General features: G+C 62.9%; 57 protein-coding genes and 2 tRNA genes (2 of these 59 cut by a window edge). 26 read left to right on the top strand and 33 right to left on the bottom strand.

All coding sequences use genetic code 11. From position 1 onward, the window contains the following. The 4 genes from ACTJKM_RS14865 to ACTJKM_RS14850 all read left to right on the top strand — a co-directional run. Positions 1-153, top strand: the 3' portion of a protein-coding gene (locus ACTJKM_RS14865) for a carboxymuconolactone decarboxylase family protein (protein ID WP_440637174.1). The gene continues 279 nt to the left of window position 1, outside the view; 153 of the gene's 432 nt are visible here — the last part of the coding sequence; its start codon lies off the left edge, out of view; it ends in the stop codon at positions 151-153. Position 154: 1 nt separating this feature from the next. Further along, the gene (sigJ, locus tag ACTJKM_RS14860; RefSeq protein ID WP_058326211.1) at positions 155-1048 is read left to right on the top strand and encodes an RNA polymerase sigma factor SigJ; all 894 of its coding nucleotides are present in this window, start codon (positions 155-157) and stop codon (positions 1046-1048) included. Positions 1049-1137: 89 nt separating this feature from the next. Beyond that, positions 1138-2565, top strand: a complete 1428-nt coding sequence (locus ACTJKM_RS14855; protein ID WP_113512231.1) for an MFS transporter — start codon at positions 1138-1140, stop codon at positions 2563-2565. A gap of 99 nt (positions 2566-2664) precedes the next feature. Beyond that, a complete protein-coding gene (locus tag ACTJKM_RS14850) occupies positions 2665-3489 on the top strand; it encodes a class I SAM-dependent methyltransferase (protein ID WP_058326209.1) in 825 nt (274 codons plus the stop codon). 57 nt (positions 3490-3546) lie between these two features. Here ACTJKM_RS14850 and ACTJKM_RS14845 read toward each other — a convergent pair whose 3' ends face one another. Next, positions 3547-4209 carry an OmpA family protein gene (locus tag ACTJKM_RS14845; RefSeq protein ID WP_057247858.1) on the bottom strand — a complete coding sequence of 221 codons (663 nt, stop codon included), beginning with the start codon at positions 4207-4209 and terminating at the stop codon, positions 3547-3549. Between the two features lie 246 nt (positions 4210-4455). Between ACTJKM_RS14845 and ACTJKM_RS14840 the strand changes: the two genes are divergently transcribed. Then, positions 4456-5094, top strand: a complete 639-nt coding sequence (locus tag ACTJKM_RS14840) for an exopolysaccharide biosynthesis protein (protein ID WP_057247857.1) — start codon at positions 4456-4458, stop codon at positions 5092-5094. 56 nt (positions 5095-5150) lie between these two features. Here the strand turns inward: ACTJKM_RS14840 and ACTJKM_RS14835 are convergent, their stop codons facing one another. The 4 genes from ACTJKM_RS14835 to ACTJKM_RS14820 form a co-directional block, all read right to left on the bottom strand. After that, entirely contained in the window at positions 5151-5504 is a 354-nt protein-coding gene (locus tag ACTJKM_RS14835) for a hypothetical protein (protein ID WP_057247856.1), read from the bottom strand. A 99-nt stretch (positions 5505-5603) separates the two neighbouring features. After that, on the bottom strand, positions 5604-6629 hold the full coding sequence (locus tag ACTJKM_RS14830) for a histone deacetylase family protein (protein ID WP_058326208.1): 1026 nt from the start codon (positions 6627-6629) through the stop codon (positions 5604-5606). 239 nt (positions 6630-6868) lie between these two features. After that, a complete protein-coding gene (locus tag ACTJKM_RS14825) occupies positions 6869-7396 on the bottom strand; it encodes a GNAT family N-acetyltransferase (protein WP_058326207.1) in 528 nt (175 codons plus the stop codon). A gap of 2 nt (positions 7397-7398) precedes the next feature. Continuing rightward, the gene (locus ACTJKM_RS14820) at positions 7399-7977 is read right to left on the bottom strand and encodes a helix-turn-helix domain-containing protein (RefSeq protein WP_082663433.1); all 579 of its coding nucleotides are present in this window, start codon (positions 7975-7977) and stop codon (positions 7399-7401) included. 220 nt (positions 7978-8197) lie between these two features. Between ACTJKM_RS14820 and ACTJKM_RS14815 the strand changes: the two genes are divergently transcribed. Then, complete coding sequence (locus tag ACTJKM_RS14815; protein ID WP_058326205.1) at positions 8198-9439, top strand: MFS transporter; 1242 nt, start codon at positions 8198-8200, stop codon at positions 9437-9439. 70 nt (positions 9440-9509) lie between these two features. Then, positions 9510-11336, top strand: a complete 1827-nt coding sequence (gene lepA / locus ACTJKM_RS14810; protein ID WP_425985965.1) for a translation elongation factor 4 — start codon at positions 9510-9512, stop codon at positions 11334-11336. 77 nt (positions 11337-11413) lie between these two features. Here the strand turns inward: lepA and ACTJKM_RS14805 are convergent, their stop codons facing one another. From ACTJKM_RS14805 to ACTJKM_RS14790, 4 genes are read right to left on the bottom strand one after another with little or no spacing between them, the layout of a single operon-like run. Further along, entirely contained in the window at positions 11414-11926 is a 513-nt protein-coding gene (locus ACTJKM_RS14805; protein WP_058326204.1) for a GNAT family N-acetyltransferase, read from the bottom strand. Between the two features lie 33 nt (positions 11927-11959). Next, positions 11960-12523 (bottom strand): sugar O-acetyltransferase, encoded by a 564-nt coding sequence (locus tag ACTJKM_RS14800; protein ID WP_058326203.1) that lies wholly within the window; start codon positions 12521-12523, stop codon positions 11960-11962. Then, on the bottom strand, positions 12520-12999 hold the full coding sequence (locus ACTJKM_RS14795) for a GFA family protein (RefSeq protein WP_057247848.1): 480 nt from the start codon (positions 12997-12999) through the stop codon (positions 12520-12522). Before ACTJKM_RS14795 ends, ACTJKM_RS14800 begins: the two co-directional genes overlap by 4 nt. Further along, positions 12996-13751 (bottom strand): type 1 glutamine amidotransferase, encoded by a 756-nt coding sequence (locus ACTJKM_RS14790; protein ID WP_058326202.1) that lies wholly within the window; start codon positions 13749-13751, stop codon positions 12996-12998. Before ACTJKM_RS14790 ends, ACTJKM_RS14795 begins: the two co-directional genes overlap by 4 nt. Here ACTJKM_RS14790 and ACTJKM_RS14785 point away from each other — a divergent pair. Next, positions 13726-13953 (top strand): hypothetical protein, encoded by a 228-nt coding sequence (locus ACTJKM_RS14785; protein WP_162764648.1) that lies wholly within the window; start codon positions 13726-13728, stop codon positions 13951-13953. The two genes, ACTJKM_RS14790 and ACTJKM_RS14785, sit on opposite strands and share 26 nt — an antisense overlap. Before the next feature lie 151 nt (positions 13954-14104). Next, positions 14105-14518, top strand: a complete 414-nt coding sequence (gene rnk, locus ACTJKM_RS14780) for a nucleoside diphosphate kinase regulator (protein WP_058326201.1) — start codon at positions 14105-14107, stop codon at positions 14516-14518. 129 nt (positions 14519-14647) lie between these two features. Here rnk and ACTJKM_RS14775 read toward each other — a convergent pair whose 3' ends face one another. Further along, positions 14648-15103, bottom strand: a complete 456-nt coding sequence (locus ACTJKM_RS14775) for a DoxX family protein (protein WP_058326200.1) — start codon at positions 15101-15103, stop codon at positions 14648-14650. Positions 15104-15324: 221 nt separating this feature from the next. On the opposite strand from ACTJKM_RS14775, the gene ACTJKM_RS14770 reads away from it, so the two are divergent. Beyond that, a complete protein-coding gene (locus ACTJKM_RS14770; RefSeq protein WP_058324536.1) occupies positions 15325-15606 on the top strand; it encodes a SelT/SelW/SelH family protein in 282 nt (93 codons plus the stop codon). A gap of 68 nt (positions 15607-15674) precedes the next feature. After that, a complete protein-coding gene (locus ACTJKM_RS14765) occupies positions 15675-16034 on the top strand; it encodes a YqaA family protein (protein ID WP_082615689.1) in 360 nt (119 codons plus the stop codon). A 35-nt stretch (positions 16035-16069) separates the two neighbouring features. Here ACTJKM_RS14765 and ACTJKM_RS14760 read toward each other — a convergent pair whose 3' ends face one another. Beyond that, positions 16070-16696, bottom strand: coding sequence for a ribonuclease D (locus ACTJKM_RS14760; RefSeq protein WP_057248232.1), 627 nt, complete (start codon positions 16694-16696; stop codon positions 16070-16072). A 108-nt stretch (positions 16697-16804) separates the two neighbouring features. On the opposite strand from ACTJKM_RS14760, the gene ACTJKM_RS14755 reads away from it, so the two are divergent. The 3 genes from ACTJKM_RS14755 to ACTJKM_RS14745 all read left to right on the top strand — a co-directional run bounded on the left by ACTJKM_RS14755 (position 16805) and on the right by ACTJKM_RS14745 (position 20477). Then, a complete protein-coding gene (locus tag ACTJKM_RS14755; RefSeq protein WP_057247842.1) occupies positions 16805-17116 on the top strand; it encodes a hypothetical protein in 312 nt (103 codons plus the stop codon). 197 nt (positions 17117-17313) lie between these two features. Beyond that, on the top strand, positions 17314-18342 hold the full coding sequence (locus ACTJKM_RS14750) for a hydroxyacid dehydrogenase (protein ID WP_058326199.1): 1029 nt from the start codon (positions 17314-17316) through the stop codon (positions 18340-18342). A 152-nt stretch (positions 18343-18494) separates the two neighbouring features. Next, complete coding sequence (locus ACTJKM_RS14745; RefSeq protein WP_058326198.1) at positions 18495-20477, top strand: adenylate/guanylate cyclase domain-containing protein; 1983 nt, start codon at positions 18495-18497, stop codon at positions 20475-20477. Here ACTJKM_RS14745 and ACTJKM_RS14740 read toward each other — a convergent pair. The 3 genes from ACTJKM_RS14740 to ACTJKM_RS14730 form a co-directional block, all read right to left on the bottom strand. After that, a complete protein-coding gene (locus ACTJKM_RS14740; protein WP_057248231.1) occupies positions 20471-21427 on the bottom strand; it encodes an adenylate/guanylate cyclase domain-containing protein in 957 nt (318 codons plus the stop codon). The genes ACTJKM_RS14745 and ACTJKM_RS14740 overlap by 7 nt on opposite strands. Before the next feature lie 278 nt (positions 21428-21705). Further along, a tRNA-Leu gene (locus tag ACTJKM_RS14735) sits at positions 21706-21792 on the bottom strand. A 77-nt stretch (positions 21793-21869) separates the two neighbouring features. Then, positions 21870-23303 (bottom strand): phosphomannomutase, encoded by a 1434-nt coding sequence (locus ACTJKM_RS14730; protein ID WP_057247839.1) that lies wholly within the window; start codon positions 23301-23303, stop codon positions 21870-21872. A gap of 214 nt (positions 23304-23517) precedes the next feature. On the opposite strand from ACTJKM_RS14730, the gene ACTJKM_RS14725 reads away from it, so the two are divergent. Further along, complete coding sequence (locus ACTJKM_RS14725; RefSeq protein WP_058326197.1) at positions 23518-24072, top strand: BA14K family protein; 555 nt, start codon at positions 23518-23520, stop codon at positions 24070-24072. Positions 24073-24256: 184 nt separating this feature from the next. Next, a complete protein-coding gene (locus ACTJKM_RS14720; RefSeq protein ID WP_058326196.1) occupies positions 24257-25015 on the top strand; it encodes a hypothetical protein in 759 nt (252 codons plus the stop codon). On the opposite strand, the gene ACTJKM_RS14715 is transcribed toward ACTJKM_RS14720, so the two are convergent. Then, a complete protein-coding gene (locus ACTJKM_RS14715) occupies positions 25016-25345 on the bottom strand; it encodes a DUF6665 family protein (protein WP_058324533.1) in 330 nt (109 codons plus the stop codon). Positions 25346-25747: 402 nt separating this feature from the next. On the opposite strand from ACTJKM_RS14715, the gene ACTJKM_RS14710 reads away from it, so the two are divergent. Beyond that, positions 25748-27343 carry a hypothetical protein gene (locus ACTJKM_RS14710; RefSeq protein ID WP_058326195.1) on the top strand — a complete coding sequence of 532 codons (1596 nt, stop codon included), beginning with the start codon at positions 25748-25750 and terminating at the stop codon, positions 27341-27343. An 89-nt stretch (positions 27344-27432) separates the two neighbouring features. Here the strand turns inward: ACTJKM_RS14710 and rpsA are convergent, their stop codons facing one another. From rpsA to aroA, 4 genes are all read right to left on the bottom strand, one after another. Further along, a complete protein-coding gene (gene rpsA / locus ACTJKM_RS14705; RefSeq protein ID WP_082615707.1) occupies positions 27433-29157 on the bottom strand; it encodes a 30S ribosomal protein S1 in 1725 nt (574 codons plus the stop codon). A gap of 147 nt (positions 29158-29304) precedes the next feature. After that, positions 29305-29943, bottom strand: a complete 639-nt coding sequence (cmk, locus tag ACTJKM_RS14700) for a (d)CMP kinase (RefSeq protein ID WP_058326194.1) — start codon at positions 29941-29943, stop codon at positions 29305-29307. Beyond that, positions 29940-30704: a hypothetical protein gene (locus tag ACTJKM_RS14695; protein WP_440637162.1), complete on the bottom strand. Its 765-nt coding sequence runs from the start codon at positions 30702-30704 to the stop codon at positions 29940-29942. Before ACTJKM_RS14695 ends, cmk begins: the two co-directional genes overlap by 4 nt. A gap of 68 nt (positions 30705-30772) precedes the next feature. Further along, on the bottom strand, positions 30773-32119 hold the full coding sequence (aroA, locus tag ACTJKM_RS14690) for a 3-phosphoshikimate 1-carboxyvinyltransferase (protein ID WP_058326193.1): 1347 nt from the start codon (positions 32117-32119) through the stop codon (positions 30773-30775). 384 nt (positions 32120-32503) lie between these two features. Here aroA and ACTJKM_RS14685 point away from each other — a divergent pair, with 384 nt between their 5' ends. Continuing rightward, complete coding sequence (locus tag ACTJKM_RS14685) at positions 32504-32893, top strand: TIGR02300 family protein (protein ID WP_057247831.1); 390 nt, start codon at positions 32504-32506, stop codon at positions 32891-32893. Between the two features lie 200 nt (positions 32894-33093). Further along, a tRNA-Ala gene (locus tag ACTJKM_RS14680) sits at positions 33094-33169 on the top strand. Between the two features lie 32 nt (positions 33170-33201). Here the strand turns inward: ACTJKM_RS14680 and ACTJKM_RS14675 are convergent. Continuing rightward, on the bottom strand, positions 33202-33516 hold the full coding sequence (locus ACTJKM_RS14675) for a hypothetical protein (protein ID WP_058326192.1): 315 nt from the start codon (positions 33514-33516) through the stop codon (positions 33202-33204). 201 nt (positions 33517-33717) lie between these two features. Here ACTJKM_RS14675 and ACTJKM_RS14670 point away from each other — a divergent pair, with 201 nt between their 5' ends. Both ACTJKM_RS14670 and ACTJKM_RS14665 read left to right on the top strand, forming a co-directional pair. Further along, positions 33718-34509, top strand: a complete 792-nt coding sequence (locus ACTJKM_RS14670) for a YdcF family protein (protein WP_058326191.1) — start codon at positions 33718-33720, stop codon at positions 34507-34509. Positions 34510-34576: 67 nt separating this feature from the next. Further along, the gene (locus ACTJKM_RS14665) at positions 34577-35212 is read left to right on the top strand and encodes a trimeric intracellular cation channel family protein (RefSeq protein WP_058326190.1); all 636 of its coding nucleotides are present in this window, start codon (positions 34577-34579) and stop codon (positions 35210-35212) included. Between the two features lie 133 nt (positions 35213-35345). Here ACTJKM_RS14665 and irrA read toward each other — a convergent pair whose 3' ends face one another. Beyond that, on the bottom strand, positions 35346-35768 hold the full coding sequence (gene irrA, locus ACTJKM_RS14660) for an iron response transcriptional regulator IrrA (RefSeq protein ID WP_058324525.1): 423 nt from the start codon (positions 35766-35768) through the stop codon (positions 35346-35348). 322 nt (positions 35769-36090) lie between these two features. Between irrA and fabA the strand changes: the two genes are divergently transcribed. Genes fabA through fabI form a run of 3 tightly spaced genes read left to right on the top strand, consistent with a single transcriptional unit; the run spans position 36091 to position 38687 of the window. Then, positions 36091-36606, top strand: a complete 516-nt coding sequence (gene fabA, locus ACTJKM_RS14655; RefSeq protein WP_029742379.1) for a 3-hydroxyacyl-[acyl-carrier-protein] dehydratase FabA — start codon at positions 36091-36093, stop codon at positions 36604-36606. A 46-nt stretch (positions 36607-36652) separates the two neighbouring features. After that, on the top strand, positions 36653-37876 hold the full coding sequence (gene fabB, locus ACTJKM_RS14650) for a beta-ketoacyl-ACP synthase I (RefSeq protein ID WP_057247826.1): 1224 nt from the start codon (positions 36653-36655) through the stop codon (positions 37874-37876). A 4-nt stretch (positions 37877-37880) separates the two neighbouring features. Then, a complete protein-coding gene (gene fabI / locus ACTJKM_RS14645) occupies positions 37881-38687 on the top strand; it encodes an enoyl-ACP reductase FabI (protein ID WP_058326189.1) in 807 nt (268 codons plus the stop codon). A 78-nt stretch (positions 38688-38765) separates the two neighbouring features. On the opposite strand, the gene ACTJKM_RS14640 is transcribed toward fabI, so the two are convergent. From ACTJKM_RS14640 to pnp, 3 genes are all read right to left on the bottom strand, one after another. Beyond that, the gene (locus ACTJKM_RS14640) at positions 38766-38987 is read right to left on the bottom strand and encodes a hypothetical protein (RefSeq protein ID WP_058324522.1); all 222 of its coding nucleotides are present in this window, start codon (positions 38985-38987) and stop codon (positions 38766-38768) included. Between the two features lie 263 nt (positions 38988-39250). After that, positions 39251-40267: a class I SAM-dependent methyltransferase gene (locus tag ACTJKM_RS14635; RefSeq protein WP_058324521.1), complete on the bottom strand. Its 1017-nt coding sequence runs from the start codon at positions 40265-40267 to the stop codon at positions 39251-39253. A gap of 81 nt (positions 40268-40348) precedes the next feature. Continuing rightward, entirely contained in the window at positions 40349-42499 is a 2151-nt protein-coding gene (pnp, locus tag ACTJKM_RS14630; protein ID WP_113512234.1) for a polyribonucleotide nucleotidyltransferase, read from the bottom strand. Positions 42500-42564: 65 nt separating this feature from the next. On the opposite strand from pnp, the gene ACTJKM_RS14625 reads away from it, so the two are divergent. Next, a complete protein-coding gene (locus tag ACTJKM_RS14625) occupies positions 42565-42801 on the top strand; it encodes a hypothetical protein (protein ID WP_058326187.1) in 237 nt (78 codons plus the stop codon). Between the two features lie 49 nt (positions 42802-42850). On the opposite strand, the gene rpsO is transcribed toward ACTJKM_RS14625, so the two are convergent. The 8 genes from rpsO to rimP all read right to left on the bottom strand — a co-directional run bounded on the left by rpsO (position 42851) and on the right by rimP (position 52501). Then, positions 42851-43120, bottom strand: coding sequence for a 30S ribosomal protein S15 (gene rpsO / locus ACTJKM_RS14620; RefSeq protein WP_029742369.1), 270 nt, complete (start codon positions 43118-43120; stop codon positions 42851-42853). Between the two features lie 260 nt (positions 43121-43380). Continuing rightward, positions 43381-45090, bottom strand: coding sequence for a sensor histidine kinase (locus ACTJKM_RS14615; protein ID WP_113512235.1), 1710 nt, complete (start codon positions 45088-45090; stop codon positions 43381-43383). A gap of 183 nt (positions 45091-45273) precedes the next feature. Further along, a complete protein-coding gene (gene truB, locus ACTJKM_RS14610; RefSeq protein WP_057247820.1) occupies positions 45274-46209 on the bottom strand; it encodes a tRNA pseudouridine(55) synthase TruB in 936 nt (311 codons plus the stop codon). An 8-nt stretch (positions 46210-46217) separates the two neighbouring features. Beyond that, positions 46218-46625 (bottom strand): 30S ribosome-binding factor RbfA, encoded by a 408-nt coding sequence (gene rbfA / locus ACTJKM_RS14605; RefSeq protein WP_063893313.1) that lies wholly within the window; start codon positions 46623-46625, stop codon positions 46218-46220. Positions 46626-46697: 72 nt separating this feature from the next. Then, on the bottom strand, positions 46698-49397 hold the full coding sequence (infB, locus tag ACTJKM_RS14600) for a translation initiation factor IF-2 (protein ID WP_058326186.1): 2700 nt from the start codon (positions 49395-49397) through the stop codon (positions 46698-46700). Positions 49398-49502: 105 nt separating this feature from the next. Continuing rightward, on the bottom strand, positions 49503-50210 hold the full coding sequence (locus ACTJKM_RS14595; protein ID WP_057247817.1) for an RNA-binding protein: 708 nt from the start codon (positions 50208-50210) through the stop codon (positions 49503-49505). 5 nt (positions 50211-50215) lie between these two features. Continuing rightward, entirely contained in the window at positions 50216-51835 is a 1620-nt protein-coding gene (nusA, locus tag ACTJKM_RS14590; protein ID WP_057247816.1) for a transcription termination factor NusA, read from the bottom strand. Positions 51836-51880: 45 nt separating this feature from the next. After that, positions 51881-52501: a ribosome maturation factor RimP gene (gene rimP / locus ACTJKM_RS14585; RefSeq protein ID WP_057247815.1), complete on the bottom strand. Its 621-nt coding sequence runs from the start codon at positions 52499-52501 to the stop codon at positions 51881-51883. Positions 52502-52773: 272 nt separating this feature from the next. Here rimP and ACTJKM_RS14580 point away from each other — a divergent pair, with 272 nt between their 5' ends. Beyond that, positions 52774-54408: an MFS transporter gene (locus ACTJKM_RS14580; RefSeq protein ID WP_058326185.1), complete on the top strand. Its 1635-nt coding sequence runs from the start codon at positions 52774-52776 to the stop codon at positions 54406-54408. Positions 54409-54632: 224 nt separating this feature from the next. Here ACTJKM_RS14580 and ACTJKM_RS14575 read toward each other — a convergent pair whose 3' ends face one another. After that, a protein-coding gene (locus tag ACTJKM_RS14575) for a lytic murein transglycosylase (protein WP_058326184.1) crosses the window boundary here: on the bottom strand, positions 54633-55248 show its 3' portion. The gene runs 623 nt beyond the window's last position; 616 of the gene's 1239 nt are visible here — the last part of the coding sequence; the start codon falls outside the window, past its right edge; its stop codon occupies positions 54633-54635.

Raw genomic sequence — 55248 nt, 5'->3', positions numbered from 1 at the left:
ACCGAAGCGCTGACCGAACTCGAACCGCGCACCGATTTCGCGCCGCTCCGCGCCGAGCTGCGCCAGCACTTCAGCGAGAAGGAGATCAGCGTCATCACCTCGACGGTGGCGATGATCAACCTTTGGAACCGCATCCAGATTTCGAGGCACTGATATGAACGACCGGCAGCATATGCAGATCTTCGAGGAGGCGCGCCCGCGCCTTCTCGGCCTGGCCTACCGCATCCTCGGCTCGCGCGCCGATGCGGAAGACGCGGTGCAGGACACGTTCCTGAAATGGCAGGAGGTCGACCGCGCATCGATCGAAACGCCGGCGGCTTGGCTGACGACTGCCTGCACGCGCCGCTGCCTGGATCTGCTCAAGGCCGCGCACCGCAAACGCGTCGACTATGTTGGCGCGTGGCTGCCCGAGCCGATCCACACGACAAGCGACGACAATGCGGAGGAAAAGCTGGCGCTGACCTCTTCGTTGACGACGGCGTTTCTGCTGATGCTCGAACGGCTGACGCCGAAGGAGCGCGCCGCCTATCTGCTGCATGAGATTTTCGGTCAGCCCTATGACGAGGTGGCGGAAACCCTGGACATGCAGGAGACGGCCGCCCGCAAGCTGGTATCGCGCGCCAAGACGAATATCGGCCTGGAGAAAGCCCGGCACCAGACCCCGCGCGAGCGCCAGGATGAACTGCTATCCGCTTTCCACCAGGCAATCCACGGCGGCAACGTCGCCGGACTTACGACGCTTCTTTCGGCCGACGTGAAGCTGACGGCCGACGGCGGCGGCAAGGTGGCGACCGTGCTTGGCGTGCTCTCCGGCAAGGAGACCGTGCTCGCCTTCATCATCGACCGGCTTACCGAATACTGGGCGCATTACGTCTGGGAAATCGGCGACATCAATGGCGGCCGCGGCATCGTGCTTCGCGACGAGGCGAAAAACGAGATCGCCGCGACAGTCGCCTTCGGCTATGACCGTGACGGAAACGTCAACGACATCTTCATCATGCGCAACCCGGACAAGCTCACGCATTTTGGCGAGGCTGCGCTCCACTGACATAGCGGCACCACTGACGCGAACGCGATCTTCCGATACCGGATGAGCCGGTACGCGTTCGCTTGCGATGCCCCGCGTGAGGTACTGACATGCTTGAAAAAACACCCGCTCCCCGAGAGGAAACCGGCTGGCGCGCCCTGCTATCCGGCGAAAATGCGGTGCATTCGCTGGTGCTCAGCGGCGGCGTCGCGCTGCATGCGCTCAACATCTACGTGGTGACGACGATCATGCCATCGATCGTGCGCGAGATCGGCGGGCTTGAATATTACGCCTGGAGCACGACGGTCTTTGTCGCGGCCTCGATCCTCGGCGCCGCACTATCGGCGCGGCTGCTCGGTGCCGTCGGCGCCGGTGGCGCCTATGCGATCGGCGCGCTCGTCTTCGGCCTGGGGACGCTCTTCTGTGCCACGGCCCCTTCGATGGCGATGCTGCTTGCCGGCCGGGCGATCCAGGGTTTTGGTGGCGGCCTGCTCTATGCGCTCGCCTATGGCGTAATCCGGCAGGTCTTCCGGCCCGAACTCTGGACCCGCGCCATCGGCCTGATTTCGGCGACCTGGGGAACGGCGACCTTGATCGGACCCGCGATCGGCGGCATGTTTGCCGAGTTCTCCACCTGGCGCGTTGCCTTCTGGTCTCTCCTGCCGATGACGGCGCTGCTTGCCGCGCTCGCCTTCTCGACGCTGCCGCGCAAGGCCACCGGCGAAGAGGAGCGCACGCCGCTCCCGCTGCTGCAACTCCTGCTCCTCGTCGGCATCGTGCTTGCGCTTTCGGTCGCGAGCACGCGCACAATGGCCTTGGAGCAGATCGGCTGCGTCGGCGTTGCGATCCTCCTGTTCCTGAGCCTTCTGTTCGTCGAGCGTCGGGTGACGGGAAAGCTTCTGCCCTCCGGCAGCTTCACGCTGACCTCCCCGCTGGCCGCCCTTTATGCTACGATCACCCTGCTTATGGTCGGCCTGCAGCCGGAGATCTATGTGCCGTACCTGCTGCAGGAATTGCATGAGCTATCGCCGCTGGCGGCCGGCTATATCGCCGCGCTAATGTCGATCGGCTGGACGGCGGGATCGATGACAAGTGCCCATTGGCATGGAGAACGGGCGAAACAGACAATCTTTGCCGGTCCGGCCTTCGGTTTTATCGGCCTTGCCCTGATCGCCCTGTTCATGCCGATGGCAGGCGCAGAGTTCCTGGTTATCGCCGCGCCGCTCTGCGTCGGCATCATCGCGGTCGGCTTCGGCATGGGCTTTGCCTGGCCGCATATCGTTACCGCCGTCTATGAATTCGCGCCGGAGGGCGAAGCGGAGAAGGCATCGAGCTCGATTACCACTGTCCAGCTCTTTGCCGCTGCACTCGGCGCAGCGCTTGCCGGACTGACTGCCAACCTCGCCGGGATCGAAGCGTCGTCGGAGGGGGGTGTGGCGCTGGCAACGACCTGGCTCTTCGGTCTGTTCGCGCTGCTGCCCGCACTGGCAGTGCTGACGGCCAGGCGTGTACGGCGCGCGAGACGCACGGTGGCGTGAGCCCTATCGGACAATGCGGCCCGCCGAAACGACAGCGGGCCGCGACGCAAAGACTGCGGCGCCCCAACTCATTCGACGGAGCGCGGTCAGGAGGAAACGATGGAAGCCGAGAGCGTCGGCCTTCATGGCGTGCGCGAAACGCTGCTGATCACGCTCCGGGCGAAGGCTGCGGAGAGCGCACTACCCGATTCCCTTCTGCACGATCGCTTTGCCGTCGAGCTGTTGCGGCGCCTCGACGGCAAAGCGAAAGCGCCTGATGTCGGTCACGACATGACGATCGGCATCGCGATGCGCGCTTATCTGCTCGACCGATGGACTCGAGCTTTCATCGCGAGCCATCCGGATGCGATCGTGCTCAACCTCGGCTGCGGCCTCGACACGCGGATCCTGCGGCTCGATCCGCCTTCCTCGGTCGCCTGGTTCGACGTCGACTTTCCGGACGTCATCGCCTTGCGACAGCGCCTCTTCCCCGATCGCAGCGGCTACACCGCGATCGCCTCCTCCATTACCGAGCGGGACTGGATCGACCGCATCCCCGATGACCGGCCGGCGATCGTCGTCGCCGAAGGGGTGCTGCCCTATCTTCGCGATCAGGAAGTACGTGACCTCCTGCGGCGCCTTGTAACCTGCCTTGCCGGCGGCGAAATCGTTTTCGACGCCTACAGCCATCTCGGCATCGAACTGCTGCGCTTCAACCCGTCCTTGCGCGCAACAGGCGCTGAGCTTCGTTGGGGGATCGAGGACGCACGGTCGCTGGAACGGAGCGTGCCCGGGCTGACACTACTCGAGGACATTTACAACTACGATGCCGCACAGATCGCGCGCATGTCACCGATGGCGCGGATCGCGATCCAGTTCTTCAGCGCGGTCCCCATGCTGCGCCGTATGGGGCGCCTGTTGCGCTACCGGTTCAAGCAGACATGAAAAAGGGCCGCGCCTCGCGGCGCAGCCCCTTGATAGCAAGCAGTCGATGTCTGCCGATCAGGCCTTGATCGGCGCGATCGAGATTTCGACGCGGCGGTTCTGCGCGCGGCCGGATTCCGTCGCGTTGGAAGCGATCGGACGCTCCTTGCCGTAGCCCATGGCCGACATGCGGCGCTGGTCGACGCCCTGGCCTGCCAGGTAGTTGGCGACGGAGGCGGCACGGCGCTCGGAGAGACCCTGGTTGTAGGAGGCGCTGCCGGTCGCATCGGTGTGGCCGTCGACGTCGATCATCGTCTTGTTGAACTTGCGCAGCACGATCGCCACCGAGTTCAGCGTGTCGTAGAAGGCCGGGATCACCTGGTCGCGGTCAGTCGCAAAAGTGATGTTCGACGGCATGTTGAGGATGATGCGGTCGCCGGCGCGGGTGACCGAAACGCCGGTGCCCTGAAGCTGGGCGCGCAGTTCCGCTTCCTGGCTGTCCATGTAGTTGCCGATCAGGCCGCCGCCGAGACCGCCGATCGCGGCACCGACGAGCGCCGAGTCGCGCCGTCCCGCAGCACTGCCGCCAACGAGCAGACCGGTCGCCGCACCGAGGCCCGCGCCGATCAGCGCGCCGCCGGCGGTGTTCGACATCTTCTGTTCACCCGTATAGGGATCGGTGGTCGTGCATCCCGAAAGATAGATGGCCGCAACAGCCAGAATGGCGCATTTCTTGATCATGGAATCAGTTGTCCCCATTGGTGCTCAAAGGTGCTTCATACTAGCGATTGCGGCAGGAAGATGAAGAGGCGTCCCAATCACGCCATGGTTTACCGGCAAATGCCGGTTTGCTCGGACCGGGTGTGCCGGTCGGGCCACACTATAACCGATCCTTCACATGCCCTTGATAGGACGGACATCTAGCGACCAGGATAAATGTGTGCGGCTTTCCGCCGCCGCTCATTGATAAAGACGAGGCAAGATTTGATGGCAATCGAGTTCGGCGACACGCAACGCAGTCTCAGCGACACGCTCAACGGCATGATTGCCTCGATCCGCGGCGAGACGATTACCCTGCGCGAACTGATGACCGAGATCGGCGAACAGGGATTTCTGCTACTTTGCGCGCTTCTGACGCTGCCGTTTCTGCTGCCGGTGTCGATACCGGGCGTCAGCACGGTTTTCGGCGCCGCAATCATCCTGATCTCCGTATCGATCACGCTCAACCGCCTGCCCTGGGTGCCGCAGCGCATTCTCGACCGCAAGATCGAGACCGAAAAGCTGGTGCCGACCTTGCAAAAGGGGGCGAGCATCGTCTCCAAGCTCGATCGCTACGTCCGCCCGCGCCTGGGTTTCCTGACGCAGGGCGCGGTGATGAACCGCTTCAACGGGCTGATGATCATGGCCGGCGGCGTGCTGTTGATGTTCCCGCTCGGGCTCATCCCTCTGTCGAACACACTGCCGGGAATCGCGATCCTCTTGCTCTCGCTCGGCATCATCCAGCGCGACGGGCTGATGGTCGCCGGCGGCTACCTCTTCCTGATCGCAACGACTGTCTATTTCACCGTACTTGCCTACATGGCCTTTGCCGCCGGCCAGGGACTGTCGTCGTTCTTCGTCTCCTGACGAAACTCGTTCCGTGACATTGGGTGAGCCCGGCTGACTGCCGGGCCATTCGTTTTTCAAGCAGCCAGACCGCCGAAGGCCCGGTAGCTGGCGAAGTCGGTGCGGATGCCGAGCGTCTTCATCATTGCCTCGCGATCGAGGCCGAGCTGGCGGTCGAACTCGCCGAGTGCAGCGGCGACCTTGGGCGCGACGTCGGCATTGGCGAACTCGATCATGGTGATGAAATCGAATTGGCCCGGGCCGGCATGCTGTTCCAGGAACAGGTCCTTCACATAGCCATCCTGCTTGCGGATGACGGCCAGCGTCTTGTCCACCAGTTCGACGAACTGCTGCCGCGCCTCGACCGGCACGGTGTACTTGTTGATGCGGTAAAGCGGCGCGACAACGGACGTATTCGATAGGCTGCTCATTGCTCTTTTCCTCTGATCTCTTTTGAACAGGAGCAGTCGTACGACCTCAAGTAAAGTTGAGGTCAATAGAGGGCACTGCTGTTTTTCAACAACGAGTGCTCAGCCGGAGAGGCCCGTCAGCACATTGGCAACGTTGAGCCCTATTTCCGGCACGCCGTAGCCGCCCTCCATGCAGACGACGACCGGCAAGCCTGAGCGTTTCAGGGCCTCGCCCATGCGGATGTAGTCTTCAGACGTCAGCCGGAAGAACGAGATCGGGTCGCGCTCGAAGGTGTCGACGCCGAGCGAAACGACCAGCGCCTCGGCACCGAAGGCGGCGATGCGTGACAGCGCGTCGGCCATGGCATCCGACCAGACGTCGAAGCCGGTACGACGCGGCAAGGGATAGTTCTTCGTCGTGCCAAGCCCCTCGCCGGCACCCTCCTCATCGGCAAAGCCGAGAAAATAGGGGAAGGCATCGACGGGATCGCCGTGGAGCGAGGCGAAATAGACGTCGCCACGCTCGTAGAAGATATCCTGGGTGCCATTGCCGTGGTGGAAATCGACGTCGAGCACGGCAACCTTGCGAGCGCCGCGATCCCTTAGGCGCTGGGCGGCACAGGCGGCATTGTTGATGAAGGAATAGCCGCCATAGAGATCGATCGCCGCATGGTGACCGGGCGGACGGCAGAGCGCGAAGGCGGCGCGGTTGCCCGCATGGATGTGGTCGGCCGCCGAGAGGGCGCAGTCCATCGCGGCACGCGCGGCGGCATAGGTGCCCTCGGTGATCGCCGTTTCCGCCGCAAAGGAGTAAAAGCCGAGCGCGCCATCGATATCCTTCGGCGGATGCTGGCGCATGCGCCGGGCCGGGAAGCAGGTCGCGATAGCCTCGCCGCGATAGCCGTCAGCGACCCAGCGCGACCAGGCGGTCTCAAGGAACTCGAGATAATCGGGCGCGTGCAGCTTGAGGGCGACCTCGAGATCATGGCGCTCAGGGGCTGCGACATCGTCAAAGCCCGCCTCCTTCACCGCCGCGAGAATCCATTCGGCACGGAACGGCGCCTCGAAGGGCGGCACGAGTTCGCCGCCGAAGAGTTCGGTTCTGGCGTCGCGGAGCTTGTGGTCTTCGGTGTAGAAGATGCGCATGAAGAGGGTCCTGATCGGGTGCAACGGGCGGGGCGCGGGCAACCTAACCCAAGATTCAGGCTGTTGGCTATCTCAGTGCGCGCCCCTCATCCGGCCTGCCGGCCACCTTCTCCCCGCAAGCGGGGCGAAGGACACGTGCCGCAAGCTCGCATTCCCCCTCTCCCCGCTTGCAGCGAGAGGGGCGGGGTGAGGGGCAATCACGCCGGTCGGAGATATCGAACCAAAAGACAGTCCATCATCTACGCCGCGATCCGCTTGTAGAAGAACGTGGTGGCGCAGAGCCCGCCTTCCGGCCACATCGCATAATCGGGAATGACGCCAACGCGCTCCCAGCCCAGGCGCGGATAGATCGCCTCCGCCTCGCTGCCGGTCGCGGTGTCGAGCACCAGCAGCGTCTTGCCGCGCGCCGCCGCTTCGCGTTCGACAGCCTCCATCAACCGCCGCGCCAGGCCCTTGCCTCGGGCCGCGCGATGGACGAGCAACTTCTTGAGATCGCCGCGGTGCGGCTGGTTCGGCATCTGTGCAACGCCGACCTGCACGGTGCCGAGGATGCGGCCCGCTTCCTCCGCCACCATCAGCAGCGTGTCGCCGCCGGCAACCGCTTCGGCGACGCCCTGCCAATAGGCAACCGCGCATTCCGGCGGATAGGGCTGCATGAAACCGACCGAGGCGCCACCCTCGACGCAATCGGACAGTACCTCGGCAAGCGCCGGCATGGCGGCGCGGGCCTGGGTTTCATCGAGCAGACGGATCTGGATATCGGACATGATCAAACCTTGGTGCGGCAGAGGACGACGGCATAGTGAGCCGGCTCATCGTGGGGATTGTGAAAGATGTGGCCAGCCCCCAGCCCCATGAACAGGCAGTCGCCTGCTTCCAGCAAATGGGAGCCGGATTCGGTGGTGAGTTCGAGCCGGCCGGAGAACAGCCAAAGATGCTGGGTGATGCCGCGATCGGACGGCTGCCGCTCGAAGACGACGCGCGCACCCGGCGGAAACTCGACCTCGACGATATCGACCGGCGAACCGAGGCCATCCGGCGAGACGGAGCGGCGCAGATAGCCGGATTCCGGATCGCGCCAGAGGCGCTGGTCTGCACGCTTTGCAAGCGGAGATGCCTCCTTGGCCTCGAAGGCGAAGAGCGCAGACAGCGTGGTGCTGAGCGCGCTGCAAAGCTTGGCGAGAAGCTGGGCCGTCGGGCTCGCCTCACCACGCTCGATGCGCGAGATCATCGCCCGGCTGACGCCGGAGCTGGTGGCGAGTTCGTCGAGCGTCAGATTCTGCTCAGTACGCAGGGTGCGAATGCGCTCGCCGATGGCATGTTCGAGGGGGTCGGCGATGTTTTCCATTATTTGAGATTGCATTTCTCATATAGTGGAGTCAAGACTGGGAAAGACTGAAAATACGGGCATGCGATGCCGCTTTGGCGACAGCGCATCGACGGCCTTTCGGCTATCATGGCAGCTTCGTGAGCAGAAACGAGAAAAGCTTACACTTCAATACTTTAGTTAGTCCTCATCCATCACGCCAGCGCGCCCGAAGGCGCGGCCTTCCATCGACAGGTTGGACATGACAACGCAGCCCTCTTCGCTGACCTCGATCGCCAGTATCGTTGCCTCGATGACTTCGGTCGCGATCGGCAACGGCATGATGCTCGCCTATGTGCCGTTTGCGTTGACGCGCTCGGACGCACCGGACTGGGTGCCGGGTGCTGCCGTGACGATGATTGCCTTTGGCGGGCTCATCGGCTGCGTCATCGCGGGGCCGATGATCCGCCGCGTCGGCCATGCGCGCGCCTTCTCCTGCTCGATGGCGCTTGTCATCCTCTCGGCACTGACGATCGCGCTCGGCATGCACCCGCTTCTCTGGGTACTCGCCCGCGGCCTTTATGGCGCATCCGGCAACACCAACTTCATTATCGCCCAGAGCTGGCTCAACCATGCGAGCGAGAACCACTGGCGCGGCAAGGCGATGGCGCTGTTCTACATGGCCTATGTCATCGGGCTCGGCACCGGCGCCTGGCTGTTCGGGCAGATCCCGGCCGATGGCAACCTGCCGCCACTCGTGACCATCTTTTTCACCGCGCTTGCGCTCTTGCCGATCGGGCTCACACGGCTGCCGACGCCGCCGGCTCCGGCCAAGGTCAGCATCGATATCCCGATGGTCTGGCGCAATTCCCCCGTCGCCTTCATCGGCGTGCTCGCCGCCGGCGGCCTCTCCATGGTGGTGCAGGGCTTCACGCCGATCTATGCGGCCGCCAACAATGTCAGCCAGGGCGACGTCGCCAACCTGATGTTCGTGATGCAGTTTGGGCTCATCGCCATCCAGTATCCGATGGGCACGCTGTCTGACCGGATCGACCGGCGCCTGGTGCTGATCGGCACCTGCCTCTTGATCCTCGCCGCCGGTTTCTTCGCGCTCTCGGCCTCCTTCAGCAATCTGATCCTCTTGATGCTGGTCTTCGCGCTTTTTGCCGGCGCGGTCGAGACCGTCTATTCGATCGCCAATGCGCACGCCAACGACCGCACGGACCCCGCCGATTTTGTGCCGCTCGCCAGTACGATGCTGGTCGCCTGGTCGATCGCCGCGACCGTCGTGCCGATGCTGGTGACACTGCTGACACCGGTGTTCGGGCAGCGCACTTTCATCTATGCGGCGATGGCGGTCGCAGCACTTTATGCGCTCTTCGTGCTCATGCGGCTGAGGAAACGCGACGAGGTGCCAGCAGCCGAGCGCGAAAGCTTCGAGATCAGGAGCGCACAGGTGCCGAATGCCGGCGCGCTCGTCGATGCGGAAGCGAGCGCCGAATAGCCGGATTTATAGTGAACGAAGCCTTCATTTCCCGCTTTGCGGCGGTTGAAGGCACTGCTATATGCGGCCCATGAGCACAACATCTTCGAAGACGCCCCTTTCGCATATCCGCAACTTCTCGATCGTGGCCCACATCGACCACGGCAAGTCGACGCTTGCCGACCGGCTGATCCAGTCCACCGGCGGTCTCGCCGAGCGGGAAATGTCCGAGCAGGTGCTCGACAGCATGGATATCGAGCGCGAGCGCGGCATCACCATCAAGGCCCAGACGGTGCGTCTGCACTACAAGGCCAATGATGGCGAAACCTATGTGCTCAACCTCATCGACACGCCCGGCCACGTCGACTTCGCCTATGAAGTCTCGCGCTCGCTGTCTGCCTGCGAAGGCTCGCTGCTCGTCGTTGACGCTTCGCAGGGCGTCGAAGCCCAGACGCTCGCCAACGTCTACCAGGCGATCGACAACAACCACGAGCTCGTCACCGTGCTCAACAAAATCGACCTGCCGGCGGCCGAACCGGACCGCATCAAGGAACAGATCGAGGAAGTGATCGGCATCGACGCTTCCGACGCGGTTCTGATCTCGGCGAAGACCGGCCTCGGCATTCCCGACGTGCTCGAAGCGATCGTCACCAAGCTGCCGGCGCCGAAGAGCGACGGCGGCGATGCGGCCCCCTTGAAGGCGCTGCTCGTCGACAGCTGGTACGACACCTATCTCGGCGTCATGGTTCTCGTGCGCATCATCGACGGCACGCTCAAGAAGGGCATGACCATCCGCATGATGGGCACCGACGCCAAGTACACGATCGAACGCGTCGGCGTGCTGACGCCGAAGATGGTCGCGATGGATGCGCTTGGCCCGGGCGAGATCGGCTTCATCACCGCTTCGATCAAGGAAGTAGCCGACACCCGCGTCGGCGACACCATCACCGAGGACAAGCGCCCGACCGCCAAGGCGCTGCCGGGCTTCAAGCCGGCGCAGCCGGTGGTGTTCTGCGGCCTCTTCCCCGTCGATGCCGCCGACTTCGAAGACCTGCGCTCGGCGATGGGCAAGCTGCGCCTCAACGACGCGTCGTTCTCGTTCGAAATGGAATCCTCAGCAGCGCTCGGCTTCGGCTTCCGCTGCGGCTTCCTCGGCCTCTTGCACCTGGAAATCATCCAGGAGCGTCTGGAGCGCGAGTTCGACCTCGACCTGATCGCCACAGCCCCCTCGGTCGTCTACAAGCTGTTCATGACCGACGGCTCGGAGCGCGAACTGCACAACCCTGCCGACATGCCCGATGTTGTCAAGATCGCCGAAATCCACGAGCCGTGGATCCGCGCGACGATCCTGACGCCCGACGACTATCTCGGCGGCATCCTCAAGCTCTGCCAGGACCGGCGCGGCATCCAGATCGAGCTGACCTATGTCGGCACCCGTGCGATGTTGACCTACGACCTACCGCTCAACGAAGTCGTGTTCGACTTCTACGACCGCCTGAAGTCGATCTCCAAGGGTTATGCCTCGTTCGACTACCAGATCACCGATCACAAGGAAGGCAACCTTGTGAAGATGTCGATCCTCGTCAACGGCGAGCCGGTCGACGCGCTGTCGATGATGGTGCACCGGATGGCAGCGGAAAAGCGCGGTCGCGAAATGTGCGAGAAGCTCAAGGAGCTGATCCCGAAGCACATGTTCAAGATCCCGATCCAGGCGGCAATCGGCGGCAACGTCATCGCTCGCGAAACCATCTCGGCGCTGCGCAAGGACGTGACGGCCAAGTGCTACGGCGGCGACGCCACCCGCAAGCGCAAGCTGCTGGAAAAGCAGAAGGCCGGCAAGAAGCGCATGCGCCAGTTCGGCAAGGTGGAGATCCCGCAGGAAGCGTTCATCGCCGCACTCAAGATGGGCGACGAGTAAGCGGCAGAACCGCATGCTTCTACGTTTGAAAAGGGCGGCCTCGGGTCGCCCTTTTTGGTTTGCCACTAAGACGCGCGTCAGTCCGCGTCGAGCAAATACCGCTTCGAAATCCGATCCACCAGCCGCCCGTCACTCAGCGGCACCGCCTTATCAATCTTGTAGTCTGTGAAGCCCATCCTGCCGTAATAGGTGAGGCCGCCCACGTTGTCGGCGCGGATGGTGGCGTTGAGCGCCTTGAAGCCGATGGAACGGGCGTGGTCGCGGGTGGCCTCGAAAAGCGCCGTGCCGGCGCCTTTGACCTTGTTGCCGGGGCGGGAGAAGGTGCCGATATCGGCCCAATCCTTGGGTATTCCGTCCGAGCGCTCCAGCCCCTGGAAAGCGCAAGGCTCGCCATTCTCATCCTCCGCAACGAAGCAACTGACGAAGCCAGGACCGGCGAGATAGTGTTCTGCAAAGCTTTCGGGCGTGAACGGCGTCTGATGGGCCGTAGTGCCGCCGATCCGGATGATCTCGTTGAGGAAGGCGCAGAGTGCTGGTGCATCGTCGGGCCGCGCCGGGCGCACGTGGATCGTTTTCGTCGCATCGACCATAAGAAAAACACTCCTTGAAAAGGTCTAAAGAATTCAGTTCGCTGCACGCGGCAGCAGGCGTGCCGGGTTTCCGGCGACCACGGCGCCGGCGGGCACATCCTTCGTCACCACCGCGCCGGCGCCGACAATCGCACCATCGCCGATGGTCACACCGCCCAGGATGATGGCGCCGCCGCCGATCCAGACATCCGCGCCGATCGTCACCGGGCGGGCGACTTCGAGGCCCTGGCCACGCAGATCCGCGTCCTTGTGGTGCTCGGCACAATAGATCTGCACGCTCGGTCCCAGCATCGTGCCCTCGCCGATCTTCACCCGACCGCTGTCGAGGATCGTGCAGCCGGCGTTGAGATAGACGCGGGCGCCGAGACTTGTGTTGATGCCGTAGGAGCAATGGAACGGTGCTTCGATGAAGACGTCATCGGCAACCGCACCGAACAGTGCACGCAAAGCCGGCGCCATGCTTCCGCGCGCGGCCGGTGACATGGTGTTGTGCTGGTGGACCGCTTCGCGTGCCGTCAGCCGAAGCGCATCGAGCTCGGCATCGAGGCACGAGTACCATTCACCTGCGGCCATCTTGTCGCGTTCGCTGGCGGTCATGCTCTTGCCTTTGCTTCCGCCGCTTCGCGCCGGGCCAGGCTTTCGGCCGGCCACATCGTCTTCATGTCGTAATAGATCTCGAAGGCTGGAGCGCCGCCTTCGAGCGACAGCCACTCCACCTTGGAGCGAGTGAAAATGTGCGCATCCGGCGGGAAGTCCGAGGGACGGTCGAGGCTCGCAATGCGGAGGAAGGAGAGCCAGCTGCGCCGGCCATAGTCGCTCCAGAGCGCCGTCTGGCATTCGGCGCAGCGATAGACGTCGTGCGGGCGGCCGCTGTCGGTGGGGAGCGTGACGACGATGGGCTCGCCCTCGGTGAGCTCGATGTTTTCGCGCTCGATGACACCGTTGACGACGAAAGCGCTGCCGACCTGGCGCTGGCAATCGCTGCAATGGCAGCAATTGACGAACATCGGCGCGGCCTTCAGCCGGTATCGGATCCTGCCGCAGAAGCAACCGCCGTTTAGTGTCTCGCTCATCTGTCCATCTCCTCCAATACCGGATCCGCGATCGCGGCGGCGCCCACACGCCGACCGATCGTCGCCACCCAGGCGCGCGCCAGCGTCAGGCCGGCAGCATCGGCTTCCCGGCCATGGCGGGCGGCGTGCTCACGATAGCGGGCAAGCCAGGTGGGATCGAGCCGGTTGATCGTATCCGGGAACGCACGGTTCCAGTCCTCGACGAGATGGGTGTCCGCCTCGAAATGAAATTGGGTGCCATAGGCGGCGCGGCCGATGCGGAAGGCCTGATGGGTGGTGACGGCGTTTTCGGCGAGATGCACGGCGCCCTCGGGCAGGGTGAAGGTATCGCCGTGCCATTGGAAGATCGGGAAGCTCTCACCGACGCTGGACAGCACCGGGTCCTCAGCGCCTTCGCCGCGCACCTGGATCTGGCACCAGCCGAACTCTTTGGCGGCGCCCAGCAGATTTTCCCCGCCATAGGCGCGCGCAAGAAGCTGGCTTCCGAGGCAGATGCCAAGCACGGAGCGTCCGCTGTCCCCGAAGGCGCGCATCAGTGCGGCGAGTTCAGGCAAATAGGGATAGGTGGCATCGTCAAGCGCGCTCTGCTCGCCGCCAAGCACGACGAGCGCATCATAACCTTCGGGCGTTGCAGGAACGGTTTCGCCCAGATAGGCGCGGTGGATCTCGGTCTGCGCCTTGACCTCGCGAAGCGCCGTGCCCACCTGGCCGAGCTCGGTCTTCGCCATGTTTTCAACCACCAATACCCGCATCGTCACCTTCCCTTCGCCGTCGCGAACCGAGATTGAACACGAGCGTGGCCGCTGTTCAAGAGGCGCGATGATCCGCCCTGCGCTTTGCGCTTCCGCCACGGGTCTTGACTTCCCGGTCAAACTTTCCGACCTTCGGGGCATCATGATGTCGACGATTTCTTCCTATCACTGCTTCCGGGTGTGCCCGATCGCAGGAACCTGACCCCAGCCCGGATGCTTGCGCTCTCCGGGTAAGGGGAGCCTTTCGCGTCGGCAGAAGAAATTTTAGACGCGGCTGAACGAGCGCCGAATTCCCAGAAAATTGATTCCGAGTGCGCCCGTGGGCGCCACGGCCGAACACGGCAGGTCACATCATGGCGGCATCCCGCAAGAAACTTCCCCCCATCATCATCAATGCCGACGATCACAAGCGGCTGACGGCGCTGGCGTCCTCCGCGCTCGACCGCGTGCCCGACGTGGCCGAAGCGCTGCTCTGCGAGCTCGACCGCGCCCGCATCGGCGCACCGGAGGCGCTGCCTGCCGACAGCGTGCAGATGGGCTCCAGCGTTGCCTTCGAGGCGGATAACGGCTTTGCCAAGCGGGTGACGCTCGTCTATCCCGGCGAGGCCGACATCGAGGCCGGACGCATCTCGGTGCTGACACCTGTTGGAGCGGCCTTGATCGGCCTTTCCGTCGGTCAGTCGATCGACTGGCAGGATCGGTCGGGCAAGGTCCACCGCATGACCATTCGCAGCGTGACGCCCCAAGCAATTCCAGGAAAAGTGTGAAACGGTTTCCATCCGGAATTGCGTATTCCCTGAAGGCAGACCGGCGGCATGGGCACTACGTGTCGCCAAACGAAAACGGGGAGGCCGGTCTTCACCGCCTCCCCGTTTCCCTGGTCATCGTTCGATCAATCAGAACTGCTTGCCGAGCTTTGCGTCGACCGACTGGCTGTTGGCGCCACGGATGGCGAAGAAGAACAGGATCGCCGCCCAGAGGATGGATTTCTCCGCGCCGAAGAGACCCTCGCCCTGCACGATGCCGTGGAAGTAGACGGTGACGAGCAGAACGATCATGCCGGCGAAAGCAGCCGGGCGCGTCAGCAGGCCGATCGCGATCAGGATGCCGCCGAAGAATTCGGTGGCGGAAAGAAGCGGCGACCAGAAGACACCCGGATAGAAGCCGAGGCCTTCAACCATGCCGATCGCGCCGAAGGGATCGGTGATCTTGCCGAAGCCGTGGACCGCGAGCAGGGCACCCGCCAGAACACGCAGCAGCGTCTCGGCTGATGTATCCAGCGGCAGATAAATTCTTTCCAGAGCCGGCAGGATGGTACGCGGGCGGGAAGTGGAAGCGGTAACGTCGGTCATCAGTGGCTTCTCCGGCGGTTGGGGGTGCGACAATTTGTGCAGTGCCGCATTGTCTCGCCGCGACGGCAGCGCAAAGCAAGCTATCCCCCGATAAAAACATGACTAGATTTGTTGACAATTATGTGAGCAGGACGTGAGCATCTGAGGCGGAGCGACGCAGTTGTTTCCACCTGGCGCCGCCGGTATGGTCGCCGCCCCGACACACGTCCGAGACCAGGCCGATGGATCCGAAACCGCGTATCACCATCCTCTATTGCACCCAATGCAACTGGCTGCTGCGCGCCGGCTGGATGGCACAGGAACTGCTGCAGACCTTCGGGCAATCGCTCGGCGAAGTGGCGCTCATTCCCGGCACCGGCGGCAATTTCGAGATCCGCGTCGATGACGCGCTCGTCTGGGAACGCAAGCGCGACGGCGGCTTCCCCGGTCCCAAGGAACTGAAACAGCGCATCCGCGACATCATCGAGCCGGAGCGCGATCTCGGCCATACGGACAGGAGCTGATCCTGGATTTCGGAATTCTTGCCGGCGTCTTTTCCGCTGCGTTCCTGTCGGCGACGCTGCTCTTTGGCATGTCGGAGGCTGCAGTCGTTGCTGCCGCCTTGCATGGAGAAACAAGCCGCCCTGCCCTGTTCGTTGCGGCAACGCTCGGCAACGTGCTCGGCGCCGTCGTCAACTTCGCGCTGGGGCGCTTCCTGATCCGCTTCGAAGGTCGACGCTGGTTTCCGGTTTCTCCGGCAAGCCGACAGAAGGCGGAGGCGCTCTTTGCCCGCTACGGCCAGCCGGTGCTGCTGCTTTCCTGGCTGCCCGTCATCGGCGACCCGCTGACGCTGGTCGCCGGCCTGTTGCGCATGAAGCTGCCGCTATTCCTGCTGTTCGTCGCCATCGGCAAGGCGGCACGTTATGCCGTCGTCCTGTACCTGACGCCCTGACGCCAAGCAAAGCGATCAGACGTTGCGATCACGGCTCAGCTGTGAGCGAAGATATCCGTCTCGTCCCAGCCCAGCAGATCAAGCTTGGAGCGCGTAGGCAGGAAGGCAAAGCAGGCGTCGGCATGCTCCATGCGGCCGTCGCGAAGCAGGCGGGCCGTCAGCTTGTCGCGCAGCGCATGCAGGTGCAGTACATCGGAAGCCGCATATTCGAGCTGCGCCGGCGAGAGGATGTCCGCCGCCCAATCGGACGACTGCTGCTGCTTGGAAATGTCGACGTCGAGCATTTCCTTGAGATTGTCCTTGAGGCCGTGGCGGTCGGTATAGGTCCGGGTCAGCCGCGAGGCGATCTTGGTGCAGAAAACCGGCGTCGTCGTCACTCCGAACGTGTGGAAGAGCACGGCAATATCGAAGCGGCCGAAGTGGAAAATCTTCTGGCGGGCCGGATCGGCGAGCATGGCGACGAGGTTCGGCGCTTGCCTCTGGCCGGCGGCGATGCGGATGACGTCGGCGGTGCCGTCGCCCGGCGAAAGCTGTACGACACAGAGACGGTCACGGCGGGGGATGAGACCAAGCGTTTCAGTGTCGATGGCGATCGCACCGGTATAGCGCGCAGCATCGGCTGCGGAAATGTCGCCTTCATGGACCCGTATTGCATTCGCCATCGAAAATCCCCAGATCAAACGAAGTGGTGTGGCCTATAGCGCAAGTTTGGCGCCGGCGATACCGTTACCGTATCCCGCCAGACGGTCGCCCGTTCGAAAGTCCTGACAATGACGTCTTTTCGCTCCGCTCTCGCCCTTTCGGCCCTCGCGCTGACTTTGGGGCTCTCCATCGTCCCGGCAACGGCACAGACCTACCGGGACCTGCCCGGCGTGCGCCAGATGGATCCGCTGAATGGCGGCGGAGACCATACCGTCTGCGAACAGACCTTCGTCGACCGCAACTATCCGTTCGAATCGACGGCCCGCGGCGGCCCCGTCTACGACACGATCTACAATTGCCGCCGCGGTGATGGACCGGTCTTCCAGGGCAGCGACCTGCCGCCGTCGCTCTATCGCCAGAAACGCGGCCTCGGCTATTGAAGCAGGCGTGCCTCGGCGCCCGTCGCGTTGCTCGCAAGCTTGCCTCCTCGACGACTACGCCGCTTGGCAAGGCGGGGATTTCTTCCTAGCCTGACGGTACGGAAGCGGGACTGCCTCCGCCTACAGCACTTTGAATTGCTACATGTTTTCATCCTTGAATCGGTTACGATCAGAGGAAACATGCAGTGGGAGGAACCATGTCCGATACGAAACCGCTTGCCATCAGCGCGCCCGCTCCACGCACGCTCGACCTGATCTTCACGCCGCAGGCGCTGAAGGACCTGCACCAGCGTTACCGAATCGTCGAAGCCGACCCGGACGATATCGCCGGGCTCGACGACGATATCCTGTCCGAAGCGCGCTACATCATCGGCCAGCCGCCGCTCGTTCACGCAACGCTCCGGCGCATGGGCCAGCTCCGGGCGATCCTCAACGTCGAGAGCAACCTGATCAACAACATGCCCTACGAGGTGCTGTTTGCGCGCGGCATCCATGTGGTGACCACGGGGCAAGTCTTTGCCGAACCGGTCGCCGAACTCGGCCTTGCCATGGCGCTTAACATCGCCCGCGGCATCGTCGACGCCGACCTTGCCTTCCGCGAAGGCCGCGAGCTTTGGGGCGGCGACGGCAACCGCTCGGCGCGGCTTCTCTCCGGCGCCGACATCGGCATCATCGGCTTCGGCGATCTCGGCAAGGCGCTGAACCGCGTGCTCTCCGGTTTCCGCGCCAGGATCCGCGTCTTCGACCCCTGGATGCCAGCCTCGATCCTGAGAGACAACGGCGTCGAGCCGGCATCGCTCGATACGGTCCTCGGCGACAGCGACTTCGTCTTCGTCGTCGCGTCGGTCACCAGCGAGAACGAAGGCTTCCTCGGCGAAAGGGCCTTTGCCCGCATGCGCCCTGGCGCTGCCTTCATCCTCTTGAGCCGCGCCGGCGTCGTTGATTTCGATGCGCTGATGGCAGCGGTCGCACGCGGCCATATCGTGGCGGCCAGCGACGTCTTTCCGGAAGAGCCGCTACCGCTCGATCATCCGGTTCGCCGCCTGCCGGGTTTCCTGCGCTCCGCCCACCGCGCCGGCGCGCTCGACAGCGCCTTCAAGAAGATGGGCGACATGGTGCTCGAGGACATGGACCTGATGGACCGCAACCTGCCGCCGATGCGCTGCAAGCGGGCCGAGCGGGAAACCGTCGCGCGCATGCGCTCGAAACCGGTGACGGTGAACTGACCCAGCGATTTTTTGAGGCGGGTGTCGGCGGGGCGTGCATCCCGCCGGTTAACGTGTTTTATGGGAATCGCATTTAACTTTCCTTGCACATGCGACCATCCTTGCACGCTAAGGTCGTCGCCAGTTGATCGGTACGGAAGCAGAGAACCGCAATGGCAGACACGGCGTCCGGTGCTCGACAAGGCAGAACACGCGATGGCTGGAACAGCTCGCTGCGGTCGCTGTTCAGCCTGGTCATCGTCACCATGCTGATTGTCGTCTCGGCCACACTCGTCGGGCTCGATTATCATCGCTCGCGCAACGCCGCGATCGCCGACGCCGAGGCCAATATGCGCGGCTTCATGAACCGCCTCGTGGATCGACTGGGCGTGCTCTCGGGCGATACCTCGGCCCTCGTCAACCTCGTTTCCTCGGTCGCCAACTCCTTCCTCGTGCCGCCGCCGGAGCGCATGAACGACAAGGTGGCGGTGCTGCGCGAGGGCATCACCCGCTCGCCGCATATTGACGGGGTCTATGTCGGCTATCCCAACGGTGCTTTCTTTCAGGTGGTCGATCTCAAGCAGGTCGCCTGGCGCATGGCGCTGGACGCGCCACGTGGTGCTGCCATTGCCGTGCGCTCGATGGAAAAGGATGCCAGCGGCAAGTCTCTGCAGCGCGTGCTCTTCCTCGACAAGGACGGCACGCAGTTTTCCGAGCGGCGGCTGCCACCTACCGGCTTCGACCCGCGGACCAGGCCGTGGTATCGCGCGGCGGTCAACGGAAAGGCCGCGGTCTCGACCGGCCCTTATGAAAGTGCCACCACCGAAACGCTGGGCATGACGATCTCGCAAGCGCATCGGGGCAATCCGGAGATCGTCATCGGCGCGGATGTCATCCTCGATACGATCACCGATTTCCTGGCCCGCGAGCGGCTCACGGCCGGGTCCGTCTCCTTCATCCTCGATGCCGTCGGGCGTCCGATCATCCACTCGGACCTGGTGATGATGCGACGCATCATGGCGGCGAAGGACAAGGATAGCCCGATCGTGCAGGCCGAGAGCGATCCCTTGATCCAGAGCATCCGCCTCAATCCGCCTAAGCCCGGCAAGGCCGACTTCGTCGAGGTCGGAGACCGAACCTATCTCGTCATGGTGACGCCGCTCGAATCCGCGCTGCTTCTCTCCGGCAACCGCGCCGTGGTGGCGGCGCCGCTGGACGAGTTGATGGCGGAGGCCAACCAGACGCTCGTGCAAGGGCTGGCGATTTCCGGATCGGTCGTGGCGCTCGCGGTGCTCGCTTCGCTGGTGCTTGCGCATTTGATCACCAAGGGGCTCAACCAGCTGACGGCCAGCGCCAACCGGCTGCAGGATCTCGACTTCACGACGCCCATCGACGTCTCGTCGCATGTCAGCGAGATCTCCACGCTCGGCGGGGCCATGAACCGGGCGCGAGACGCGATCTTCACCTTCGCGCTCTATGTGCCCAAGGAACTGGTGCGCAAGGGCATCGAGTCCGGTCAGTTCAGTGGACGCTCCGCCTGGCGACAGGAGGTGACGGCGCTCTTCACCGACATCTACGACTTCACCACGCTCAGCGAAAAATATCCGCCGGAAGATGTAGTGGCGATGCTGTCGGAGTATTTCGACATCTTCAGCGAGACCGTCGGAGAACACGACGGAACGATCATCCAGTTCCTCGGCGATTCGGTGTTCGCGATGTGGAACGCACCGGCGGCGGACGAAAAGCACGCAGAACATGCCTGTCGGTGCGCGCTGGCGGTCGAGGAACGCTTGCGTGTCTTCAACGAGGCGCAGCGTCAAAAGGGTCTTCCGGAGTTCCGCACCCGTTTCGGCATTCATACCGGCACCGCCGTCGTCGGCAATGTCGGCGCGAAGGAGCGACTGCAATATACGGCGATGGGCGATACGGTGAACGTCGCCTCCCGCCTGGAAGGCATGAATAAGAACTACGACACCACGATCATGGCGAGCGGCGCCGTCGTCGCCCATGCCGGCACCGCTATCCGCTTCCGGCCCCTCGGCTCGGCGCAGGCGAAGGGCCGCGCCTCTGCGTTGGAGATCTATGAGGTGCTGGGCGCAGAGCCGGCAGCCGCAGACGCACGCAAGGCGGGGAAAGCGTATAGGCGGCCTCAGTGACCAACACTGCGGCGCGATCGGGTGACCCAGCGGATACCGGCGACGACAGCAAAGGCGAGCAGCGGCCAGACGGCCCAGAACACTCCATGCCACGTCAGCACGTTGATCGTCAGGAGCACCAGCCCGGAAAGGGCCAGCACACCGATGCCGCGATCCACCCACGGGTTTGCCTTGAGCCACGCAAGGCCCGACAAAATGCCGAGCCCGAGCAATGGCCAAACGGACCAGAGCACCCCGTTCCAGGTGAGGAGGTTCAGCACGACCAGTCCTGCGGCGATGACGGCGAGCACGGGAAGAGATCCTCGCTTCGCCGCGGCGACCGCCCCGCCGCCCCCCTTTGCCTCAGCCCCTGATCGGCCGCCATTCCCGCTCGCTTGACCAGCGGAACGTCCGAAGCCTTGGATGCCGATTGCCGGGCGGGGATCGGCCGTGCCGATGCGCACGGCGTAGCTCGGAACACCACCATCGATGTTCTTCACCTCCAGCGGCCCCAGAAAATCGAACCCGACGGCGACCTTGTTGCGCACCTGGTCATAGACCGTATTCGAAATGACGATGCCACCGGCGGGTGCTGAAGCCTGCAGGCGCGCCGCGACATTGACGCCATCACCATAGAGGTCGTCGCCCTCGGCGATCACGTCGCCGAGATTGATGCCTATGCGAAACAGCATCTGCTCGTCCGAGGGGCATTTCTCGTTGCGACCGGCCAACTCGTTCTGCACGTCGATCGCCGCGCGCACGGCTTCGACGACGCTCGGAAACTCCGCGATGAGGCCATCGCCCCAGGTGTTGACGACACGGCCCTCATGCGCCTCGATGAGCCGTCCCATGGCATCGCGATAGCGCTTCAACGTGGCGAGCGTGCCCTCCTCGTCGGCACGCATCAGTCGGGTGTAGTCTTGAACATCCGCGGATAGGATAGTCGTCAGCTTGCGACGCGTCTCGGACATCGCTTCGTCCTCGCTCAGTTCCGCCGCCCCGGCGGACGATTGCATGGTGCCGCGTTCGTGCGGTCTGCACGCCACTTCGTTGCGAATAGAATATCAATGCTGCCGGTCAAAGCTTCAAGGCGCGTCGCGCGAAAATAACGGCGACGCGCAACCATATCGACGGAAAGAGCGCGCCGCGCGACAGGAAATCGCCTCGATTTGCGGGCAAACGCCAGAAACGAAAAAACCCCGGCTAACCGGGGTTTTTCAAAACCAAATCAAAGACTTGGTTGGGAATTTGGTGCCCAGAAGAGGACTCGAACCTCCACACCCTTGCGAGTACCAGCACCTGAAGCTGGCGCGTCTACCAATTCCGCCATCTGGGCGACGGGCTGGGGTGTAAAAGGCCCGAGCTGAAGTGTCAACAGGGTTTTTGAAGTTTTCGTGTCGGATTGCAAAAAACTCAGTTCGAAGCGGATTCTGCCCACCGGCGGATTGTGGATAGCCCCCTTGAGAGCAGCGCTTCGGCAGCCTCAGACGACTCCGCCTCGACGTAGCACCGCATCTCCGGCGCATTGCCCGAGGGTCGGAAATGGATGATCCGACCATCATCCAGCGTCACTCTCAGCCCATCGATGTCGCTCACCGCAGCGACGCCGCCGATCGGCGCCAGGAATTCCGCAAGATTTGCCTCGTCTCCGCGCAGATAGGCCATCAGCCGGGCGCTTGTTTCCACAGGGAAATTTTCGAGCCTATCGCTGAGCGCCACAGGCAACCGGTAGGAAGCGGCGAGCGCGGAAAGCGAAAGCTTGGCCTCAGCCGCCGCGGCCAGTGCCGCGACAATCGGCAGAAAGCTATCCCGGGTGGGTAGCGCTTCCAGCGTTGCGCCATTGATCTCAAAGGGGCTCGCGGTCAGCGTACCGCCATTGGCCTCGAAGCCGGCGACCTTCTGCGTACCCTCTTTCAGCGCCTGCTGCATGCCGGCGATCACGAAGGGCGAGCCGACGCGGGTGCGCAGGACGGAAAGCCCTTCCCTGCCCTCAAGGCCGGAATTCGACGTGACCGGAGTGACCGCAAGTCTGGCGCCGAGGAAACCGCAAGCCATCAGGCCCAGCAGGTCACCACGCAGGGGCAGCCCATTTTCGTCGGCGACGAGGGGCCGGTCGCCGTCCCCATCCGCCGACACGATCGCATCGAGGCGATGTTCGCGCGCCCAATCCTGAAGCCGCTCGATCGTCTCCGCCGAAACCGCCTCGGTATCAACAGGAATGAAGTGTTCCGAGCGCCCAAGGGCCACGACATCGGCACCAGAGTGGGTCAGCAGGTCGGCGATCAGGTCGCGGGCGACGGTGCTATGCTGGTAGACACCGACCTTGAGCCCGGACAGCGCCCCGGCCGCCAGCAATTGCCGGTTCCGCTCCATGAAGAGGGCGGCGGCCCTGGCCGCGTGGTCCTCACCGGTTCCGGCATCGGCGACCGGTGCGATCTGGTTTGCAATGCCGTCGGCGATGCGGCTGATCGCCACCTCGTCCGCCTTGTCGATCTCGCCATCCGGGCGATAAAACTTGATGCCGTTGCGATCGGCCGGAATATGGGAGCCGGTGATCATCAAGCCCGCTGCCCCGTTGGCGAGGCCGTAGAGCGCCAGTGCGGGCGTCGGCACCGTGCCGCAGTCAAAAACGCGCAGCCCCTCGCGCGACAGCGCCGCGGCGCAAACGGCCGCGATCTCCGGGCTTGAATCGCGAAAATCGCGGGCGATGAGGATGGGATCGCCAGGCTTGCTGTGCCCGGACTCCACAAGATGCCGGGCGAAGGCCGTCGCATAGCGGGCGGAGGGTTCGCCCTTCAGTTCCTCGGAGAGGCCGCGCAAACCACTGGTGCCAAACTTCAATTGCATCGTGTACCTCGCTGACGACGGGAAGGGACCGGACAAGAACCACAGTGACACGACCGACGGATAGGCGCATCGTACTGAAGAGAGCAACGGGCGGAAATCCAGTGGTTCCCGCAACCACACACAGCGTCCGGCGCCATGAATAAACCAAGAAAAACAAACGTAATACAGGCAGGGACACAAACGGAAGGCATGGCCTTCTGAAAGTGAGGATAAAATGACGGGATTTCGCAATTTCGTTATCGGCTGCAGCTTGGCCGCCACCTCCCTGATCACCCCCATCGGACCTGTCGAGGCAATGCCGATCCAGGCGCCCGATCTCCAGATCAAGGCACAGGGCGACATCCAGAATGTGCAGTACTACCACCGGCGCTACGGCGGATATGGCGGGTACGGCTGGCGTCGCGGATGGGGTCCAGGATGGGGAGGAGGGCCTTACTACCGGCGAGGATGGGGTGGCCCATATTATGGTGGTTCGGGCCTGAGCTTCTACTTCGGCTCCGGCGGCTATTATGGCGGCGGCTACGGCGGCTACTATGGCGGTGGATACTATCCCCGTTACTATGGCGGTTACTATCCGCGACGATACTACGGAAACCGCTATTACGGTAATAGCTACTACGGTAACAATTACTATTATCGGGACCAGTATGTTCGCGGCGGCTCACATGTGAGCTGGTGCATGTCGCGCTACCGCTCCTACAATCCGGCGACCAACCGGTTCCTGAGCTACGGTGGTGCCTACAGGGTCTGCTACTCGCCTTACCGATAGGCGAGACTGACGCGCCGCCGCGCAAAGGCGATGCTGCCTCACGCATTTCTCCGTGCGCAATCGCGGAGCAGATGGCTTCGTCTGCCCGATCGGTCCCAATTTGTGGGAAACGTCGGTTAAGCCGGCATTAACCGCGACGACCTACCGTTTCGGAAAGCTCCACGATGCTGTCCGGGGATCATACATGCTGCTTCCGACCCAGCAATCGACCGCCACCGCAACGACCAGCCTGGTCGGCTCGATCCTCAAGGACATCGAAAAGCGGCAGGCGGAAGAAGAAGAAAAGGCCAAGGGCACCAAGGACGACAAGGTCCTGAAGGCGCAGGTCCAGTCCGACGATGCCCGCAAGGCGGCCAACGAAAAGATCAACGCGCACTTCTTCGATCGCACCCAGAACGACCCCAACAGCAATCGCGCGGCTCTCGTTCGCCAAGTCGGAGCGTTCTTCCACCTCGACCGCGAGACGTTCAAATCCGACGCCGCCTTCGCCAGAACGCTCGAGAACCAGATCAAGGATCTGGATCCGAGCGATATCGCCAAGGTCGAGGAGCAGCTTGGGCTGGATAAACTCGGCCTCTCCCTCACCGAATTGGCTGAGGCACTCAAAAATCCAGGCGGCCGGGAAAACGAGACACTGAAGGCGGCGCTTGGAGAGACGAGCGGCAAGAGTTCTCAAAGCCAGGCACAGGCTGCCAAGGCGGTGGATCGACTCAAGAGCACAACGGAATCCGGGTCGCTCGAGGAAGCCCAAGTCGACAGCTTGCGCAACGATCCCACGCGCAGAACCGACAAGCAGTCGCTGGTCGAACAAAACGAGCAGCTTCGTGCGCTCCAACTCAAGGACGAGATGGAAAATGTCGCCGAGCGCCGCGAAGCCGAGTTGCAAAACCTGGTCCGCTTCGACGAGAACGGCCTGTACAGCCTGACGGCGCAGAGCTTCTGATCATTTCCTCCGCACGATACCGAGCCTTGCCATGACCTCCTTGGGAATGCCGTAGCGGCGAACGGCATCGCGGCTGTCACGCAGCCCGCAGATCTCGCGCTGGATGAAAAAGGCCCAGACGACATCGGCTGCTTCATCGAGAAGCCGCTCGCGCAAATCCGGGGCCGCCTCCGCCTTCAGTTCCGACAGTGCGGCAAGCGCCTTTTCCACCTTCAGCCCATGCCGGCCGAGCGCATCGGCCCGCTCGGACATGAGTTCATATTCGAGCACGTTGAAGGCGCCGGTGGTCGAGAAGGTCGGGCTCAGGGCTTTTGGGGGACGAACGCTCATCCGAAACTCCTCAGAAGTCCAGAAGATGGCGCTGTCGAAGCCCGCAGGCAAGGGCGGTCGGCTGCCGCAGCGATCGAAACTTGGTTAAGATTTCATAAACCTCTTTCACCTAGCCTCAGTGATCATGCCGATTCCCTTATCCGCGGCCTGGTCGCGGCTGTCCGGCCATTGGACCCCTGCATGTTTCTTTAAGAAACATGCAGCAACTCAAAGTGCTACAGCGACCTTTGCGCGCCTCATAGGGCGCGCGGCGCTGTAGACGCGCATGAGGCGCCAACCCGTAAGTGACAAAGAAAACAGTTCGCACGCGAGCCGGAAATCGGTCCGTGCCCAAGCGTGCACCCGCGTTTCGTCGCTCACCGATGATTGGTCAACCTGAGGTCAAGCGAGATGGAGACCAGAATGCTGATACCCATCCAGACGGCCCGAGCCGCGGCCGCTACCGCAGAAGACACGAACACCAAGGCACAGCAGCCGGCAGCGCTGTTGCCCGCCGGCCAACGCGGCGAAGCCATTCAAAAGATCCTGGACGCGTTGACCCGACACCTCTCGGGTCGCGAAATCCTCTCCAAGGACGCTCTGGTGCGGCTGATGGAGGACCTGGCGCGCATCCTGAAGTTCCCGCCCCTGCCTCAGGAAGGCGGGCGCGATTTCGTTCGACGCCTGGTGGCCTTCCTCGAAACGATGCCTGCATCCGATCGGCTGTTGCTCGAGCGCCAGCTCGGCGGGCGCAGCCTCGCCGTCCGGGTCGGTCTGCTTGCCGAACTGCCCGCGATCCGCAATGGCACAAGCGCGTCGAGTAACACCGCCACTTCGATGCCCGCTCAGGCGCGCGACGTCATCCTGCGCAACCCCTCTTTCCAGCCGGCAATGCCTTTCAACCCGGTTGCTGCGCGTACCCCGGTTGCCGGCGAAGTCGCGCTGCTGCAGGCGGTGCTGCGCAAGACCTTTGGGGTCGGCAACGACACCGACGCGCTCGAACCGCGGGGTGATGACCTGGACCAGGCCGGAACGACAGAGGCGCCCTCAAAAGCCCGAAACGCCGCACCGGAGCGAAGCGAAACGCGTGCGAGCACAGGCAAGCCCACGCCACAGGAAAGCACGCCGGTCGAAACCGCCGCCGCCCTGCTGGCAGGCGAAGGCGAAGTCGAGGAAGCGCCGCAAACGGCCCTCGGGCCTGAGCCTGAGGAAACCGGCCCCCCAACCGATGGCGGGCATGTCGAAACCGAGGTCCCGGCCAGCGAGAGCACGGCGGCGCCGGCCGAAGCCGATACGACTGCCGAAACCGCTGAGGACGCCGACCCCGATGGCACCTATGGCCCAATGCCTGATGCGGAGGAGAAGGACGCCAAGACAGCAACGGCGGCCGGTCGCGGCAACCCCGAAGCCCGGCCGGTGCGGGTGCTCTTCGAGGCGATCAAGACGCTCATTCGCGACAGCGTAAACCTGCCCGGAAGCGCAGCCGGCGCCGAGACCAAGCCGGCGGCTGAGCACGCCAATGGTACCGACGCGCCGGCGCCGGTCCCGGTAAAAGAAACCGCCACACCGGTGCGCGCAAACGACGCCGCGGCGCACCAGCGCGAGGCCCCGGACGGCGGCAACGCCCTGCCGTCCTTGCTCGACGACCAGACCGAGGACACAAAGGCTGCCCAGCGCCTGCCTGTGGACATGCGGCCGCAGCGCGCAACCGATGAACAGACGATGCATCAGGTCATCGCCAGGCTGGTCGAAAACGGCCTGCCGCGCGAAGCCATTCCTTTTGCCATGATCCCCTACCCGCCAGCCGCCAAGGATGCGGCGGAGACCGAAAACCTCAGCCATGAAATGCCTGGCGGATCTGAAGACCAGGCATCGGACGAAGAACAGGGCGCAGAAGAAGGCGACGGCCACGATCAAGGGGATGGAGCAGATCCAACGGACGAAGCCCTGCTCGACGACGGGACACCCGAAGCACCCGACGCCTATGATCTCTATCGCAGGCTCGGCGGCCTCGGCTGAGGGGGCGCGACCCGAGCAAGTATTCGAGCAAAGAAAAACCCGCGGAGATCGCTCTCCGCGGGTTTTTCAGTTCAGGTGTCAGGCAACGATTACTCGTTGTTCTGGCGGTTCTTCAGAGCCGCGCCAAGGATGTCGCCGAGCGAAGCACCCGAGTCGGACGAACCGAACTGAGCAACGGCTTCCTTCTCTTCAGCGATTTCCAGAGCCTTGATCGACAGCTGGATCTTGCGGTCCTTCTTGGAGAAGTTGGTGACGCGGGCGTCAACAACCTGACCAACCGAGAAACGCTCCGGACGCTGTTCGTCGCGGTCGCGCGCGAGGTCAGCGCGGCGGATGAACGAGGTGATGTCTTCGTGGTTGACGAGCTTCACTTCGATGCCACCATCGTTGATCGCGATGATTTCAGCCGAAACAACGGCGTTCTTGCGCAGTTCGCCCGAAGCAGCGGCGTCGCCGACTGCATCCTTGCCGAGCTGCTTGATGCCGAGCGAGATGCGCTCCTTGTCGACGTCGACGTCGAGAACAACGGCGCGAACAACGTCGCCCTTGTTGAACTCTTCGATGACCTGCTCGCCCGGACGGTTCCAGTCGAGGTCGGAAAGGTGCACCATGCCGTCAACATCGCCGTCGAGGCCGATGAACAGGCCGAATTCGGTCTTGTTCTTGACTTCGCCTTCGACTTCGGTGCCAGCCGGATGGCTATGCGCGAATGCCTGCCACGGGTTCTCGAGCGTCTGCTTGAGGCCGAGCGAGATGCGACGCTTGGTCGGATCGACTTCGAGAACGACAACGTCGACTTCCTGGCTCGTGGACAGGATCTTGCCGGGGTGTACGTTCTTCTTGGTCCAGGACATTTCGGAGATGTGGATCAGGCCTTCGATGCCCGGCTCCAGCTCGACGAACGCACCGTAGTCGGTGATGTTCGTGACGGTACCGGAGATCTTCTTGCCGACCGGGTACTTCGCACCGATGCCATCCCACGGATCCGACTCGAGCTGCTTCATGCCGAGCGAGATGCGGTGGGTTTCCTGGTTGATGCGGATGATCTGAACCTTGACCTGCTGGCCAATGTTCAGGATCTCCGACGGATGGTTCACGCGACGCCATGCCATGTCGGTGACATGGAGCAGACCGTCGATGCCGCCGAGGTCGACGAACGCACCGTAGTCGGTGATGTTCTTGACGACGCCTTCGACAACCTGGCCTTCTTCAAGGTTCTGAACGATTTCAGAACGCTGTTCGGCGCGGGACTCTTCCAGAACCGTACGACGCGATACGACGATGTTGCCACGGCGCTTGTCCATCTTGAGGATTTCGAAGGGCTGCGGGTTGTGCATCAGCGGGGTGACGTCGCGGATCGGACGGATGTCGACCTGCGAGCGCGGAAGGAAGGCAACGGCGCCGTCGAGATCGACGGTGAAGCCACCCTTGACCTGGTTGAAGATGATGCCTTCGACGCGTTCGCCGGCTTCAAACTTCACTTCCAGGCGCATCCAGCTTTCTTCGCGGCGAGCCTTCTCGCGCGACAGAACAGCTTCGCCGAGCGCGTTTTCGATGCGCTCAACGTAGACTTCGACTTCGTCGCCGACCTTGAGCGAGCCGTCCTTGGCCTTCGCGCCGAATTCCTTCAGAGCGATGCGGCCTTCGACCTTCAGACCGACGTCGACAACGGCGACGTCCTTTTCGATGGCCGTAACGATGCCCTTGGCAACATAGCCTTCGGCGAGATCGGTCTTCGCGAAGGATTCTTCGAGAAGAGCGGCGAAATCGTCACGGGTAGGATTGGTAGCAGACATGGAATCTCCTGCATGCATCTCAATAGAGACGCACATGCGCCGGGGGCTGGTGTTGAACAGGCCTGAACCCAGTCCGCCCCATCGAAGGGGCAATCCGGCGCGTGGACGGAATTTCAGGCTATGCAAGAAGAGCGTTTCAAACGAGGGTTGTGAAAGGGCTCTTCTTCAGATCTTCTTGATCAGGGCCGCATCGATCAAAGTCTTCGCGGCCTGAAACGCCGCCTCTATACTCATTTCAGACGTATCAAGCAAGTGCGCGTCTTCGGCCGGCCGCAAAGGACTGTCGGCGCGGCCCATATCGCGCTCGTCGCGGTTCTTCACATCCTCGAATATCGCCGCATAGTCGGCCGGCTGACCGCTGCCGATGATCTCGTCGTAACGGCGTCTCGCCCGTACTTCCGGCGACGCAGTGACATAGAGTTTTACCGGCGCACCCGGGCAGACAACCGTGCCGATGTCGCGTCCGTCGAGCACCGTTCCGGGCTCGCGCAGCGAAAAGGCGCGCTGCGCCTCGACCAGTGCGCGGCGCACCGCCGGCATGACGGCGATCTTCGACGCCGCCTCGCCGATCGCGTGGGCGGAAAGCACCGACCGATCAAGCCCGGCGAGCTCGACCTCGCGCGCCATCTTCTCGGCGACCGCCTCGTCATCGAGCGGCAGCCCGCTATCCAGCAGCGCCTTGGCGGTGGCACGATAGGTCAGCCCCGTATCGAGATGATGAAAGCCATATTCCTCGGCGATCCGGCGCGAGAGCGTGCCCTTGCCGGCCGCTGCCGGCCCGTCGATGGCGATGATGAACGTCATTTTCCAACCTGCATATGTATATGGTCGTCGTGCCTGGCGGCCCTGCAACCCTGAAACCTAATGGACTCCGCCTCGACGCCAAGTCTTTGCGCCAGATGCGGCTCCACGAATATCTTCTCGATACCGAAACCGCTCCCCTCACCGGCAAGCCAGCGGAGCGCCTCACGCATCCGCGCCTCTTCGAGCGGCCAGGGCCGCCATAGTGACTGCAGAAACGCCAAGTCCCACCGCAAGGTCAAGAGGGCGTTGCGATCGTCGCATGGAAGAACGCTTCCCGGACGCGGCTCTTCGAAGGCGAAGTAGCCGATCGGCGAACGTGTCGTCTTATCCAGGTATCTGCCGCCGGCATCCTGATAAAAGAACGCGACATCGAGCTTTCGGCCATCCGAGTGGGAGAGATGGGGAAACAGTGGGAAGCCATTGAAAAATGGAAAATTCGCGTCGAGGGCCAAGGTTGTGGTTCCGGGGAATGCCCGGTCCATATGCCGCGACAAAGCGACGGCTGCCTCCCTCAGTTCCGGAACGACATACTGGCGGTTCAGGACGCAGAAGAATGGCGACTGCATTCTGAGCCGCGATGTACCGTCGTCGAAACAGGGCAACGGAACCCGACCAAAGACCGGCGCCACAGCGTAGCTGAGCGTGCTCCCGGCTGCATAGAGGCCAAGAAAGAGTGCAAGAAATACGAGAAAGCCAGCTCTGCTTCGGCGCGCAATGCCAAGGGCAACAAGCCAGACAAGGCCGCCGATCTGCGTCAGCAACGTCAGGAGAACAACGACTGCGATTGTCAGCAGCCATCTGAGTTTTATCGCCGCCAGCGCCGTTGGCTTCACTCGACCACCGCCCCGAGCGTGGTCATCAGCTCAATATACCCCGGAAAGCTGGTCGCGATCATCGACGCATCATCGACGGCGACCGGGTATTCGGACACAAGCCCCATCACAAGGAAGCTCATGGCGATACGGTGATCGAGATGGGTCCTCACCACCCCGCCTGAAGCATTTCCGAGGCCCTTGCCGCCGGGGCGACCACGCACGACGAGCGAGGATCTGCCCTCATCGCAATCAACACCGTTGAGTTTCAGGCCCGCGGCAATGGCGGCGAGGCGATCGGACTCCTTCACGCGCAGCTCATCGAGACCATGCATGATGGTCGCGCCTTCGGCAAAGGCGGCGGCGATGGCGAGAATGGGATACTCATCGATCATCGAGGCGGCACGCTCTTCGGGGACCGTAACGCCTTTCAGTTCGGAATGGCGCACCCTCAGATCCGCCAGGTCTTCTCCGCCGGCCTGCCTGATTTCGATCACCTCGATGTCCCCGCCCATCTCCTGCAACGTCAGGATCAAGCCCGTGCGGGTCGGGTTCATAAGCACGTTCCGGATGGTGATGTCAGAACCCGGAACGACGAGCGCCGCGACCAGCGGGAAAGCCGCCGAGGACGGATCGCCGGGCACATCGATCTCCTGGGCGACGAGCCTGCCGCGGCCTTCGAGCCGGATGGTGCGGACACCGGTGGCATCGGTTTCCACCGAGAGTTCGGCGCCGAATCCGCGCAGCATGCGCTCCGCGTGGTCGCGGGTGATCACCGGCTCGATGACGGTGGTGATGCCGGGCGCATTGAGACCGGCGAAGAGCACCGCCGATTTCACCTGGGCAGACGCGACCGGCACCCGGTAGGTGACCGGCGTCGGCGTCTTCGGTCCGCGAAGGGTCACCGGCAGCCCGTCACCCATAGCTGCCTTTACCTGCACGCCCATCTCACGCAAGGGATCAAGCACGCGCGCCATCGGCCGCCGGCTGAGCGAGGCATCGCCGATGAAGGTCGTTTCGAAATCATAGACGCCGACGAGACCCATGATGAGGCGGCAACCGGTGCCGGCATTGCCGAAATCAAGCGGCGCTTCCGGCGCAAGCAACGCACCATTGCCGACGCCGTTGACGATCCAGGTGTCGCCCTCCTTGCGGATCCTGGCACCCATCGCCTGCATGGCCCGGCCGGTGGCGATCACATCCTCGCCTTCGAGCAGGCCGGTGATACGCGTTTCGCCGGCGGCAAGCCCGCCCAGCATCAGCGACCGATGCGATATCGACTTGTCGCCGGGAATTCGGACCGTACCCTTAAGGCCGTCTGATTTGCGGGCGGTGGCAGGGCTTTGGCCCAATCCTTGCGACATGCGGAATCCTCGAAACATGCAAGACAGTGTCGCGCGCTCAAGTCGCGCCAACGTCGCGGCGGCAGCTGAATGGCTGACTGTTTTTATTCTTAGACCGGATAGGATTGAAGAAGACAATGCAACTCGTAAGGCGTCCTTGCAGGCCGGCGCCTGCTGTCGGCAGCACTCCTGCCACAACCCCTGCTGCATACTTCCTTAAATCGCGGCGAGCGGCCATCCTTGCGCGCCGGAAAGCCCGTGACACAGGGCCTTGCAAGTTTTGCCTTTGACAGATGCGGTCAAGATGATTATGGGGACCGGCTAATCATCATAAGCTTGATACCCTTTCCACCCGCCGGTTTTCGGCAAGAGCCGGCTCGGCCGGCCATTCAAGAGGCTTTGACAGTGGCAAAACCGGAACTTGGAACAAAGCGCATCGACCCGGAAACCGGGCGCAAATTCTACGATCTGAACCGTGATCCGATCGTTTCGCCTTACACCGGCAAGTCCTATCCGCTGAACTTCTTCGAAGAAACCTCGGTCGCCAAGGTGCTCGAGAAGGAAGAAGAAGAAGACGTCACGGAAGTCGATGCAGAGAACACCGAAGTCGAACTCGTTTCGCTCGAGGATGCCGATGATGAGGCAGCGGGCGGCGACGACCTGCCGGATCTCGGCGACGACGATGTCGAGATCGACGGTGACGACGACGACACCTTCCTCGAAGCCGACGAAGACGAAGACGACGACGACATGAGCGGCCTCATCGGCGTCTCCGACGACGAAGAAGACGTCTAAGCGCTTCAAATGACATGGGAATGCTCCCGTCCTCGGCCTATAGGGCCCGGACGGGAGAAAATCGGCCCGGACTGGAAATAAATCCACAGGCCACGCATTTTTCGGCTTGCCATCCTCAAAAAGGGGAAGTAATAAGCCGCCACTCGCCGGACACAACAGGCCGACGAATTTCCCGGACCGGCCTAGCCGGAACCCGATATGGGGCTATAGCTCAGCTGGGAGAGCGCTTGCATGGCATGCAAGAGGTCAGCGGTTCGATCCCGCTTAGCTCCACCAAATTTCTTCTTCGATTGATGACCAATGGACCTTCAAGGTCCCTCACTGCTTTCCAACTCGTCCAGCGAATCCAGGATCATCGTCAGCAACCGGATGATGTCGGCCGACTCGAGCAGGGCGTTGCGGATTTCGCGCTCCGAGCGAGTGGGCACGGAAGCGGCGATGTTCAGCAGGACATTGGTGACATCGGGTGCATCGGTGTTGGGTTCCATGCCGGTCTGTTCGCGCATGCAGCGGATCAGCGCCACTGCGCCTTCGAGCAGCCGTTGTGCCTGCACCGGGGTGAGTTCATGGACCTCATTGGCGGCACGAAACAGCTGGGATCTGAAGCCCGATATCGTGGTCATCTCCCGGATGATACTCCTTTCGGCTTCAAATGAAAGTGGTGGCCGACCCCACCCGTGCAACGTTCGGATGAACAGGCTACGCGAGCGACCTTGCGCGAAGGCGAACAAGACGGCCAAGCCGCACAGGCACACATCGGTGAAGCCGGCCCCTCCTGCGCGCGTTTATAGTTTGTTAAGCATCGGAACGCAGAAGCTGATGCCATGTTCCTGATCTCGAAAATATTCTGGCTGGCCGCACAGCCGCTGTCGTTCTCGTTCTTCGCCGCCCTTGCCGGGCTGCTGGCGACGGCGGCGGGCCTGCGCCGCATCGGCGGCTTCCTTGGCGGGCTTGGCGCGCTGGTGCTCTTCATCAGCCTGTTCACCACCTCGGGGCCCTACGCGCTCCAGACGCTCGAAGATCGTTTCACACGCCCCTCGCCATCACCTGCAACGCTCTCCTGCATCATCGTGCTCGGCGGCGCCTTCGAGAACGAGGTGATGGCAGGCCGCGGCGGCATGGAATTCAACCAGGCGGCGGACCGTTTCATCGAGACGGTGGCGCTCGCAAAACGCTACCCCGAGGCGCGTATCCTGGTTTCCGGCGGTGATGGCTCCTTCAGCGGCACTTATGCCGGCGACGCCGAGGCCTCGCAGGGCTTCCTCGCCGCGTTCGGCGTCGGCGGCGAACGGCTGATTCGCGAAGAACAATCGCGCACGACTTTCGAGAACGCCCGCAACACCAAGGAATTGCTGGGCGCGAATGGGCTATCGAATTGCGCACTCGTCACCTCCGCCTTCCATATGCCCCGTTCGGTCGGGCTCTTCCGCGCGCTCGACATCCCGGTCATTCCCTGGCCGACGGATTACCGCACCAGCGGCAAGCTTGGCCTTAGCTTCGACTTCACCCAGCCGTCGCTCAACGCACAATTGACGACGACGGCGGTGCGCGAATGGATCGGCCTCCTCGCCTATCACCTTGCCGGCCGGACACCCTCGATCCTGCCGGCGCCCTGAGAGTTGACGGCGGGGCCCGAGATAGCCCAGCTTCAAAGCGAACCGCCGAATCTTGCCCGGAGCACCCATGCCGATCCTCGAAATCCTCGACTACGCCGGTGTGGCCGTCTTCGCAGCGACCGGAGCGCTGTCGGCGTCACGCAAGCAGCTCGACATCATCGGCTATCTCTTCCTCGCCTCGGTGACCGGGATCGGCGGCGGCACGATGCGCGATGTCGTTTTGGGCGCGACACCGGTCTTCTGGGTCACCAACCCGACCTATCTTCTGGTCTGCGTCACCGTGGCGGTCATCCTCTTCTTCACCGCCCATCTCTTCGGCTCGCGCTACCGGGTCCTCGTCTGGCTCGATGCGATCGGCCTTTCAGCCTATTGCGTCATGGGTGCTGCGAAGGGATTTGCGGCCACGGGCTCAGCGGGTGTCGCGCTGGTCACCGGCATGCTGACGGCCACCTTCGGCGGCATCCTGCGCGATCTGCTCGCCGGGGAACCCTCGGTGCTGCTGCGGCCGGAAGTCTATGTCACCGCCGCGCTGATAGGCGCTGGCGCCTTCGTGCTTGCAACGATGGCTGGCCTGCCGCTTGCGGCGGCATCGACGCTCGGGGTGATTTCCGCCTTCGCCGTGCGCGGCGGTGCGCTCAAGTTCGGCTGGACGCTGCCGACGGGCAAGGCGCAGCCGGGCAGAGATCCCGATGATGTGATGTGAATGGGCTCATGCGTCTGATCGGCGCAAACGCCGCGCGATCAATTTATTTTGAGGATCGCCGCGCGCGCTCGTTTGAAGTCATGCAACGGCGAACGGAACCCCGTTTCGCGCTTTTCCTGGAATTGCCCTGAGATCAGCGGCCGCTCTTGCGGCGCAGGCGGATCACCACGTCGACATGCGAAATCTCCATGCCCTCGGGCGGCTCCGGGAGATTGTCGATCTGAATGTTGCTGACGGGGATATCGAGAACCTCGTTCTGGCCCTCGACGAAGAAATGATGGTGATCCGACACATTGGTGTCGAAATAGGTCTTGGCGCTTTCCACCGCCAGGACACGGATCATGCCGGCCTCGGTGAACTGGTGCAGCGTATTGTAGACGGTTGCGAGCGAAACGGGCACCCCGGCCATGACAGCCTCCTCGTGCAGTTCCTCGACGGTCAGGTGACGGTCACCCTTGGCAAAGATCAGATCGGCGAGGGCAACGCGCTGACGGGTCGGACGCAGGCCTGAGTGGCGCAGCCTTTCTTCCGAACTCACTTCTGTTGCTTTCGTCATCAAGGGTCGTTCCATGTATCCCGGCGAAATTCACAATACTTCCGTTGCGATATAACTTTTGCGCCCCGCGCTTTCAATAGATTCTCGGTCAAACATGCGTTGCAAAGCCCGAAAAACCGGTCAAACTCGGGGAAGGCTGGCAATTAACTCTGGTCGCGCCCACATTGATCCTGTAAGCGACGGCGGAACGAAAATGCCATCTGAGGCGGCGGTAACCTGGCCGGAAACGAGAAGGTTCGGGTTCGCCACGCTTCATTTCAAGCCGAACTTGCTCTAAAGCAGATCGGACAACACGTTAAGTCATTCGGGGAAGCATCCATTCATGACCACCAGACAATCCAGCTTCAGCTACGAGGAAATCCTGGCCTGCGGCCGTGGCGAGTTGTTTGGCCCTGGCAACGCGCAGCTGCCGCTGCCGCCGATGCTGATGGTTCATCGCATCACCGAGATTTCCGAAACGGGCGGTGCCTTTGACAAGGGTTATCTGCGCGCTGAATACGACGTGCGCCCTGATGACTGGTATTTTCCCTGCCACTTCCAGGGCAATCCGATCATGCCGGGCTGCCTCGGCCTCGACGGCATGTGGCAATTGACCGGCTTCTACCTCGGCTGGCTCGGCGAGCCCGGCCGTGGCATGGCGCTTTCCACCGGCGAAGTGAAGTTCAAGGGCATGGTTCGTCCCCACACCAAGCTTCTCGAATACGGCATCGACTTCAAGCGCGTCATGCGCGGCCGGCTCGTGCTTGGCACCGCCGACGGCTGGCTGAAGGCCGATGGCGAGACTATCTATCAGGCAACCGACCTGCGTGTCGGTCTGTCCAAGGATAAGGCCGAGTAGTCCAGGCCTGCCTGCACCGAACGAAAATAAAGAAAAGGTCAGTATCATGAGACGGGTTGTTGTCACGGGCCTCGGCATCGTTTCCTCGATCGGAAACAACGCGGACGAAGTCACGGCGTCGCTGCGCGATGCAAAGTCGGGCATCACGTTTTCTCCCGATTTCGCGGAGAACGGCTTCAAGTGCCAGGTCTGGGGCGCCCCGTCGCTCGATCCGACCGAGCTCGTCGACCGTCGCGCCATGCGCTTCCTGTCGCAGGGCGGCGCCTGGAACCACGTGGCGATGAAACAGGCAATCGCCGACTCCGGCCTCGAAGAAACCGTCGTTGCCCGCAACGAACGCACCGGCATCATCATGGGCTCGGGCGGTCCGTCCACCCGCACGATCGTCGAAGCGGCCGACATCACCCGCAAGAATGTGAGCCCGAAGCGCATCGGCCCGTTCGCCGTTCCGAAGGCGATGTCGTCCACGGCATCCGCAACGCTCGCCACCTGGTTCCAGATCCACGGCGTCAACTACTCGATCTCCTCGGCCTGCTCGACCTCGGCGCACTGCATCGGCAACGCCGCTGAGATGATCCAGTGGGGCAAGCAGGACGTGATGTTTGCCGGCGGCCATGAAGATCTTGACTGGACCATGTCCAACCTCTTCGACGCCATGGGCGCCATGTCCTCGAAATACAACGAGACGCCAGCGACCGCGTCCCGTGCCTATGACGTCAACCGCGACGGCTTCGTCATTGCCGGCGGCGCCGGCGTTCTCGTTCTCGAAGAGCTTGAGCACGCCAAGGCCCGCGGTGCGAAGATCTACGCCGAAATCGTCGGCTACGGCGCGACCTCCGACGGCTACGACATGGTGGCCCCCTCGGGCGAAGGCGCGATCCGCTGCATGCGTCAGGCGCTTTCGACGGTGAAGGGCGATGTCGACTACATCAACACGCACGGCACCTCGACGCCGGTTGGCGACAGCAAGGAAATCGGCGCGATCCGCGAAGTGTTCGGCAGCAAGATGCCGCACATCCAGTCGACCAAGTCGCTGACCGGCCACTCGCTGGGTGCTGCCGGCGTGCAGGAATCGATCTACGGCCTCCTGATGATGCAGGCCGGCTTCATCGGCGAAAGCGCGCATATCACCGAACTCGACCCCGAATTCGACGGCGTTCCGATCGTTCGCAAACGCATCGACAATGCCAAGATCGATACGGTTCTGTCGAACTCCTTCGGCTTCGGCGGCACCAATGCGACGCTCGTCTTCCAGCGCTACAACGGATAACACCATGACGGGACTGATGACCGGAAAGCGTGGCCTCATCATGGGTGTGGCCAACAGCCATTCCATTGCCTGGGGCATTTCCAAGGCGCTTGCGGCGCAAGGGGCGGAACTCGCCTTCACCTACCAGGGCGAGGCGCTGGGCAAGCGTGTCAAGCCGCTTGCCGGCGAGCTCGGCTCGGACTTCCTGCTGCCTTGCGATGTCGAGGACATTGCGTCCGTCGATGCCGTGATCGATGCGATCAAGGAACGCTGGGGCAATCTCGACTTCATCGTGCATGCCATCGGCTTCTCCGACAAGAACGAGCTGAAGGGCCTCTATGCCGACACCTCGCGCGACAATTTCAGCCGCACGATGGTGATCTCCTGCTTCTCCTTCACCGAAATCGCCAAGCGTGCTGCCGAGCTGATGAATGACGGCGGCTCGATGCTGACGCTGACCTATGGCGGCTCGATGCGCGTCATGCCGAACTACAACGTCATGGGCGTTGCCAAGGCGGCGCTCGAGGCTTCCGTGCGTTACCTCGCGGCGGACTACGGCGTGCGCGGCATTCGCGTCAACGCGATCTCCGCCGGCCCGATCCGCACCCTTGCCGGCGCAGGTATTTCCGACGCCCGGGCGATGCTCTCCTGGCAGCAGAAGAATTCGCCGCTGCGTCGTACTGTCACCATCGACGACGTCGGCAATTCCGCGCTCTACCTGCTCTCGGACCTGTCGCGCGGCGTCACCGGCGAAATCCACTACGTCGATTCCGGCTACAACATCACCTCGATGCCGGCACTCGACACGTTGCGGACGGCCGACGTCGAGTAACACTCTCAACTTACCGGAAAACAGAACAAAGCCCGCGGACCGGCCTCGATCCGCGGGCTTTGTCATTCATTGAGCCGCTCAGGGAAATAGAAACAGTGCGAGCACGGCGACGACGATCGCCAGCACGATGAACCCCGTGTGCGTGCGCCGCCCCGGCTCCAGCGGCAGGTGATAGAGGCTCTTCAGGAACGACATGGGTACCTCGGAGGTCGCTCCATGTCCCTCGGCATGCTTGATGTCCTTGGCAACAGCCTCGGCCGCATCCTCGGTCAAGGGCGGCCTGTTCACTCCCCACGTCATGGCACTCATCCTCCGACGAGAAATACCGACGACGTCATGGTGAGCCCGAACAGGGGCGATGGCAACAGGCAAACTGTCGCTGCCCGTTGGCCGGAGCGCTACTGCATGTCTCCTTAAATCGACCTCGATTTAAGGACGAAGACATGCAGAAAATCAAAGTGCTACAGCGACCTTTGCGCGTCTGATAAGACGCGCGGCGCTGTAGGCCCGGAACGCAAAAAGCCGGGCGATTGCCCGGCTCCTTGCTTAATCCTTGATGGTCTTCAGCGCTTCGCCCAGAGCACCTTGAAGCGGGCGTTGCGGCAGGTTTCGCCGTATTCCTTGGAATTCTCGGCCAGTACCTGCTCGTAGGGCAGGCCGCGGTTGGCGACCAGCATCAGCTTTCCGCCCTGCTTCAGCGCCTTCAGCGCCGTCTTGATGATGGCAATGCCAAGCGCCGGCTCGGCGGCGTGGGCCTCATGGAAGGGCGGATTCATGACGATGAGATCGTACTTGTCGCGCGGCTCTTCGCTCGTCAGGTCGAACCAGTGGAAGCGCGCCGGCGTCGACGGCGCGTTTGCCATCATGTTGACGCGGGCAGCTTCGAGCGACTCATGGTCGGCTTCGAAGAGATCGACGCCCTTGAGGCCCGGCGAGGCTTCAGCGAGCTTGACGGCGAGATAACCCCAGCCCGCGCCGAAATCGGCGGCATGGCCGTGGAAATCGTTCGGCAGACGCGACGCGAGCAGTTCCGAACCCGCGTCGATGCGGTCGTGCGAGAACATGCCCGGCGAAGCCTCGAACAGGCCATCGACGCGTACCGGCACCTTGGCGAGCTTGTGCACCGCGTCGGTGACGTCTTCGGGACGGGTGAACCAGAAGGCGACGCCGTGATATTTCGGCAGATGATCGCCGTCCCATTCGAACTTGGCGATCCGCTTCTTCAGCGACTGGATGCCGTCTTCCTTGCCGCCGGCAACGACGATCAGGCCGCCCTCGCGGGTGCGCTTCAGCGCCTCGGCGATCCGGTCCTCATTCTCGCCCTTGTGCTTGCCACAGAGCACCAGCGTGACGTCGTAGTCCTCGCCGGTGATCTCGGGCGTCACATCGGCGCGCATGGCCTCCAGGGCGCGATAGAGCGGCCGCAGCGGCTGAACGGCGGCGATCGAGGCTTCGAAGCCCTTGGGCAGCCTGTAGCCCGCCTCAGCGCCGAGAAAGAGAACACGCTCGCCTTCGCCCGGGGGGTCGATCACACCGCTATCGAACGGGTAAAACAGGGTCTTCAATGCATCTCGGCTCATCGGTCTATCCGTCATCTTCCTACAAGAAAGGGGCGCGGAGCGTTCCGCCCCGCGCCCCGAATGCATTCGGGTGAAGCTCGCTTATTCGGCGGCTTCGCCGTCGCCCTTCTTCTCAGACTTCTCGGCAGCAACTTCCTTGCCGGTGGCCTGGTCGACGACCTTCATGGAAAGGCGAACCTTGCCACGCTCGTCGAAGCCCATGAGCTTGACCCAGACCTTGTCGCCTTCCTTGACGACGTCGGTCGTCTTGGCAACGCGCTCGGAAGCGAGCTGCGAGATGTGGACGAGGCCATCGCGGGCGCCGAAGAAGTTGACGAAGGCGCCGAAGTCGGCGGTCTTCACAACGGTACCTTCATAGATCTGGCCAACTTCCGGCTCGGCGACGATCGAGTGGATCCACTTGCGGGCCGCTTCGATTTCCTTGCCGGACGAGGAGGCGATCTTCACGGTGCCGTCGTCTTCGATGTTGATCTTCGCGCCGGTCTTCTCGACGATTTCGCGGATGACCTTGCCGCCGGAGCCGATGACTTCGCGGATCTTGTCGACCGGAATGTTCATGACTTCGATGCGCGGAGCGAACTCGCCGAGCTGGCCACGGCTTTCGGAAATGGCCTTGGCCATTTCGCCGAGGATGTGGAGACGGCCGCCCTTGGCCTGGTTGAGCGCAATGCCCATGATCTCTTCGGTGATGCCCTCGATCTTGATGTCCATCTGGAGCGAGGTGATACCAGCGTCGGTACCGGCAACCTTGAAGTCCATGTCGCCGAGGTGGTCTTCGTCGCCGAGGATGTCGGAGAGAACGGCGAAGCGCTCATCTTCCTTGATCAGGCCCATGGCGATACCGGCAACCGGCTTTGCCAGCGGAACGCCGGCGTCCATGAGAGCGAGCGAGGTGCCGCAAACCGTTGCCATCGACGACGAGCCGTTGGATTCGGTGATCTCGGATACGACACGCAGTGTGTAGGGGAACTGCTCGGCTTCCGGCAGCATCGGGCGAATAGCGCGCCAGGCGAGCTTGCCGTGACCGATTTCGCGACGGCCCGGGGAGCCCATGCGACCGGTTTCGCCGACCGAGAAGGGCGGGAAGTTGTAGTGCAGCATGAAGCGTTCTTTGTACATGCCGGTCAGGCTGTCGACATACTGTTCGTCTTCACCGGTGCCGAGCGTGGCAACGACGATCGCCTGCGTCTCACCGCGGGTGAAGAGCGCCGAACCGTGGGTACGCGGCAGAAGGCCGACTTCCGAGACGATCGGACGAACGGTTTCCAGATCGCGGCCGTCGATACGGCTCTTGGTGTCGAGGATGTTCCAGCGAACGATCTTGGCCTGCAGGTGCTTGAAGACGGCGCCGATGACTTCAGCGGTGTACTTGGGCTCCGCACCTTCCGGGAAGAAGTGTGCCTTTACCTTCGCCTTGACGGCATCGACGGCAGCGTAGCGGGCAGCCTTTTCGGTGATCTTGTAGGCGTCGCGCAGTTCGGCTTCGGCCATGCCGAGCATTTCGGCTTCCAGCGCGGAATGATCTTCCGGTTCGAATTCGCGCGGTTCCTTGGCAGCGACTTCAGCGAGCTTGATGATAGCGTCGATGACCGGCTGGAAGCCCTTCTGACCGAAGACGACGGCGCCGAGCATGACGTCTTCAGCCAGTTCCTTGGCTTCCGATTCGACCATCAGCACCGCTTCCTGGGTGCCGGCGACAACGAGGTCGAGCGTCGATTCGTCCATCTCGTCGAGATGCGGGTTCAGCACGTACTGGCCGTTGATGTAGCCGACGCGCGCGCCGCCGATCGGGCCCATGAACGGGACGCCCGACAGCGTCAGCGCTGCGGAAGCGGCAACCATCGACAGAACGTCGGGGTTGTTTTCGAGGTCATGCTGCATGACCGTGACGATGACCTGGGTATCGTTCTTGTAGCCATCGGGGAAAAGCGGACGGATCGGACGGTCGATCAGGCGCGAAACGAGCGTTTCGTTCTCGCTCGGACGGCCTTCGCGCTTGAAGTAGCCACCCGGGATCTTGCCGGCAGCGTAGGTCTTTTCCTGGTAGTTGACGGTCAGCGGGAAGAAGTCCTGGCCCGGCTTCGGCGACTTGGCCGAAACGACGGTGGCGAGAACGACGGTTTCGCCGTAGGTGGCGATGACGGCGCCGTCAGCCTGACGGGCGACCTTGCCGGTTTCGAGCTTGAGCTGACGCCCAGCCCATTCGATTTCAACCTTGTGGGTATCGAACATGTTCTGTCCTTCGTGTGCGGCGGACCTTTCCGCGGCTGTTGCAGCGCGGGTGGTCGAGGGGCCGCATGAAATGGCGCATCACGGGCAAGACAACGGGAGGCTTCACGCTTGAAATCGGCTTGTTTCCGCTTCACCGCGCCGCTTATCTGCGGCGTTGCGGCAAGCAGGGCCGAAGCATCCTGCAATCCTGCCCCATGACGGGCCATCGGTTGATCCGCGATACCGGCCCATCCGGTTCGCTGGATTCTCTCCGGGTGCCACGCTTCCTAAGCGGCCGGAGAGATCATTGGTCGAGCGTTTAACGCTCCATAAAAAAGCCGGCGGGCCGCAAAGACCCGCCGGATAAGTCGCTTAGCGACGGATGCCCAGGGCACCGATCAGCTTGGTGTAGCGCGCTTCGTCTTTCTTCTTCAGATAGTCGAGGAGCGAACGACGGCTGGAAACCATTGCGAGCAGACCACGGCGGGAATGGTTATCCTTCTTGTGGCCCTTGAAGTGTTCGGTCAGGTTGTTGATCCGTTCCGTCAGGATAGCAACCTGGACTTCCGGAGAACCGGTGTCGCCTTCAACGGTTGCAAATTCCTTGATGAGCTGAGCCTTACGCTCTGCAGCAATCGACATCGGATGATCCTTTCGATTTCGAGGATTTAGGGACGCCGTCAGCCGGGATGTCGTCCAGCTGCGGCCGTGAATGCAACGGGCATGCGCCTTTTGCTGGCGTGCCTATAAACGAATTGGATGAAAAAGGAAAGGGTCATGGACCTGCACCCCGATGGGCTTCCGGAGGGCCTCGGAAGCTTGTCGGTCGCGGCCAATTTCCGACGGTCGCGATCGACGCTCCGGCCGACCTTCGCGCCGTTTTTAAAGGGGCCCATCCGCATTCACGAATCTTCGTCCTTCGCCTCGCGCGGAATGGTGATCCGCCACTCGATGCCATCGGCATGCATCACCCGCTCCAGCGCGGCGTTCAGCGCCATGCCGAGCATGCGCTCCAGCACCAGTGTTCCGAAGCCCTTGCGGATCGGATCGGAGGGCTTGTCGGCGAGATCCGCGCCCTCCTCCCGCCAGCGAATGGCAATGCCTTCATCCTCCAGCGACCAGCTCAGCTTGACGACCCCGGTGGTGTTGGCGAGCGCTCCGTATTTGGTGGCGTTGGTCGCGAGCTCGTGCAGGGCCATGCCGAGGGTCTGGGCGATCTGCGTGTCGAGCCTCAGAGCCGGGCCGGAGAAGATCACGCGCTTCGGATCGTCAGGCGTAAACGGCTGCAACTGGTTCTGGGCGAGCTCGCGGAAATCGACCCCTTGCGCGGCGTTGGTGATCATCAGGTCGGTGGAGCGCGCGAGTCCGGCAATGCGCTTGCGGAAGCTGTCGGCGAAGTCCGACGCGCTCTCGGCCGAATAGACCGATTGGTTCAGCATCGACTGGATGACGGTAAGCTGGTTCTTCGAGCGATGCGCCACCTCGCGCATGAGGAAGCGGATCTCGTTTTCAGCCTTGCCGCGCGCCGCCGCTGCCCGTGCGAGCGCTGCCGAGACCTGCTCGACCTCCGAGATCATGTGCGGCCGCGATTCGATCCGTTCGCCGGCGCCGAGACGGCGCGCATCCTGCGCCACGAGCTTGACGCCCTGCGACAACAGCCGCGCAATCGCCAGCGAGCCGGCAATCGCGATGCCCGCGAAGATGATGCCGCCGAGCGACAGCCACAGGAACGACCAGACGGCCGGTGCATCGACGGTCGCGCTAGGCGCCCAGGCGATGATCCGCCATCCCGTGACGACGGAAAACTCGGTCGCGACGCGATATTTAGTGCCGTTTTCCTTGATGTTGCGGACACCGATGCTGATCGCCGGCACCTTGTCGAGGAAGAACGGTTCCCCGGCCTTGACGGCCGCATCCGACGAGATGATGACCTTGCCTGCGCCATCGACCAGTGCCGCGTTCCAACCGGGAGAAAGCGTGTCGCGGTTGACGGCCTTGGCCATGTTCTCGGCGTTTTGCGTCAGCGTCAGCAGATACTCCTCACCGGTCGCCAATTTCGCCGGCAGATAGACGTTGAAAACCCACTTTCCCGCGGTCTGGCCAAAGAAGACGTTGGAGACGAGCGGCGCACCATTGTTGGTGAAGGCCCGCTCGACCGAGCCCGTATCCGAGGCTTTGCTGAGTTGCGCACCGAAAGGCACCCTGGTGTTGAGCCGCTGGTTGTGCTTGCGGTCGATGACGATCAGGTAGGAGTCCGTTTCGGCGAGCGCCGTGGCGGCCCTGCGGTAGAAGGCCTCCATATTGCCGTCTTCGATCTCTTGCGATGTCGACAGCACCTTGAGCGTCGTCAGCATGCCCTCGATGTCACGTTCGACGATGCGCGTCACCGACCCGGTCGAAGCCTGCAGCAGCGCCGTGATCACCTGTTCCTGCTGGTCGACGCTGCGCTTCAGCACGACGAGCGAAAAAATGAAGGCCGGAACGATGGCCACCAGGAGCAGCGACGTCAGATAAAAACTGAACGGCCGGGTCAGGCGATGACGAACGAGATCGACGATCGTCGCCAGACCGTTCGCAGCCTTCCGCTTTTCTTCGTCCAGCACGCCCGTCACCTCAGTCGCCCTTCTTCGTTCCGCACCGGCACACAGCCGCTTTCGGCGCGCGCCGCAAGAGACGGTGCGATCGGCAGTCGGCTCCGGAGCACGGGACGGAAACGGAATCACCTCGGATGGATTGGAAGCCCATGCCGGGGATCATGCGTCAAGGATGGGGCAAAGGCAAACGCTTCCGGGCGCTTAGCCGGTGGCGAAAACACGCTTCGGGCGGAACTCACCCTCGGCGATCTCACCGATGGCGACCAGCTTGCCGCGTGCCGTCGCATAGGCTTCAGGCGTCGCAAGCGGCGCATCGCGGCCGCGCAGGATGATGGGATTGCCCATTCTCAGGCGGTGCGCCTGATCATCGTTGACGGCAACATGCGGAAGGTTGGAAAGCGCTTCACCGGTCTCGATCAGATAGGCGTCGAGCGCCGCCAGGCGTTCTTCGTCGCTCTCGATTTTCTCCAGCGCCACCAGATCGGCGAGCGGCACCATGTCCTCTTCACCAAACGGTGCGACAAAGGTGCGGCGCAGCGAGGCGATGTGGCCGAAACAACCGAGATCGCGACCCATGTCACGCGCGAGCGAACGCACATAGGTGCCCTTGCCGCACTCGATTTCGAAATGCGCGAGGTTGGGAGCGGCACCCAAGAGCGTCAGCCGGTGCACCTCGACCTCGCGGGCCGGAATTTCGACCGTTTCGCCATCGCGGGCGAGATCGTAGGCGCGCTCGCCATCGATCTTGATCGCAGAGAACTGCGGCGGCACCTGGCTGATGACGCCGGTATATTTCGGCAGCAGCGCGCGGATCGCCTCTTCGTTCGGTCGTTCGGTCGAGGAATGCGTGACCTCGCCTTCGAGATCGTCGGTCGAGCGTTCCTCGCCCCAGGCAACGGTGAATTCGTAGATCTTGCGGCCGTCCATCACGTAAGGAACGGTCTTCGTCGCATCACCGAGTGCAATCGGCAACATACCGGACGCCAACGGGTCGAGCGTGCCGGCATGACCGGCCTTCTGGGCCTTGAACAGCCACTTGATCTTCGAGACGGCTTCAGTGGAGCCGAAGTCAAGCGGCTTGTCGAGGATCAGCCAGCCCGAGATCGGGCGGCCCTTGGGCTTACGCGGTTTGGACATGAAATCTACTATTCTTCGTCTTCGCTGGACTGGTCGAGATCGCGGCTGACTTCCGGCGAGCGCAGCAGCTCATCGATCTTCTTGTAGTTGTCGAAGCTCGTATCGTCGCGGAAACGAACGTCGGGCATGTATTTCATCTGCCGAAGCTGGGGGCCGAGGCGGCCGCGAATGTACTTGGCATTGCGGTTCAGCGCGTCGATGACTTCGTCATGGTTGGGCACGCCGAGCGGCGTGACATAGGCCGTGGCGATCTTCAGATCCGGCGACATGCGCACTTCCGAGATCGCGATGACGGTCTTCTCGATCACGGGATCGCGGACCTCGCCGCGCTGCAGAACCTGGGTGATGGCAGCGCGCACCTGTTCGCCGACGCGCAGCATGCGCTGTGAAGGGGCAGAGGATGTGGCTTTGGTCATGGACGGTACCTCAAAAAAATGCGAGCGCCGAAGGACAACCCGGCGCCCGCATAATCTCTAATCGGACGGTTCTTAAAGCGTCCGCGTGATGTGCTCTACGCGGAAGCACTCGATCGTATCGCCGGCGCGGATGTCTTCGTAGTTCTCGAAGGCCATACCGCACTCCTGACCGACGTTGACTTCCGAGACTTCGTCCTTGAAGCGCTTGAGGGTCTTGAGCTTGCCTTCGTGGATAACGACGTTGTCGCGAACCAGACGGACGCCGACGCCACGCTCGACCTTGCCTTCGGTGACGCGGCAACCCGCGACCTTGCCGACCTTGGTGATGTTGAACACCTCCAGGATTTCGGCGTTGCCGAGGAAGGTTTCGCGGCGCTCCGGCGAGAGCAGACCGGACATCGCCGCCTTCACGTCATCCACCAGATCGTAGATGATGTTGTAGTAGCGGATTTCGATGCCGGCACGCTCGGCTGCCGAACGGGCCTGCGCGTTGGCGCGGACGTTGAAGCCGATGATCGCAGCGTTCGACGCCTCGGCGAGCGAGATGTCGGACTCGGTGATACCACCGGCACCCGAATGCACGATGCGCGCACGCACTTCGTCGGTTCCGAGCTTGTCGAGAGCACCGGCGATCGCTTCGATCGAACCCTGCACGTCGCCCTTGATGACCAGCGGGAACTCCTTGAGACCGGAGGTCTGGAGCTGGGTCATCATCTGCTCGAGCGAACCGCGCGAGCCCGACTGACGGGCAACCTGCTTCTCGCGGGCGAGACGCTGGCGGTATTCCGAAATCTCGCGGGCGCGGCTTTCGTTTTCGACGACGGCGAACTTGTCACCGGCCGCCGGCGTACCCGAAAGACCGAGAACCTCGACCGGCATCGACGGACCGGCTTCCTTGACGTGCTCACCCTTGTCGTTGACCAGAGCGCGTACACGGCCCCACTGGTCGCCGGCGACGATGATCTGGCCAGGACGCAGCGTGCCCTTCTGGACGAGGACGGTTGCAACCGCACCGCGACCACGGTCAAGCTCGGCTTCAACCACCGTACCTTCGGCCGTCCGGTTCGGATTGGCGCGCAAATCGAGGATTTCGGACTGCAGCAGGATCGCTTCCAGCAGCTTGTCGAGGTTGGTGCCGTTCTTCGCGGATACTTCCACGTCGAGAACTTCACCGCCCATGGATTCGACGAAGACTTCGTGCTGCAGCAGCTCGGTGCGAACCTTCTGCGGGTTCGCCGTCGGCTTGTCGACCTTGTTGATCGCCACGATGATCGGAACACCGGCCGCCTTGGCGTGGTTGATCGATTCGATCGTCTGCGGCATCACGCTGTCGTCGGCCGCAACCACCAGGATCGCGATGTCGGTCGCCTGGGCACCGCGGGCACGCATGGCGGTGAACGCCGCGTGGCCGGGGGTGTCGATGAAGGTGATCTTGTTGCCGTTCTGCTCGACCTGATAGGCGCCGATGTGCTGGGTGATGCCACCGGCTTCGCCGGCCACCACGTTGGCGTGGCGGATCGCATCAAGCAGCGAGGTCTTGCCGTGGTCGACGTGACCCATGATCGTGACGATCGGCGGACGCGGCAACAGCTCCTCATCGGAATCGGTCACGTTGAAGATGCCTTCCTCGACGTCGGATTCCGAAACGCGCTTGACCGTATGGCCGAATTCGCCGGCGATGAGTTCAGCCATATCGGCGTCGATCAGATCGCCGGGCTTCATCATCTGGCCTTCCTTCATCAGGTACTTGATGACGTCGACGGCGCGTTCAGACATGCGCTGCGACAGTTCCTGAATGGTGATGGTCTCAGGCAGGATGACTTCGCGCGAGATCTTCTCGCGGGTTTCCTGCATCTGGCTGCGCTTGAACTTCTCCTGGCGGCGACGCATGGCCGACAGCGAACGGGCGCGCTGGCCGCCATCCTCGTCGACGGCAGCGGTCAGCGTCAGCTTGCCCTGGCGACGACCGTCGTCGGCCTTCGGGCGGGCAGGAACCTTGGCAGGCTCAGGACGCACGACCTTGCCGCGTGCCGGGCCCGCGCCCGAACGCGGACCACGATCGTCATCCTTTTCGTTGTCGACCTTACGGCCGCGCAGAGCGCCGGCCGGAGCCGGGGTCGGAAGTCCAGTTGCCGCTTCAGCAGGCCGTGCAGCCTGCGGGCGGTTGTCGACGCGACGCTCAGTGGAAGCCGGTGCGCGAGCTGCCACGGGGCGCTCTTCGACAACCTCTTCGGCCTTTGCTTCAGGCTCGACAGCCGGGCGGGCCGCTTCTTCAGCGGCGCGGCGTGCGGCCTCTTCCTTCTCCTGAAGGAGACGGGCTTCTTCCTCGCGCTTGCGGCGTGCTTCGTTCTCGGCGCGGATGACCGCTTCTTCGGCATCGCGGATCTGCGCTTCGGCGAGAGCACGGCGGCGCGCATCGATCTCACCGGCGGAAAGCTGGTTCAGAACGACACCCACACGCGGACGGTTGGCCTGATTGGCTTCCTGGCGCGTCGAGTGCTGCTGCGGCTGCGGGGCCGGGCGGCCGGAAGGCTGCGGCTGAGCCGGACGCTGTTCGACCGGGCGTGCTGCGGGAGCCGCGGCGACCGGCGTGATCGGACGCTCGTCCTTGGGGCGATGGAAGGGGCGTTTCTTGGTTTCGACCACGACCGCCTTGGTGCGGCCACGGCCCATGTCCTGACGCACGGTCCCCTGCGAAACCCCGTGGGGTTTCAGGGTCAGCGTCTTCTTGCCTGCTGCGCTGCCTGTCTTGTCGTCGTTGTTGTCGGTCATTCCGTTCCGTTCCTAGCGATCAGGGCCGGATGCGTATCACCTGACCCTGTCTTCCAAATTGTCTCAAACAATGTACGCGATGCCAGACTGTGCTGGTGACGCGGGTCATTGCTGTGGCTTGCCAGCGCCGCCGTCGGCCCGGACCGGGACGGATCCTCGGTACTTTTCGAGCATGATTGCGCGCTTCACTACACCCTCACCCGCCTGCCCTGCAAGCGCTGCGGCATGGATAAAAGCATTACTTCCTAAAAGGCCCTCCATTTCCGCCCCGGTGAAGGGACGGAACGAAGGTATTTCCATTTCATCGTCGGCCACGAAGCTCATCGCCTTGCGGGCCTGGTCTATCTTCCGCACACCGTCGGCTGCAGCGTCGGCCGCATGGAACACGGCAAGCGCTGCAAGACCGCGCACGGCCTGCTCCGTCTTCGTCGCGCCGGAGATGAACTGGGCCGCCTTGCGCGCCATGTTCATCATGCCGGCCAACTGCTCGGCGAGCAGCCGGTCGACGTCGTCGGCGAGCGTCGCGTCGGCCTTGACGTCCGCCTTCAGGGCGCGGGCGAAGAACTTCTTCGCCACCGCCTTTTCAACGAGCGCCCGCTCGGCCTTCACCCAGCAGCCGCGTCCCGGAAGCTGGCGCTTCAGATCGGGAACGACGCGACCGTCGGGCCCGGCAACGAAGCGGATCAACTCATCCGGCGAACCGCTTTCGCGGGTGACGATGCACGTCCGCGTGCTGCCGCTCCGATCCTTCGGGCCCCCATCCAAGGGCAATGTGTCCGAAGGCAGGCTGTCGGCATCATCAGAGGCGGTCATCGTCCTTAAGCGTCCTGCTCGGCGCCTTCGGCAACGTCGATCGGCTCTTCGCCTTCGACCTCATCGCTTGCCAGGTCCTCTTCCGTGATCCAGCCGGCCGCGAGGCGGGCCTGAACGATCATGGCTTCGGCTTCGGCGCGCGAAACGTCGAACTTCGAGAAGGTGCCCTCGAAGCGCTTGGTCTCGCCGTCCTTGCGTTCGCTCCAGCCGACGAGGTCGTCAGCGGCGCAGCCGGCAAAGTCTTCGATCGTCTTGATGCCTTCTTCGCCGAGCGCAACGAGCATCTGGCTCGTCAGGCCGTCGATCGAGCGCAGCTCGTCGGCAACGCCGAGTTCCTTGCGCTTGGCATCCATTTCCGCTTCGAGCTTGTCGAGGAATTCGCGCGCACGGGTCTGGATTTCGGTAGCGGTCTCCTCGTCGAAGCCATCGATCGACGAGATTTCGTCGAGGTCGACATAGGCAAGCTCCTCGACGGCGGCAAAGCCTTCGGACGCCAGAACCTGGCCGACCATTTCGTCGACGTCGAGCGCGTCCATGAACAGGTTGGTGCGCTCGGTGAATTCCTTCTGGCGACGCTCGCTCTCTTCCTGTTCGGTGAGGATGTCGATGTCCCAGCCGGTCAGCTGCGAGGCGAGGCGAACGTTCTGGCCGCGACGGCCGATGGCGAGCGAAAGCTGCTCGTCCGGAACGACCACTTCGATGCGCTCCGCATCTTCGTCGAGAACGACCTTGGCCACTTCCGCCGGCTGCAGCGCGTTGACGATGAACGATGCCGGATCCTGCGACCACGGAATGATGTCGATCTTTTCGCCCTGCAGTTCGCCGACGACGGCCTGAACGCGCGAACCGCGCATACCGACGCAGGCGCCGACCGGGTCGATCGACGAGTCGTTGGAGACAACGGCGATCTTGGCGCGCGAACCCGGGTCACGGGCAACCGACTTGATCTGGATGATGCCGTCGTAGATCTCAGGCACTTCCATGGTGAAGAGCTTCACCATGAACTGCGGATGGGTACGCGACAGGAAGATCTGCGGGCCGCGCTGTTCGCGGCGAACGTCGTAGACGAAGGCGCGGACGCGGTCGCCGTAGCGCATGTTTTCGCGCGGGATCATCTCGTCGCGGCGGATGATGCCTTCGCCACGGCCGAGGTCGACGATGACGTTGCCGTATTCGACGCGCTTGACCGTGCCGTTGACGATCTCGCCGACGCGATCCTTGAATTCGTCGAACTGGCGATCACGCTCGGCTTCGCGAACCTTCTGGACGATGACCTGCTTGGCAGACTGGGCGGCGATGCGGCCGAAGTCCATCGGCGGCAGCGGGTCGGCGATGAAATCGCCGAGCTTGGCGTCCGGATTGCGATCGCGAGCAAGCTCGAGCGGGATCTGCGTGGAATAGTCGTCAGCCTTTTCGACCACTTCCAGAAGACGCTGCAGGCGGATTTCACCGGTCTTCGAGTTGATGTCGGCGCGGATGTTCGATTCCGACCCATAGCGCGAGCGGGCGGCCTTCTGGATCGCATCGGCCATTGCGGCCAGAACGATCTCGCGGTCGATCACCTTTTCACGCGCGACGGCATCCGCGATCTGCAGAAGCTCGAGCCGGTTAGCACTGACTGCCATGTCTTATCTCCGTTGGGTTGCAGGGGGCTTCACGCTCCGCCCGACTTATTCCTCAATAGGTGAATCTTCGTCTTCGAAATTCTCGTTCGCGGCGCGCTCGGCCTTCGCCTTCTTGTCGGCCGTCAGCGCATCACGGATCAGATCGTCGGTCAGGATCAGCCGCGCTTCGGCAAGCGTGGTGAACGGGATGACGACGACAGGTTCCTCGCCGTACGCGGGCTGGTCGCGCTCAAGCCGGAAACCATCGTCATCGACGGAAACGATCTTGCCGCGGAACCGCTTGCGGCCATCGACCAGAACCGACGTCTCGCATTTCAGCAGGTGCCCCTGCCAGCGGAAGAAGTCGGACTTGCGCACCATGGGACGGTCGATGCCGGCCGACGACACTTCGAGATGATACGCCTTGTCGATCGGATCTTCCACATCGAGCACCGGCGAAATGGCCTTGGAGATCTCTTCGCAGTCTTCGACGGTCATGGTGCCGTCGTTGCGCTCGGCCATGATCTGCAACGTCAGGCCGTTCTGGCCGGACATGCGCACGCGCACCAGGCGGTAACCCATCGGCACGATGACCGGCTCGATGATGTCGGCGATGCGCTGGTCGAGACCGGTTTCGGTGATCAGGCGCGGTTCATTTGCATTTTCAGCCGTTGTCGTATCGGACAAACGATCATCTCCTCATCGGACCGGCTAATAAAAAAGAGCGGGTCCTGACGGGCCCACTCTTCATCTACCGATCAAGAATTTGAGGCTCATATACGCTTCATCGCCGCAAATTGCAAGGCATTGGGCCGTGCGCTCCAAATGCGCCGATCCGCTCGCAGACGACGATCTTCGACAACAAGGTCAATTTCAGCGGGTGGCACTTCGCGTCCTCGGGCCTATAACAGGGATAGAACCGCTTCGAGACGACAATCAAGGACAAGAGAGAAGACGAGGTGCCCCACCGTAATTCGCCGCTTGCACCCTTTAAGCACGACATCTTCCGCACGATCTGGATCGCGAGCCTCGCATCCAACTTCGGCGGCCTCATCCAATCGGTCGGCGCCGCCTGGCTGATGACCTCGATCTCACCGTCGGCAAACATGGTGGCACTGGTGCAGGCCTCGACCTCGCTGCCGATCATGCTCTTCTCGCTCATCTCGGGCGCGCTTGCCGATAATTTCGATCGGCGGCGGATCATGCTGGTGGCGCAGTGTTTCATGCTCTCCGTCTCGGCGCTTCTGACCATCTGCGCCTATGTCGGACTGATCACGCCCTGGCTGCTCCTGCTCTTCACCTTCCTCATCGGCTGCGGCACGGCGCTCAACAACCCATCCTGGCAGGCCTCGGTCGGCGACATGGTCCCGCGCGACGACCTGCCGGCGGCAGTCGCGCTCAACAGCATGGGCTTCAACATCACCCGCAGCGTCGGCCCGGCGATCGGCGGCGCGATCGTCGCCGCGGCGGGGGCTGCCGCCGCCTTCTTCGCCAATACGCTCAGCTATTTCGCGATCCTCTTTGCGCTGGTGCGCTGGCGGCGGGAAGTGCCGACGAACACCTTGCCGCGTGAGACGCTCGGCCGCGCCATATCCGCGGGCCTGCGCTATGTCGCGATGTCGCCGAACATCGGCAAGGTTCTGCTGCGCGGTTTTCTCTTCGGTCTTTCGGCAAGCGCGATCCTCGCACTCTTGCCGCTCGTCGCCCGCGACCTCGTTCAAGGCGGGCCGCTCACCTACGGCCTGATGCTCGGCGCCTTCGGCCTCGGCGCGATCGGCGGGGCGCTGCTCAGTGCGCGATTGAGGGAGAAGCTGTCGAGCGAGGCGATCGTGCGTATCGCCTTCACCGGCTTTGCTGCGAGCGCCGCGATCACGGCCTGGAGCACCTATGCCTGGCTCAGCTGTCTCGTGCTGCTCGTCTCCGGCGCCTGCTGGGTGTTGGCGCTTTCGCTGTTCAACACGACCGTGCAGCTCTCGACGCCGCGCTGGGTCGTTGGCCGGGCGCTATCGCTCTACCAGACTATGACCTTCGGCGGCATTGCTGGCGGCAGCTGGCTCTGGGGCACGGCGGCCGAACAATATGGTGCCGCCAATGCGCTGATGGGCTCCTGTCTGCTGATGTTCGCTGGGGTCGTGGTCGGCTTCCGGCTGCCGCTACCGGAGTTCACTTCGCTCAATCTCGATCCGCTCAACCGCTTCAACGAACCGCCGCTCGAACTGGACCTGAAGCCGCGCAGCGGCCCGATCGTCATCATGATCGACTACGAGATCGCCGACAACGATATCCCCGAGTTCCTCACGACCATGGCGGAACGCCGGCGCATCCGTATTCGCGACGGTGCGGGACACTGGGCGCTGATGCGCGACCTCGAAAACCCGACGACCTGGACCGAGACCTACCACGTGCCGACCTGGGTCGAATATGTGCGCCACAACCAGCGCCGTACCCAGGCCGACGCCGCCGTCGGCGACAAGCTGACGGCGCTGCACAGCGGTGCAGCACCACCGCGCGTGCACCGGATGATCGAACGCCAGACGATCGTGCCGACGCACTACGAGCGCTACAAACGCCAGGTCGATGTCGACATGCACTAGATCATTTCATTGTTTCATCGAAACACTGAAGTGATCTAAGTCTTTGAAACTACGCAATTCCGGACGGAAAATCGTTTCCCACTTTTCCTGGAATTGCTCTAAATGCCGTTGTCGCCCCCCACGCTGACATCGACCAATGCAACGAAAGAGGCCCGTCACGCAGGGCCTCTTTCGGTTCAGCGGTTCAGCTTGAGAGAGCGTCGACGCCTCTGGTTGAAATTGCCTTAGCGCAGCTTCGCCTTCAGCGAGGCATTGGGGAAGCAGGTGGCGGCAAGCCCGCTCTTTGCCTGCCAGTCACCGAGAGAGCGGCGCGTCTTGTAGCCGGGAAGGCCGTCGACCTTGCCGACGTCGTAGCCCTTGGCGACGAGCGCCTTCTGCATGGCGAGAACGTCCGAGCGCAGCATGTTGCCGACATCGCCCCAGCTCCCGCGGAACGCACCGCCGCCGGTGGCGATGCGGTCGGCGAGATTGCCGATGAACAGCGCATAGAGGTCGGAGTTGTTGTACTCCTTGAGCACATAGAAATTCGGCGTAACGATGAATTCCGGCCCATGCCGGCCGGCCGGCACCAGCATCATAGACGACGCCGACAGTTCATGCGACGGGAAGGCCTTGCCGGAAATCCGCGTGATGCCCTTGTTGGCCCAGTCCGAAATCGGCCGTGCGAGGTCCGGGCCTTCCTGTGCGCAGGAGACGGCGTCGGGAATCGACACCTCGAAGCCCCAGTCGCGGTTGCGCTGCCAGCCCTTCTTGACGAGATAGTTGGCGATCGAGGCTAGGCTGTCCGGCACCGAATTCCAGATGTCGCGGCGGCCGTCGCCGTCGAAGTCGACGGCATAT

It is taken from the genome of Ensifer sp. 22460 (genome assembly GCF_052044935.1).
Lineage (GTDB): Bacteria > Pseudomonadota > Alphaproteobacteria > Rhizobiales > Rhizobiaceae > Ensifer.
The sequence above is the reverse complement of the archived record's forward strand: the minus strand, read 5'-3'. Positions and strand labels throughout refer to the sequence as shown.

Coding starts and splice junctions, on each gene's coding strand:
- sigJ (WP_058326211.1), top strand. CDS start 155: ATGAACGACCGGCAGCATATGCAGATCTTCGAGGAGGCGCGCCCGCGC.
- ACTJKM_RS14855 (WP_113512231.1), top strand. CDS start 1,138: ATGCTTGAAAAAACACCCGCTCCCCGAGAGGAAACCGGCTGGCGCGCC.
- ACTJKM_RS14850 (WP_058326209.1), top strand. CDS start 2,665: ATGGAAGCCGAGAGCGTCGGCCTTCATGGCGTGCGCGAAACGCTGCTG.
- ACTJKM_RS14845 (WP_057247858.1), bottom strand. CDS start 4,209: ATGATCAAGAAATGCGCCATTCTGGCTGTTGCGGCCATCTATCTTTCG.
- ACTJKM_RS14840 (WP_057247857.1), top strand. CDS start 4,456: ATGGCAATCGAGTTCGGCGACACGCAACGCAGTCTCAGCGACACGCTC.
- ACTJKM_RS14835 (WP_057247856.1), bottom strand. CDS start 5,504: ATGAGCAGCCTATCGAATACGTCCGTTGTCGCGCCGCTTTACCGCATC.
- ACTJKM_RS14830 (WP_058326208.1), bottom strand. CDS start 6,629: ATGCGCATCTTCTACACCGAAGACCACAAGCTCCGCGACGCCAGAACC.
- ACTJKM_RS14825 (WP_058326207.1), bottom strand. CDS start 7,396: ATGTCCGATATCCAGATCCGTCTGCTCGATGAAACCCAGGCCCGCGCC.
- ACTJKM_RS14820 (WP_082663433.1), bottom strand. CDS start 7,977: ATGGAAAACATCGCCGACCCCCTCGAACATGCCATCGGCGAGCGCATT.
- ACTJKM_RS14815 (WP_058326205.1), top strand. CDS start 8,198: ATGACAACGCAGCCCTCTTCGCTGACCTCGATCGCCAGTATCGTTGCC.
- lepA (WP_425985965.1), top strand. CDS start 9,510: ATGAGCACAACATCTTCGAAGACGCCCCTTTCGCATATCCGCAACTTC.
- ACTJKM_RS14805 (WP_058326204.1), bottom strand. CDS start 11,926: ATGGTCGATGCGACGAAAACGATCCACGTGCGCCCGGCGCGGCCCGAC.
- ACTJKM_RS14800 (WP_058326203.1), bottom strand. CDS start 12,523: ATGACCGCCAGCGAACGCGACAAGATGGCCGCAGGTGAATGGTACTCG.
- ACTJKM_RS14795 (WP_057247848.1), bottom strand. CDS start 12,999: ATGAGCGAGACACTAAACGGCGGTTGCTTCTGCGGCAGGATCCGATAC.
- ACTJKM_RS14785 (WP_162764648.1), top strand. CDS start 13,726: ATGTTTTCAACCACCAATACCCGCATCGTCACCTTCCCTTCGCCGTCG.
- ACTJKM_RS14790 (WP_058326202.1), bottom strand. CDS start 13,751: ATGCGGGTATTGGTGGTTGAAAACATGGCGAAGACCGAGCTCGGCCAG.
- rnk (WP_058326201.1), top strand. CDS start 14,105: ATGGCGGCATCCCGCAAGAAACTTCCCCCCATCATCATCAATGCCGAC.
- ACTJKM_RS14775 (WP_058326200.1), bottom strand. CDS start 15,103: ATGACCGACGTTACCGCTTCCACTTCCCGCCCGCGTACCATCCTGCCG.
- ACTJKM_RS14770 (WP_058324536.1), top strand. CDS start 15,325: ATGGATCCGAAACCGCGTATCACCATCCTCTATTGCACCCAATGCAAC.
- ACTJKM_RS14765 (WP_082615689.1), top strand. CDS start 15,675: ATGTCGGAGGCTGCAGTCGTTGCTGCCGCCTTGCATGGAGAAACAAGC.
- ACTJKM_RS14760 (WP_057248232.1), bottom strand. CDS start 16,696: ATGGCGAATGCAATACGGGTCCATGAAGGCGACATTTCCGCAGCCGAT.
- ACTJKM_RS14755 (WP_057247842.1), top strand. CDS start 16,805: ATGACGTCTTTTCGCTCCGCTCTCGCCCTTTCGGCCCTCGCGCTGACT.
- ACTJKM_RS14750 (WP_058326199.1), top strand. CDS start 17,314: ATGTCCGATACGAAACCGCTTGCCATCAGCGCGCCCGCTCCACGCACG.
- ACTJKM_RS14745 (WP_058326198.1), top strand. CDS start 18,495: ATGGCAGACACGGCGTCCGGTGCTCGACAAGGCAGAACACGCGATGGC.
- ACTJKM_RS14740 (WP_057248231.1), bottom strand. CDS start 21,427: ATGTCCGAGACGCGTCGCAAGCTGACGACTATCCTATCCGCGGATGTT.
- ACTJKM_RS14730 (WP_057247839.1), bottom strand. CDS start 23,303: ATGCAATTGAAGTTTGGCACCAGTGGTTTGCGCGGCCTCTCCGAGGAA.
- ACTJKM_RS14725 (WP_058326197.1), top strand. CDS start 23,518: ATGACGGGATTTCGCAATTTCGTTATCGGCTGCAGCTTGGCCGCCACC.
- ACTJKM_RS14720 (WP_058326196.1), top strand. CDS start 24,257: ATGCTGCTTCCGACCCAGCAATCGACCGCCACCGCAACGACCAGCCTG.
- ACTJKM_RS14715 (WP_058324533.1), bottom strand. CDS start 25,345: ATGAGCGTTCGTCCCCCAAAAGCCCTGAGCCCGACCTTCTCGACCACC.
- ACTJKM_RS14710 (WP_058326195.1), top strand. CDS start 25,748: ATGCTGATACCCATCCAGACGGCCCGAGCCGCGGCCGCTACCGCAGAA.
- rpsA (WP_082615707.1), bottom strand. CDS start 29,157: ATGCATGCAGGAGATTCCATGTCTGCTACCAATCCTACCCGTGACGAT.
- cmk (WP_058326194.1), bottom strand. CDS start 29,943: ATGACGTTCATCATCGCCATCGACGGGCCGGCAGCGGCCGGCAAGGGC.
- aroA (WP_058326193.1), bottom strand. CDS start 32,119: ATGTCGCAAGGATTGGGCCAAAGCCCTGCCACCGCCCGCAAATCAGAC.
- ACTJKM_RS14675 (WP_058326192.1), bottom strand. CDS start 33,516: ATGACCACGATATCGGGCTTCAGATCCCAGCTGTTTCGTGCCGCCAAT.
- ACTJKM_RS14670 (WP_058326191.1), top strand. CDS start 33,718: ATGTTCCTGATCTCGAAAATATTCTGGCTGGCCGCACAGCCGCTGTCG.
- ACTJKM_RS14665 (WP_058326190.1), top strand. CDS start 34,577: ATGCCGATCCTCGAAATCCTCGACTACGCCGGTGTGGCCGTCTTCGCA.
- irrA (WP_058324525.1), bottom strand. CDS start 35,768: ATGACGAAAGCAACAGAAGTGAGTTCGGAAGAAAGGCTGCGCCACTCA.
- fabA (WP_029742379.1), top strand. CDS start 36,091: ATGACCACCAGACAATCCAGCTTCAGCTACGAGGAAATCCTGGCCTGC.
- fabB (WP_057247826.1), top strand. CDS start 36,653: ATGAGACGGGTTGTTGTCACGGGCCTCGGCATCGTTTCCTCGATCGGA.
- fabI (WP_058326189.1), top strand. CDS start 37,881: ATGACGGGACTGATGACCGGAAAGCGTGGCCTCATCATGGGTGTGGCC.
- ACTJKM_RS14640 (WP_058324522.1), bottom strand. CDS start 38,987: ATGACGTGGGGAGTGAACAGGCCGCCCTTGACCGAGGATGCGGCCGAG.
- ACTJKM_RS14635 (WP_058324521.1), bottom strand. CDS start 40,267: ATGAGCCGAGATGCATTGAAGACCCTGTTTTACCCGTTCGATAGCGGT.
- pnp (WP_113512234.1), bottom strand. CDS start 42,499: ATGTTCGATACCCACAAGGTTGAAATCGAATGGGCTGGGCGTCAGCTC.
- ACTJKM_RS14625 (WP_058326187.1), top strand. CDS start 42,565: ATGAAATGGCGCATCACGGGCAAGACAACGGGAGGCTTCACGCTTGAA.
- rpsO (WP_029742369.1), bottom strand. CDS start 43,120: ATGTCGATTGCTGCAGAGCGTAAGGCTCAGCTCATCAAGGAATTTGCA.
- truB (WP_057247820.1), bottom strand. CDS start 46,209: ATGTCCAAACCGCGTAAGCCCAAGGGCCGCCCGATCTCGGGCTGGCTG.
- rbfA (WP_063893313.1), bottom strand. CDS start 46,625: ATGACCAAAGCCACATCCTCTGCCCCTTCACAGCGCATGCTGCGCGTC.
- infB (WP_058326186.1), bottom strand. CDS start 49,397: ATGACCGACAACAACGACGACAAGACAGGCAGCGCAGCAGGCAAGAAG.
- ACTJKM_RS14595 (WP_057247817.1), bottom strand. CDS start 50,210: ATGACCGCCTCTGATGATGCCGACAGCCTGCCTTCGGACACATTGCCC.
- nusA (WP_057247816.1), bottom strand. CDS start 51,835: ATGGCAGTCAGTGCTAACCGGCTCGAGCTTCTGCAGATCGCGGATGCC.